Source organism: Paractinoplanes globisporus DSM 43857, from assembly GCF_000379645.1.
Taxonomy (GTDB): domain Bacteria; phylum Actinomycetota; class Actinomycetes; order Mycobacteriales; family Micromonosporaceae; genus Actinoplanes; species Actinoplanes globisporus.
The window spans coordinates 1-57071 of sequence record NZ_KB903298.1 but is presented as its reverse complement, the minus strand read 5'-3'; the positions used below and the strand labels follow the sequence as shown (position 1 = coordinate 57071).

Genomic DNA, 57071 nt, shown 5'->3' with positions numbered 1-57071 from the left:
TTCCGGCGGGACGCCGAGCAGCTCGCAGATGACGAAGACCGGCAGCGGGAAGCCGAAGCTCGCGGTCAGGTCGGCCGGCGGCACCATGTCGTCGACGAGGCCGTGCGCGAGCTCCTCGATGCGCGGACGCATCTCGTTGACCCGCTTGGCGGTGAACGAGCGGCTCATCATCCGGCGCCACCGGCGATGCCCCTCGCCCCGGGTCATGTCGCCGGCCGCGCCCGGGTCGTTGAAGACGCCGCCGGTCTCGGAGTCGGCGAGCTTGGCCGCGTCGGGCCGGGTGAGGTGGTGGGTGAAGCGCGGGTCGGCCAGCATCGCCCGCACGTCCTCGTACCGGGTGAGCAGCAACGCCTCGTCACCACTGGCCATCCGGACGCGCCACACCGGGCACTCGGCGCGCAGCCGCTCCCACTCGGCCGGCGGTTCCAGGGCGGTCGGCGGTGCGAACGGATAGTCCATCGTGGTCCCCTCGTCGCAGTGGCGAGCCTCGATGGAACCTAAGTCAACTGACTGATCCTTATCAATCCCTCGGAGCGGGATTGGCAGACTTCGGGCCGGGTTCGACGACGGTCACAGGGTCTTGTGGAAGACCAGGAAGTCGCACGGGGTGGCCAGGCGCGGGACCAGGGCCGGGTAGTCCTCGGCGAAGTCGCCGTGACGCACCACCTCGTAGCCGAGCCGGTTGTACCAGTCGTGCAGGAACTTCTTGACCGGGTGCGTCCAGGTACGCGGGTACAACAGTTCGAGCTGCATGGTCTTCAGACCTTCGGACCGGGCCCAGCTCTCGGCGTACGCGATCAAATCACGGCCGATGCCGGCGCCGCGCCGCTCGGGGTGGGCCACCAGCATGCCGAACTCGCCCTCGCCGGAGGGCAGGCTCTGGAGGCGCATGGCGCCGACGACCTCGTCGTCCTCCCGGGCGACGACCAGCTCGCCCGCGGAAATCATGGCGGCGATCTCGGCCGAGTTGGTGCGGACGGTTCCGTCGATCCAGATGCCCTCCTCGGCGGCCGCGTAGACCTCGTTCACCAGCGCGGCCACCGCCGCGACGAACCGGTCGTCGCTCGAGAGGCCGGGATCGGCCGTGGCGATCATCGTTTCCCCGCTTTCATGATCGAAGCCAGCTCGGAGACCGGGGGCGGAGGCGCGGGCAGGGCGGGACGGTCGACGGCGCGCAGACCGTCGAGCATCAGGGCCAGATAGCGGCGCCACAGGTCGGGAGCGACCGTGCGGCTCATCTCGAAGGCCGGCCCGAGGAAGGCGAAGATCGCGGCGATGTCCTGCGGCGCCGCGTCGGCCCGCACCACGCCGGCCCGCTGGGCCCGGGTGAACAGGGCCGTCACCGTCTCGATGATCGAGGGCCAGATGCGCGCCTGCGTCTCGTCGTCGCCGCGCCCGGTCAGCGCCTCGTAGAGCCCGCGGTCCCGAGCCTGCCGCTCCGCGTTCCGCTCGAAAAAGGTCACCAGCGCAAGCCACGGATCATCGATCGCCAGCGACTCCCGGGCGTCGATCGCGATCTGTTCGGTCGCCCCCGCCAGCACCTCGGCCGCGAGGGCCTGCTTGTTCGGGAAGTGCCGGTACGCCGTCCCGGTGCCGAGCCCGGCATGCCGCGCGATGTCGTCGAGGGTGGCTCCGAAGCCGCGCTCGGCGAAAACCTCCCGTGCCGCCTCGATCAGAAGGGCCCGATTCCGGGCCGAATCCCTGCGCACGCTCATGACGCGCCCATCGTATCGGGCACCACCCCCCACGCGATCAAGCTGCGGGCGCAGTCGACCACCGTGTCGTCGGCCGGCCGTGGCTGCCAGCCGAGGAGCCGCTTGGCCTTCTCCGTGCTGTGCCGGTTGCGGCGCCCGAGCGAGACGGTGATCGCGCGCAACGACGGGTCGAAGAGCGCCATCCCCCGTACGAGAAGATCGGGAAGCTGGCGCCGGGGGACCTTGCGCGCCCGCTCGCCGAGGCCGTCGCGAAGAGCCTGGGCCATCTCGGACATCCAGGTGAAGTCGCCGGTGCCGAGGAACCGCTCGCCGGCCGCCTCGGGCGCGAGCATCGCACGGATGTGCAGATCGGCCAGATCGCGTACGTCGACGATCTCGAGACCGATGCGCGGGGTGCCGGGCATCGCGCCGGTCAGCAGCCGCTCGACGATCCGGACCGAGCCGAGGTTTCCGGTGCTCAGAATCGGTCCGAAAACGGCACCGGGCAGGATCGTCGTGAGCGTGGTCGGCCCTCGGTGCGCGGCCATGAAGTCCCAGGCCGCCCGCTCCGCGATCGTTTTCGACCGCCGATAGGGAATCAGCGCCGGGTCGGCCGGATCGGTCCACAGCGTTTCGTCGGTGACACCCTCTTCCGCGTACGACGAGGGGCTCGCGGCGTTGGCGGCCGAGGTCATGACCACCCGCCGCACGCCCGCCGCCGTGGCCGCGCGCAGCACCCGCAGGGTCCTGTCGCGGGCCGGCCCGATCAGCGCCTGCGGGTCCTTCGTCCTCTCGTCGCCGAGCGGCGAGGCGACGTGCAGCACGTGGTCGACCCCCTCGACCGCCGCGTCCCACCCCTCGTCCCGGGTGAGGTCGGCGGCGGCGAACGTGAGCCTCTCCCCCGGATCGATTTCGGTCTCGACGGCGCCCCGCACCGCGCCCGCCCGATCGAGGCTCCGCACCGTCGTGCGCACGTCGTAGCCGCGTCGCAACAGCTCGACGATCACCCAGCCGGCAACGTAGCCGGTACCGCCGGTCACCAGAACCTTCATCGTTCACTCCCACTCAATCGGAGATGGCGTCTCCGCTTAACGCTAAACGGAGACGCTATCTCCGGTCGAGGAACGTGACACGGCTCACCGGGCGCGCTAGGTGTGATGTCCGGGGACGTTGGTCGCGGCGACGATGGTGAGGGTGGCTTCGTAGCGCACGGTGAGCTTGTTTGAGCTGGTTGATGCCGCACTGCACGGCGTGACGCAGGCGGTAGATCTCGGGGTCGAAGGCGGGTGGACGGCCACCCTTCGATCCTTTTGGCCTTGCGGGGGGCGTCCTGGCTCGGGATGCACGCCCGGATGCCGCGGGATCGCAGGTGGGCACGGTCGGCCTTCGACGCGTACGCCTCGGCCAGCACCGTCTCCGGCCGGGTTCGTGGCCGTCTCACGGCCCATCTGCGCAGCCAGTCTCCGGTGTGCAGTCCCAGCTTGGTCGCTCAACCAACTACCGGAGACCTCTTCAGTTATCGATCGCCGCCACGCCCCTAACAGCCGCCGCCGGTCAGGCTTCCGCGGGCCAGGGTCACGTCGTTGCCGGTCAGGTGGATGCGCAGCGCCGCCGGCAGCACGTCGACCCGGTCGTACGTCAGGTGGGCCGGCAACGACTGCAGCGGGAACGTGGTCTGCTGCGCGGCCACCTCGCGCAGCACGTCGGCCGCCGGGAAGCGTATGCCGAACATCTCGATCTGCCGCGGCGAGATGTCGAGGGTCGTGCCCCGGATGACCGGCCGCCCGTACAGGACGATCGGCGTGGCGTCGCCCGATCCGCCCTTCTGGGTGGCGGTGAGCAATCCGTTCTCGGCCCCGAAGACGGTGGGATTGTCGCCCGGCGGCTGCGTCAGCGCCGAGAACGGCCGGACCGTGACCCCGTCGATCACCACTCGAATGCCGCCGGCGTCGACCGAAACCGACTTGTAGCTGACTCCCGCGGGCAGTGCCGGCAGCGTACGGGAAAGGTCCTTCTGGTCTATCTGGGAAAGCACCAGCTTGGCCAGCGGATCGTTGAGACCGTGGTCGCCGCCGAGAATGTGCACCTTGGCCGGGGAGAGCGTGAGCGTCCCGCCGGAAAGGACCGGCGCGGTGAAGATGGTCAATGGCACGCCGATCGCCGACGTGTTGATGCCGAGCAGCCCGTCCGACGCCGCATAGGTCACGTCACGCCCGCCCACCTGCGCCGGCAGGGCCGACAACGGCGTCGTGGAAACGCCGCCGAGCGCGACGTGCACGCCGTCCTTCCGGGGCGCGATCGATTTGTAGGCGACCCCGTCCGGCAGATGCGGGAGCCGTTCCGTGCGCACTCCCCCGGTCAGATCGCTCACCCGCCCGGCCGCGATCGTCTGTCCGAAGATCTGCAGCTGCCGCGGCACCGAGCGAACCGTCTCGCCCTGAATCGTCATCTTCAGGAACAGCTTGGCCTTGACGTTCTTCGCGGCCTCGGGCGGCATCACCACTTCGACCGTGAGGCCGCCGTCGGACGCCCGCCCGAATTGCGGCATCGTCGCCCCCGGAGTCGCCGGTAGATTCCGGAAACCGACCGTGATGTTCGCGTCGATGGCGCCGACATGCGTGTTGTCGGCGTGCTGGCTGACGTCCTTCATGGTCGCCGTGAACGCGGCATGCGGCACCCCGCTGAGGGTCGCGTCCGGCACCGACAGCCGCAATTCCTCGAGATTTCCCCGCAGCACCTGCGGCAGCAGCGGCCCGCCGGCCACCGTGACCGCGGGCGCCTGGGCCAGTGCCCCGGGACAGGCGACCTGGCTGCTCACCCGCGAGACGACCTGCCGGCCGAGAAAGCCCTCCAGGAACGGCAGCGGCACGGCCAGCGCCAGCATGCCGGCCGCGACGATCAGCACGACGACGCTGGCCGCCACGGCCACCCATTTCTTCCCGATCCGCGGCCGGAACCGGCGGATCAGGTGCGATGCCCGATAGACCTCGGTCATACCGATGTTTACGGACAGGTAACGTGCCGGGGTTCAGCGGTTGACGAGCTCCACGATTTCGGTGGCATTCGCGAAGTCCGTCTGCAGGTTCTTGCAGTACGCGACGGCGGTGCCGGTGGCCGGATCCGCGTACCCGAAACTGCCGCCCATGCCGCCCCAGCCGAACGACGTGTCACCCTCGCCGCCGCCGAGGCGGCCGAGCGCGAAGCCGAGGCCGAACCGTGCCGGGTTGCCGAAGACCTGGTCGATGCCCTCGTACGTGTCGGCGCCGATGGCCTCGACCGTCCCCGGCGACAGCAGGCGCACACCGTCGACCGGGCCGATCAGGGCGGCGTAGAGCCTCGCCATGGCGCGGGCGGTCATCTTGCCGCCGGCCGGGATGTCGGCGCCGAGCACGTCGGGCCGGTTGCCGAGCGCCGCGGCCGGCCACAGCTCGGCCGAGGAGGCGCGGGCCATCGGCGAGTCCGGCGGCAGCTCGAAGGACATCCCCGGCGGCGGGGGCGAGTCGACCAGCGGCACGAGGCGGGACCGCGGCGCCTCGGGCATGCCGAACCACAGGTCCTCGGCCACCCCCAGCGGCGTCCCGATCTCGTCGCGCAGCAGGTCGCCCAGCGGCTTGCCGGCGGCGCGGCGGCAGAACTCGCCGAGGATGTAGCCGAAGGTGTACGCGTGATAGCCGACCTGGGTGCCCGGCTCCCACCACAGCGCCGACTCCGCTATCCGCTCACAAATCACGTCCCAATGGCAAATGTCCGAAATGGTGGTGGAGGTTCCGACCCCCGGCACCCCGGCCGTGTGCTGCAGGACGTGCCGCAGCGTGACGCCCGATTTGTCGGCCGCACCGAACGCCGGCCACACCGACGCGATCGTCGTGGAGTAGTCGAAGACCCCGCGCTCGACCAGGCGATGCACGATCGTGGCGGTCATCGCCTTCCCCATCGACCAGGTGTAGAAGAGCGACGACGAGTCGGCCGGCCCGGCGACGGCGTCCACGATCAGCTCCCCGTCCCGGTAGACGGCGACCTGCACCGCCTTCTCCCGGCCCGACGACACCTGCTCGTCGATCGCTTCCTGAACAAGTTTCTGCAGCATGACGATGACTCCTTAAGCGGCGATCAACTCAGGTTCGGAATTTTCCAAATGAGGCGCCCGGAGGAACACGGCCAGCCCGGCGGCGACCAGAACGGCCGCGACGAGGAACGGCAGCCGGAATCCCCCGGCCGTGAGCGAGGCGAGAACGGCGAGCCCGAGCGCCGACCCCACCTCCGCGGTCGTGCTGAACACGCCCGAGGCCAGCCCCGCGTCCTCCGGCGTGGCCGACGACATGGCCAGCGCCGCGAGCGACGGGAAGGCGAGCCCGCCCCCGACCCCGAGCAGCACCATCGACGGCAGCACATCGATCAGATACGACCCGTCCGACGGCACCCGGGCGAAGTACACCAGGCCGACCACGACCAGCCCGAGCCCGGTCAGCACCAGCCGCCGGGCGCCGAAGCGGCCGATCAGCTTCTCGGTGTACCGCAGCGACAGCCCGCCCATGACCACCGTGACCGGCAGGAAGGCCAGCCCGATCTGCATGGCGTCGTAGCCGAGCACGTGCTGGCAGTAGAGGACGCCCACGAAGAACATCCCGAACATCCCGGCCGCGCTGAGCAGCTGCCCGAGGTTGGCCTGGGCCAGCGGCAACGATCGGAAGATCCGCAGCGGCACCAGCGGCGCCGGCGCCGTGGCCTCGCGTACCACGAACGCCACCCCGAGCCCGAGCGCCAGCAGCGCGAGCGGCAGCGATCCGCCCGGCGTCACGACCGTGTAGACCGTGACCATCAGCGCCCCGGTGATCAGCACCGCTCCGAGAACGTCCGCACCCTGCCGCAGCCCCGGCCCCCGATCAGCAACGATCAACCTCCGCGCTGCGGCAATGGTGCAGACCCCGACCGGCACGTTCACGAAGAAGATCCAGTGCCAGTTCACGGCCGAGGTGAGCACGCCGCCGAGCAGCAGCCCGACCGCGCCCCCGGCCGAGGCCACGAAGCTGTAGACGCCGATGGCCCGCGCCTGCTCCCCGGCCTGCGGGAACATCGTCACGATCATCCCGAGGATGACCGCCGAGGTGGCCGCGCCGCCGACACCCTGCAGGAACCGGGCCGCGATCAGCATCTCGCGGCTCTCGGCCAGCCCGCAGAGGGCGGACGCGAGCGTGAAGATGAGCAGACCGCTCACGAACACGCCCCGGCGCGACACCAGGTCGCCGATCCGGCCGAAAAGGAGCAACAAGCTCCCGAACGGGATCAGGTAGGCGTTGACCACCCACGCCAGCCCCGGTTGCGAGAACCCCAGCTCACCCTGGATCGCGGGCAGAGCGACGTTCACGATCGTGATATCCAAAATGATCATCAACATGCCCGCGCAGAGCACCATCAGCGCGATCCACCTGCGATCCGTCGTCTTCGGCACGGCCGCCGACCTCCCTCACTCATTACGATCGCCAGGACAGACCGGGGCGCTCGGCGAAATTCATCGCCGGATCCGCGATGAGTTTCGCGGCGGACGCCGGTCGGTATCTACGAGGAGGTGGCGCGGTGGACACCGAGTTCGTGTTGCAGGCGGATCCCTACCGTCGGGAGTTGCTCGCACACTGCTACCGGATGCTCGGCTCGGTCTACGACGCCGAGGATCTGGTGCAGGAGACGTACGTGCGGGCGTGGCGCTCGTACGACCGCTTCGAGGGCCGCTCGTCGATGCGCACCTGGCTGCACCGCATCGCGACGAACGCCTGCCTGAACGCGCTCGAGTCGCGCAGCCGGCGACCGCTTCCGATCGGTCTGGGCACGCCGAGCTCGGACCCGGCCGACGCGCTCATCGAGCAGCGCGAGGTGCCCTGGCTCGAGCCGATGCCGGACTCGCTGGTCAGCGACGATCCGGCGGCCGTGGTGACCGGCCGGGAGAGCATCCGGCTCGCGGTGGTCGCGGCCATGCAGTACCTTCCGCCGCGGCAGCGGGCCGTGCTGATCCTGCGCGACGTCCTGCAGTGGCCGGCCGCCGAGGTCGGCGAGATGCTCGACATGACGACCGCCTCGGTGAACAGCGCCCTGCAGCGGGCCCGCGCGCAGTTGCAGCAGGCCACGGTCACGGCCGACGAGATGAGCGAGCCGACCGAGGCCGAGCAGCGGGAGCTTCTCGACCGTTTCGTGGCCGCGTTCGAGGCCAAGGACATCGCCGCGCTGGTCGACATCTTCACCAAGGACGCCGTCTGGGAGATGCCGCCGTTCACCGGCTGGTACGCGGGCCCCGAGGACATCGCCCGCCTGATCGACACGCGCTGCCCGGCCCAGGGCCCCGGCGACATGAAACTGGTCGCGACCAGGGCGAACGGCCAGTTCGCGTTCGGCCTCTACATGCGCGACGGCGACACGTACCGCCCGTTCAACCTGCCCGTGCTGACCCTGACGCCGCAGGGCGTCAGCCACGTCTCGTCCTTCTTCGACCTGCGCCTCTTCGCGACTTTCGGGTTGCCCGAGTCGATCCCCGTCTGATGGACGTCGTGCTGCGGGCCGGAGTGGCCGTCCTCGAGCGAGCAGTCGCCTACTGCCTGGGGAGTGTCACTCTGGTCACGCAGCCGATGCTGGCGTGGCCCACGCCGTGCGCCCGCTGGGACCTCCGTGACCTGCTGGAACACGTGATCGACTCGATGGCGGCGCTCGAGGAGGCCGCCGCGTCCGGGGAGGTCGCGCTGACGCCGCCGGCCGATGCCGGCGACGTCGTCCCGGGAGTCCGGCTGGGTGCCGCCCGCCTGCTGGGTGCATGGACCAATGCCTGCGGCGCTCCCTTCGTACGCGTGGAGCACGCCACCCTCAGCACGCCTCTCGTGGCCGGCGCGGGCGCGATCGAGCTCGCGGTGCACGGCTGGGACGTGGCCCGATCCTGCGGCGCCGACCGCCCGATCCCCGACGACCTCGCCGACGAGCTCCTCGACCTGGCCCTCGTGCTGATCCGCGCGGCCGACCGGCCCGGGCGGTTCGACCGGCCGGTGTCGATCGCCGGCCACGCGCCGCCGGGCGAGCGCCTGCTCGGCTTCCTGGGCCGAGACGCAGGCCCCCGCCCGGGCGGGTGACGCCGGCTAGCTGAGCGACAGGAATTCGTCCGGCAGGCCTTCGAGCTGCACGTCGACCCACCGCATGCGCCAGTTGTCCTTGAGCTCGTGGTAGCGGCGCAGCTCCACCAGGCCGCCGAGCGCACCGAACCATCCGGGGTACGGCGTCTGGGTCTCGTCGAACCCGCTGTGGACGTACGTCAGCCGGGTGTGCCCGTCCGAATCGGCCAGCTCCCAGGACTCGACCATGTCGCCCCAGTCGACCGACATCGCACGGCCCGGCTGGAGGTCGACGATGTGCGCGGGTGAGGGGTTCGCGTCGAAACCGCCCATCGCCCAGCGGCCGCCCACGTGCAGCTCGGCCTCGAGCTTCGCGCCGGACCACTTGGAGTACAGCTCGGGGTCGGTCAGCGACTCGTAGACCGCGAGCCGATCGGCGTCGATCAGCACCTCGGCGCGCAGCACCGAGCTGGTGAAGTCGCCGCGTACGAGAGGTTCCCGGCCCTCGGCGTGGTCGGCCAGGTTGGCCAGGGCCAGCGTCCAGTAGGTGTGCATCACGGCGCGGGCGCCGTTGTCCGTCAGCACCTCGGGCCAGCCCAGCACCTCGGTCTGGGTGAGCGTCAGCAGGGTCGATCCGGTGTCCGCCTCGGCGGTCAGTCCGATCTCGACGGTCGTGGTGACGCCGTCGAGCTCCCAGTCGAAGCGCAGCGAGCTGTCGTCGGCGTGCAGCAGGCGCTGGTGCGGCGCGTCGCCCTGTGGGGTGTAGCGACCCCAGAACTCGTACCGGCCGGGCAGCTCCACCTCGGCGTTCTCGGCGAGCCAGACCCGCAGCGCCGCCGGATCGGTGAGAGCACGGTGCACCTCGGACGGCGGAGCGGCGATGCGGATGCACTTCTTCAACGTGGTCATCGGTCTTCTCCTTGTTGACTTCGGTCGGGATAGCAGGCAACGGCGAGCTTGAACGCGTCGCCCTCGGCGCCGCCGTATTTGGTGAAGAGGTCCTGGAGGGCGGCCTTCAGGTCGGCCATGAACTCGGGCCGCCGCTCGGGTCGCAGCCGGATCTCGCCGGAGACGCCCAGTGACGGCAGGTCCGGCTCGCCGGCCCGGGGCTCGGCCGCTCGGGCCGCGCGCTGGGCCGCCTGGGTGTGCAGGGCGGCGACGTCGGACTGCACGTCCTCCATGAGGTCGAGCAGGTAGCCGAGGCTGGCCTCGTCGCGTTGCTGACGCTGGCCGATCCGGCCGACGAGGCGCGGGGAGAGCCAGTAGGCGCGCGCGGTGGCCTGGTAGACGCCCTCGTTGATGCCGCGCACCCGCCGCTCGGCGACCTGGGTGACGATGCCGTGCTCGACGAGCCGCTTGACGTGGTAGTAGACGCGCTGCTGGGTCTGGTCGAGCCGGGCGGCGACCTCGGTGCACGAACGCGGCTCGGCCAACTGCCGCAGTACCTCGATCCGTTGCGGTTTGAGCAGCGTCTCGGCCTGCTCGACGCGCTCCAGGTACAGCAGGTCCTTCATCACAAAAATCATCCTGTACGTACAAAATGTTTTTGTCAATGGAGGTGATCGCGGCCGGCGGGTGCGGTATCGGTGCCTCAGCCGGCCGGCCAGGCGATGTCGTCGATGGCCAGCCAGGGAGCGGTGGCGACGGCGGCCGAGGTCAGGCCGCTGAACTCCCTGACCTCGCGGTTCAGGTGCGACTGGTCGGCGCAGCCGGTCTCGGTGGCGACCTCGGCCGGGGCGTGGCCGGCCGCAAGCAGGTGGGCGGCGTGGTCGAAGCGGATCAGGCGGGCGGCGCGTTTGGGAGTCAGGCCGACCTGGGCGCCGAAGCGGGACCACAGGCGCTGACGGCTCCAGCCCACCTCGCCGGCCAGGTGCTCGACCCGCACGCGGCCGCGGGTGGCGCGCATCCGGCGCCAGGTGCGTGCGACCTCCGGGTCGACCGGGCGACTTGCGGCCAGGCGGCGCGCGATCATCCCGTACGCGATGGTGAAGGTCTTGTCCCACGAGCCGGCGGCGTGCAGGCGGTCGCCGACGCGCGAGGCGTCGCGGCCCCAGAGAGCGTCCAGCGTGACCATCGTGCCGCTCAGCTCGGGTGATCCGCCCAGCACCGCCGTCGCCGCGACCGGGTCCAGGCGGATCTGCAGGCATCGGCCGGGACCGGCACCGGATACGCGCAGGTCGCCGGGGTGCAGGCCGATGACGACGTTGCCGCGCTCGCGCCGGCCGCCGGAGTCATGGACGAGGGCGTCGCCGCCGAGGTCCAGCAGGAGCGTGACGGCCGGGTGCGCGACCATGGCGACGTCGATCGGCGCGGTGTCGCGGTAGGCGAAGCCGGCCATGCTGACGCCGGGCAGGCGGCAGGACGGGCGTGGCACCGCGATCTCCACCGACGCCCAGTCGACCGTCTCACCGGCCCGAGGCACGCCACCAAGCCTAGGCCGCGAATCCGAGCAGGAGCTTGGCGGTCGATTCCGGGTCCTCGAACATCGGCACGTGACCGATACCAGGCAACATCTCCACGCGTACGCCCGGCACGACCTCGTAACGGTGGGCGGACTCCGGATCCCAGCGGGGGTCGGCGGCCCCGAAGATGACCAGCAGCGGCACGCCGAGCGGGGCGAGCCGGTCGGGCAGGTTCCGCTCGGCCAGGTATTCGCCGTTGTGGTGCAACACGGTCCGCATGGTGCGGTAGGTCATGCCGCGGAACTCGGCGACCACGTCGTCCGGGAGATCGACCGGCCGGGCGAAGGTGGCGGTGATGCCCCGGCGCGTCATCGCGTCCGTGCGCAGCGGCCACAGCAGCGGGCCGATCGGCGGCGCGAGCAGCGCACGGAGGATGAGCGGCTGCGGCAGCAGCGCGTCGTGCGCCGGCCCGCTGCTGATGAGCGCCAACGACCGGATCAGATCGGGTCGCTGCTCGGCGAGCGCGGTGGTGACGTAACCGCCGCTGGAATGGCCGATCGCGATCACCGGGCCGACGCCCAGGTCGTCGAGGACGGCCGCCACCTGGCCGGCCTGCGCGGACACGGCGAACGACCGCGGCGACGGCGACTGGCCGCAACCGGGCAGGTCGACCCGGATGACGTGATGATCGGCGGCGAGGGCGGGGACGACCGGTTTCCAGGTGCCGCTGGACGCGCCCGAGCCGTGGACGAGCAGCAGGGGCGGCGCCTCGCGGGGACCGTCGTGGACCACGTACATGTCATGCGCGCTCATACCGCCGACGATGCCCCGGCCCCGGCCGGTCAGTCTTGGACGAATGTCAGCGCCTCGCGCAGCAGGCCCCGGGCCGGAACGCGGGCCAGCTCCGGCGGCGGCACCACGATCACCGGGCAGACCGCGCCGCGCGTCACCGCGCGGAGCACGCGCCCACCCCACCAGCGGCTCTGCGGCGCGCCGAGCACCAGCAGGTCGTCGGGCCCGGCGAGGTAGTCGCGCAGCACCACCCCGGCCGGGCCCTGCGGCGTGCGGACCACCACACCGAGCTGCCGGGGCGATTCGCCGACCGCGGTGCGGAACGCCTCCTCGACGAGACTGCGGTTGTCGGCCGCCACCGCCCGCTCGAACTCCCAGCTGGGCCGGGCCCGCGGCCCGAACTCGATGTGCCACGCCCGCACCGCCCACAACGGCATCCGGCGCCGGCGGGACTCGGCCAGCGCCACCCGCAACGCCGCGAGCCCCGACAACGACGGCGACACCCCGACAATCACCCTGGCGTCATTCACAACGTCCACGGTGGGCGCGCCTCCCCGCGTACGACAGGATGGTTGACGCTTTTCAGACAGCCTCGCCGCGGATTTTCACGACTCGTTGACGCCGGTGATTCCGACGTGATCCCTGAGGTATGCGGCGGCGATGGTGCGGTTGGCCTGGGCGGACAGGGACTCGAAGTCGACCGGGAAGTGGTCGACGACCGGGAGGCGGGCGACGGTGAGGTCGACTCCGGCCGCTCGGGCCGCGTCGGCGAAGGCGAAGACGGCCTCGGAGGGGATGAAACCGTCCTCGGAGGGCTCGATGATGAGCGTGGGCGGCGCGGCGGCCGACAGATACGTTGCCGACGTGATCGCCCGCAGCCGGTCGGGATGCTGCTCGGGCGACCCGCCCAGATAGTTGCGGATGAAGTCCTTCGGGGCGGCGCCCGGCATCGGGATGCCGTGGTCGTAGGCGTTCCGGGGGTCCACCACCGGCACCACCGCCACCACCGCCCGGGGGGCCGGCACGACGCCGGGGCAGGAGGAGGCCGTGGAGCCGTAGGCCAGGTTGATGGCCAGGTTGCCGCCGGCCGATGCGCCCGTGACGACGATGCGGTCCGGGTCGCCGCCGTACCGGGAGATGGTGGCGGCGGTCCAGCTGAGCGCGCAGGCCACGTCGGCCGGTGACTCGTCCCAGCTCGCGTGGGTGGCGGTCGACAGGCGGTACTCGACGCTCACGAACAGCCAGCCGCGCGCGGCCCACCAGGCCGCCTCGGGGCCGTACGACTCGGCCTGGCCGGGGCCGTCGATCCAGCCACCGCCGTGGATGCCGACCATGACCGGCGCCGGGGTCGTGCCGTGCGGCTTCCAGATCGCGACGCGCAGGTCGCGGCCGGCCACCCGGTTGTAGACCGCCCACGCGTCGGGGGCGGGCACGGCGGCCGAGGTCAGCGCCAGCGCGCGCACGGGATCGACCGAGCCGCCGGCCCGGGCGGCGGCGACCATGACCCGTCCGACCTGCGCGCCCGAGCACAGCACCGCCAGGCCCGCGACCGACGCCGTGATCACTCGCCGGCGGCGGCCCGGCGCGGCGAGACCGGCCACGGCCACCGCGAGCAGCGACGCCACGACCAGGCGCGGACCGTAGTTGGTCCACAGGTAGCCGGCCTTCTCCTGGGCCCGGGAATGACCGGGCAGCAGGCTGACGACGGTGGCCAGCAGGACGACCAGGGCGAAGGCGGCCACGACGCCCGCCACCACGGCGCGGGCCGGACGGCTCACTCGAGGCACACGTCGGGCAGCAGGAACCAGCGGAGCTTCTCGAAGGCGGCCGGCACGTCCAGGCGTACGCCGTCGGTGGGCTCGGGCCGGGACGTCATGAGCTCGCGGGCGGCCGACAGATAGCCGGCCAGGGCGTCCTCGCCGGCGGTCGCCGTGGGCACCGGCGGCATGCCGACCGTGCCGTCCGCGCCCAGCCGGAGGTCGGCGAGCCGCACGTGCGGCGCCTCGAACCCCACGTGGATCCACCGGCCGGTCCGCGGCGAGAAGCGGTAGTCGGGCAGCATGCGGGCGCCGTGCGAGGCGATGAGCGCGACCGCCGAGATCAGGTAGTCCGCGACCGTGTCGGTGATGAAGTAGTTGAAGTTGAGGCGGGACCAGCCCGGCTTGATGCCCTCCCAGCCGTCGACGATCTCGCCGCGGAACTCCCGCGAGTGCGCCTCGTCGATGCCCAGCAGCCGATGCCCGTACGGCCCGGCGCAGGAACAGCCGCTGCGCGCCTGGATGCCGAACAGGTCGTTCATCAGGGCGGCCACGAAGTTGTGGTGCAGGTAGCGCTCCCCCGCCCGCACCTGGAACGACACGATCGAGAGCCGTTCCGCGGCCGTGTCGCCCAGGATCTCGATCTGCGGCGAGGACGCCCAGCGCGACCGGGCCCGCTGCCACAGCGCGCGCTCCCGCTCCTCGATGACCGCGGGGCCGACGGCGTCCTTGACCGCGAAGACCAGGCCCGCCCGGATCGACTCGACGATCGCCGGCGTGCCGCCCTCCTCCCGGGCCACCGGATCCGACAGGTAGCGGTGGCCGGTCGGATCGACGTAGGCCACGGTGCCGCCGCCGGGGATGACCGGCACGCGGTTGGTCAGCAGGCGCCGGTCGACGACGAGCACGCCGGGGGTCTGCGGGCCGCCGGGGAACTTGTGCGGCGACAGGAAGACGGCGTCCTTGTCCGCCATCGAGATCGGCACGTACGGGCCGGCCGCCGCGTAGTCCCACACCGACAACGCTCCGTGCTCACGCAGCACCCGGGAAACCGCCGCCGTGTCGGTGAGAATTCCGGTCACGTTCGACGCCGCCGAGAAGCTGCCGATCCGGACCGGCCGATCGGCGTACGCCCGCAAGGCGCCGGCGAGAGCGGTGAGGTCGACATGTCCGGTGTGATCGGATTCGATCTCGACGACGTCGGCGATCGACTCGCGCCACGGGAGCTCGTTCGAATGATGTTCGTACGGCCCGACGAAGATGACCGGGCGGTCCTTCTCCGGAATGTGCGTGCTCAGCGCGTACGCGTCATCGAGGTTTTCGGGGATGCGGAGGCCGAGGATGCCGACCAGCTTGGCCACCGCGGCGGTCGCGCCGGACCCGCAGAAGATCACGACGTGCTCGGGGCCGGCGCCGACGGCCCGATGGATGATCGACCGGGACTCCTCGCGCAGCGCCATGGTCTGCGCGCCGGTGGCCGACGCCTCCGTGTGCGTGTTGGCGTAGCGGGCGAGCACCTGGTCGCGGATGAAGTCCTCGATGAAGTCGAGCGCCTGCCCGGACGCCGTGTAGTCGGCGTAGGTGATGCGGCGCGGCCCGAACGGCCCCTCCAGCACCTGTCCCTGACCGATCAGCCCGTCCCGGATCCGTTCCAGCATGCCCTCGTCGCTCACCCCACGATTGAACGTTGCTTCAGGCCCGCGGGACAAGCTGATCATCCGTAACATCGCGGGCGATTTTCCCTCAACGTGGCGCCCAGGGCGCTTCTGCGGTGGTGACCGGGCGGTCGGTGTCGGCCGACTCCTCGATGGCGAGCGCGATCAACTGGTCCTGCGCCGCCTCCGCGAGCGGGTACGGCGGCGGCGCCTCCCCGCGCACCCACGCCGCCATCGCGGTCAGGATCGTCGCGGTCGCGATCTCGTCGTCGTTCCAGCGCCGGCCCGGGAACGGGTTGCGATGGAGGATCTCGCCGCCCAGCGTGAGGGTCTGCGTCTCGTACCCGTCGAGATCGAGGTCGTGCCCGGTCTGCCGGCGGGTGATCGGGGTGCGCGCGATCGCCCGCGGCCCGGCCAGGTGCACGATCTCGTCGTCCCGCAGCTCGCCGTGCGTCCCGCGGACGAGGATCCGGCGGAATCGCAGCTGGTTGCGCGACTGGTTGGTGGTGAAGTCGTAGACGCCGCTGCGCCCGTCGCCGAAGTCGATCGTCGCGATCGTCGTCGTGGCCGGGCGAGGCTCCGGATCGCCCGTCCAGCCCTGCCGGGTCTGGGGCTCGACCAGGGGCGCAGTCGTGCGCGACGCCCGTACCGTGGCGGCGCCGAAGCGGGTCCCCAGCAGGCCGCGGATCAGCGAGACGGCGTGATATTGGTGCGTCGAGGAGACCTGCACCTGCGTCGGGGTCCCGATGATCCCGCTGCGGACCGCCGCCAGCCGTGCCGCGTGGGCCGGCATCATCAGATACTGCTCGGCGACCTGCACCAGCCCCGAACCGCCCACCGCGGCCCACTGCGACCGCAGCGTGTCGGCGTCCGGCGCCGGCGGTGTCTCGGCCAGCACGGGCACGCCCCGATCGACCGCCGCGCTCACCACGCCCGGGTTGGCCGCCCGCGGCACCGCCGTGACGAGGAAGTCGGGCCGGGCCCGCTCGAGGCACTCGTCGAGCGACCCGAACGCCGGCACCGGCAGCTCCCGCGGGGTGCGCACCACCGCGCCGACGCATTCCAGATCGGGCAGCTCCTGGGCGACCCGCCAGAACGCCGATCCCCGCCACCCGAACCCCACCACCGCGAACTTCACCCGGCCAACCTAGACGCCGCGGTCCGAACGATGTCCGGCGCCGGGGTCAGACCTCGATGTGCGAGCCCATGATCACCGTGCGGTCGCGCGGGAGGCCGAAGTGCTCGGCGGCGTCGGCGGTGATGTACGACGTGGCGATGAACAGGCGCTTGCGCCACGTGGCCATCGTCGGCTGCAGGCCCCGGCGCAGCTCGATCTTGGAGAGGAAGTAGGAGGCGTTCTCCAGGTCGAGGCGGCCCTCGGTGGTGGCCGGATCGAGCAGCCGCAGGACCGCCTGCAGGTCCTGCGTCTCCGCGTACCCGAAGCGCATGCTCACGAAGAAGATGCCGTCGTCCTCGTAGCCGAGCGGGTCGACCTCGATCCGCTCCTCGTCACGAAGGCGCGGGACGGGCAGCGTCTCGACCGAAATGATCAGGACATGCTCGTGGCGGACGTGGTTGTGCTCGACGTTCGCGCGCATGGCCAGCGGCGCCGTCTGGTTGCCCCGGTTGAGGAAGACGGCCGTGCCCGGGACCTTGGCGATCGACGCCGCCTTCGCCCGCAGCTGCTGGATGAACTCGTTCAGCGACCCCTCGGTGCGACGGCGCGCTTCGGTGACGATGGCGCGCCCCTTCTGCCACGTCGTCATCACCGTGAAGGCGGTGATCGCGATCAGCAGCGGCAGCCAGGCGCCGTGCAGGAGCTTGGTCAGGTTGGCCGCCACGAACAGCAGGTCGACCGACAGCAGCAGGGCGCCGCCGGGAATCAGGAGCCACAGAGGTGTCCGCCAGCGCTGGCGGGCGATGTAGAAGTACAGCAGCGTGGTGATGGTGATCGTGCCGGTCACGGCCATGCCGTAGGCGTAGGCGAGGGCGGCCGAGCTGCGGAACGCGAAGACGAGGGTGAGCACCGAGACCAGGAGCAGCCAGTTGATCCAGGGCACGTAGATCTGGCCGACCTCCTTCTCGCTGGTGTGCGTCACGCGCAGCCGGGGCAGGTAGCCGAGCTGGGCCGCCTGCGAGGTCACCGAGTACGCGCCCGTGATCACGGCCTGGGCGGCGATCACCGTGGCGGCGGTGGCCAGCAGCACCAGGGGTAACCGGGCCCAGCCGGGGGCGAGCAGGAAGAACGGGCCGCTGATGTTCGCCTCGTCGTCGAGGACCAGCGCGCCTTGGCCGAAATAGCTCAGCACCAGCGCGGGGAGAACCAGGAACAGCCAGCCTCGGCTGATGGCGCGACGGCCGAAATGGCCCATATCGGCGTAGAGCGCCTCGGCGCCGGTCACCGAGAGCACGACCGCGGCCAAGGCGAAGAACGCGATGCCGAAATGGCCGAAGAGGAAGCTCAGCGCGTATGTGGGAGAAAGGGCCTTGAGAATCGCCGGATGCCGGGTGATGCCGGCGACGCCGAGGACGCCGATCGTGAGGAACCAGGCGATCATGACCGGGCCGAAGACGCGCCCGACCGCCGCCGTGCCCCGGCGCTGGACCAGGAAGAGCGCCACGATGATCACGGCGGTGATCGGGACGACTGCCTCCGCGAGCGACGGTTCGACGATCTTGAGGCCCTCGACGGCGGAGAGCACCGAGATGGCCGGGGTGATCATGCTGTCGCCGAAGAACAGCGCGGCGCCGAAGATGCCGAGCGCGGCGAGCGCGGCCGCCACCTTGCGGTGGCGCTGCGCGCCCGAACGCCGCAGCAACGTGATCAGTGCCATCACGCCACCCTCGCCGTCGTTGTCGGCACGCATCGCGAGCACCACGTACGTCACCGTCACGATGATCATGACGGACCAGAAGATCAGCGAGACGACGCCGAAGACGTTGTCGACGCTGACCGGCACGGGGTGGGGGTCGTCGGGGTTGAAGACGGTCTGCAGGGTATAGATCGGGCTCGTGCCGATGTCGCCGAAGACGACGCCGAGCGCGCCGACGATCAGCGCCAGGCGCACCGTGTCCCGCGCGCTGTGACCCTGGGTGGCCTCCAAGGCGCCCCTCCCTCGCTTGGGTGACACCCGGGAGACTACGGCGCGGCGTCACCTCGGCCCGGCAGAACGCGCCGTAATGCCCCCGCGGCGACTTGCCGTCGCCGCGGGGGCGGAATTCAGCGGAGCCGCGTGGCCGGAGCGGCCGCGACGGCGGCCGCCGGGGCCGGAGCCGGGACCGGGTTGACCGTCCAGTCCGGGTGGCCGGGCATCGGCGGCGTGGTCGAGCCGTAGAGCCAGGCGTTCAGGAACGCGGTCAGGTTCTGGCCGGAGACCTTCGAGGCGAGCGCGATGAAGTCCTGAGTGGAGGCCGACTTGCCGCGGTACTTCGCGACCCAGGCCCGCTCGAGGCGCTCGAACTTAGGCACACCGATCTGCTGGCGCAGGGCGAACAGGACGAGCGCTCCCCCGTCGTACACGTTGGGGTTGAAGACGTCCCAGATCGAGTCGGACCGCAGCGGTGCCGCGACCGGGCCGTACCGGACCCGCCACTGGTCGCCGCGGGCGTACGCGCGCTTGTAGTAGTCCTCGAGGGTGGAGACGCCTGCGTAGTCCGGCAGCGTGCCCGTCTCGTACGCGTAAAGCACCTCGTACCACGTGGCGTGACCCTCGTTCTGCCACACATCGCTCCACACCCACGGCGCGACGCTGTCGCCGAACCACTGGTGTGCCAGCTCGTGCGTGAGGATCGGGTTGATGATCACGAGCGGCAGGCTGAAGAGCCCGGTGTCGTAGAGCGACAGGCCCTGCGTCTCCAGCGCGAAGCCCAGATCACCATCGATCACCAGTGATCCGTAACGATCGAACGGATACCGTCCGACCTTGCTCTCCATCCAGGCGATCTCGTTGCGCTCGTCGGCGGCGATGGGCAGCAGTTGGTCGGCCAGCCGCCGCGGCACGACATCGCGGACGACGACGCCGTTGACCGGGGCGCGGTACTTCGTGACGAAGTCGCCGACCGCCACCTGGATGAGCTCGCTGGCCATCGGGGCCGCCTCGCGGTAGGTCGACGAGACGTAGCCGCCGTGGTGCCTGGTCCGCACCGGCGTGCCGTTCGCGGTGGCCGTCCAGCCGTCCGGCGCCGTCATGGTGATCGTGTACGTCGCCTTGTCGCGCGGATGGTCGTTGCTCGGGAACAGCTGGTGCGACTGGTTGGGCTGGCCCGCCACGATCGTGCCGTCGGGCGTCTTCACGAAGCCGGCCGGGGAGTCCGCGTTGGGCGCGATCGGCGTGGCGGTGAAGCCGGAGACGGTGACGGTGAACTTGCGGTGGTTGTCCAGCGGCCGCTTCGGCGTGACGATCAGCTCTTCGCCGTCGCGGCTGAATGCGGCCGGCCACCCGTTCACGGTGACCTTGCCGACGCCGTCGCCGCCGAAGTCCAGGTCGAAGCGGGACAGCGACTGCGTGGCGACCGCCGTGATCGTCACGTCGCCGCGTACCTGCTGCGCCGGGTCCTTCTGGGCGTAGTAGAGACTCAGGTCGTAGTTCTGGACGTCGTACCCGCCGTTGCCGAGCAGCGGATACAACCGGTCGCCCAGGCCGGCCGAACCCGGCGTGGGGTGATGGGTGGAGGCGGAGGCCGGGCCGGCCGCGGTGGCGGCTCCCGCGAGCCCGAGCAGGACGGCCGATCCGGCCGCTACCAGGCGCAGCGATCTGTTACCCATGTCAGCTCTCATGGTGGCCGAGCGTAACAACTGATCGACATTTTTAAGTACATCTTTTTGGCGTACGAGGGTGGGTAGATCAGGCGGCGACGGTGGCGCGGCGGGACCGTTTGATCGTGAACATCGCATGATCGGCCAGCGACAGCAGCTCGTCCCCGTCGGCGCAGTCGGCGGCGTCCGCGAGCCCGACACTGGCGCCGACCCGCACGATCGGCCCGTCCGCCACGATCGGCTCGGCGAGCGCGTACCCGAGCCGTTCACCCAGGTCACGAGCCCCCGCGGCGTCCAGGTCCCGGCACAGCACGGCGAACTCGTCGCCGCCCAGCCGCGCGCACAGGTCCCCGGCGCGTACCTGCCCGCGGATCCGCCGGGCCACCTCGATCAGCACCGCGTCGCCCGCGGCGTGCCCGTGCTCGTCGTTGACCGCCTTGAACCCGTCGAGATCGATGTAGAGCAGGAACAGGCCGTCGATGTCGCCGCTCAGCCGCGCGCTGAGCGCCCGCCGGTTGGCCAGCCCGGTGAGGCTGTCGTGCCCGGCCAGGTGGATCAGGCTCTGCTGGGCGCGGGCCTGCTCGCGCACCGCCCCGGTGAACCGGGCCAGGCACAGCGCCACCGTGATCACCGTGGCCGCGAGCAGCCCGAAACGCTCCCCCGCCGGCGCCGCGCCCTGGACCACCGCGGTGATCGGCGCGGTGAGCATGGCGACGCCCAGGAAGATCAGCCGGGCCGGGTGCAGGCTCGCCACCTCGGCCCGGGCCGGCCGGGTCAGCAGGTCACGGTCGCGCCGCAGCAGCGGCGCCACGACCAGGCCGTTGGCGATCAGCAGCGCGCCGTTGAGCCGGTCCACGTCGCCGGCCGCCCAGTCGCTGGTGACCAGGGTGATCCCGGTGTCCATGAACAGCATCAGCCCGGTGCCGGCGATCAGCAGCGCGCCGGGCACGCCGGTGCGCCCGGGCGAGAGCAGCAGGTAGAGCACGGCGGCCAGCAGCACGACGTCGCCGACCGGGTAGAGCGAGCCGACCAGCACCGCCAGGGGGTCGCCGTCGCCGTCGAGGCCGGGCGCGATGAAGAACTGCCAGGCCGCGACGGCCGCCGCGGTCGAGAGGGTGAGGCCGTCCTGCAGCGCCGCGCGCCCGCGCCCGGATCCGCGCCGCCGCACGATGCTGAGCATCGCCGCGCCGAGCAGCGGATAGCCGCCCAGCCAGAAGAGGTCCTGCAGGCCGACGTCGGTCTCGGCGTGGGTCAGCTGAAGGATCCCCCACGTGACGTCGCCGGCCAGCCAGGACGTCACCGCCGCGGAGATCAATACCCATGGTGTACGCCGGCCGGCCGCGGCCCGGAAGGCGGCGGCCCAGGCGGCGACGGTCATCCCCGCGAAGCTGATCAGGTAGGCGGCCTGCCCGAGCACCGAGTCGGGCGTCAACGCCGTGATCAGTGCCCCGCACAGGAGCGCCACGGCGCCGACGACCTTCCACACGTTCCCCGCAATCGGCAGGGCGGCTAGGCGCCTGAGCGAACGGCGGCCAGAGCGTCGTCACTCACGCGGCCGGGCCTCGCCGCCTGCGACGATCACCTCGGTGTCCGCGCCGGGCGAGTCGACATCCTGGCCCTCGGCCGCGACCGGTTCGGCGCCGGTCTCGCCGGTGATCACCTTGTAGGCCACGCCCGCGATCGCCCCGCCGAGCAGCGGCGCCAGCCAGAACAGCCACAGCTGGCTCAGCGCCCAGCCGCCGACCATCAGGGCCGGGCCGGTGGAGCGGGCCGGGTTCACCGAGGTGTTCGTCACCGGAATGCTGATCAGGTGGATCAGGGTCAGCGCCAGACCGATCGCGAGCGGTCCCAGTCCCGCCGGAGCGCGCCGATCGGTCACGCCCAGGATGATCAGCACGAACATCAGCGTCAGGAGCGCCTCGACCAGGAAGGCCGCGCCCGCGGTGTATTTGTCCGGCGAGTGCGCGCCGTAGCCGTTCGCCGCGAGCCCGTCGATCTTGATCCGGTAACCCGGCCGGCCCGAGGCCACCGCGCGGAGCACCGCCGCCGCCGCGATCGCCGCGACAACCTGAGTGATCACGTACGGGAGGACGTCGCGCGCCGGGCTGCGCCGCCCGAGCCACAGCCCGAGGGTGACGGCCGGGTTGAAGTGGCCCCCGGAGATGTGGCCGACGGCGTACGCCATGGTCAGCACGGTGAGGCCGAAGGCGAACGCGACGCCGAGGATGCCGATGCCGTTGGGTGCGCGGGCCGCCAGCACCGCGGCCCCGCAGCCGCCGAAGACCAGCCAGAATGTGCCGAGGAACTCGGCCGCCAGCCGTCGCCCGAGTGTCACCTGTACCGCCGCCACCGCCTCATGATCGCCCACCCCTCCACCTTTCGCCTGGTGAAGGCCGTGGTCATCACCCGTTCCGGATGAAAGATCACCTGAGGACCGGGCCGCCTCCGCCTGGCGGGGTCGTCTCCCCTGCCCCGGCCGCCCCCCAGCCGGGTATTTTGTCGGGGTTTCGAGCCACGCCGGGTGGAGACGGCCTCGGATGAGGGACGCTGAGCCTCCCCCTCGGGCTCAGCGCGGCACCGCCCGTCGTCCACCTTCGTGGTCCGGGAGTGACGAAACCAGGAACTTCACCGGCACTTTGCTGTCGGGCGGCTGCTACTTGCGAGGTGCACCGGCCTGTCACCATCGCAGTAGATCGATCCGATGCGGGGTGACTCTTTGTTCGGTGACCTGGTGCGCGCCCACCGCCGCCGGCTCGGCATGACCCAGGAGGAGCTGGCCGACCGGGCCGGAGTCAGCGTGCGCAGCATCGGCAAGTGGGAGGCGGGCCAGGTGGCCGCCCCGCGAATCGGCACCCTGCGCGCCCTGGCCGACGCCTTCACCCTCACCGGCGACGCCCGCGACGAGTTCCTGACCTCCTCCGCCCTCGACGACATCACCCCCGCCCAGCTCCCCCTGGACCCGCCCGTCTTCACCGGCCGCGAGCGTGAGCTGGCCCAGCTGTCGGCCTCCGGCGACGGAACGATCATCCGGGTGGTGTCGGGCACGGCCGGCGTCGGCAAGACCACCCTGGCCGTACGGTGGGCGCACCGCGTACGGCATCGCTTTCCCGACGGTCAGCTCTATGTCAACCTGCGCGGATTCGGCCCGACCGGCCCGCCGCTGCCGCCCGGCGACGCCCTGCGCGGACTGCTCGACGGCCTGGGCGTCCCGCCGCAGCGCGTGCCCGCCGACGTCGAGGCCCGGGCCGCGCTCTACCGCAGCGCGCTGGCCGGCCGGCGCCTGCTGATCCTGCTCGACAACGCGGCCGACGCCGAACAGGTGCGCCCGCTGCTCCCCGGCGCTCCCGGCTGCGTGGTCGTGGTGACCAGCCGCGACCGCCTCGCGGGCCTGGCCGTCACCGACGGTGCTCAGCTCCTGCTGCTCGACGTGCTCGGCACCGATGCCGCCCGATCGCTCCTGGCCCGGCGGATCGGCGCCGACCGGGTGCGCGCCGAGCCCCGTGCCGCCGACGAGATCGCCACCGCCTGCGCCGGCCTCCCGCTGGCGCTGGCCATCGTCGCGGCCCGGGCCGCCGCCCACCCGGCGTTCACCCTCGCGGCCGTCGCGGCCGAGCTGCGCACCTCCCGCCTGGACGTGCTGGCCGGCCCCGATCCCGCCGCCGACGCCCGCGCCGTCTTCTCGTGGTCGTACCGCAAGCTCCGCCCGGCGGCGGCCCGGCTGTTCCGCCTGCTCGGCCTGCACCCGGGCGTGGCAAGCATCGACGCCCTGGCCAGCATCGCCGCGCTCCCGCCGGACCGCGTCCGTGCCCTGCTGGCCGAGCTGGTCCAGGCCAACCTGGTCGACGAGCCCCAGCCCGGCCGCTTCGCCTGCCACGACCTGCTCCGGGCCTACGCCCGCGACCTGTCGGACCGGCTGGACTCCCCGTCGTCCCGACGCGAGGCCGTGGTGCGCCTCCTGGACCACTACCTGCACACCGCGCTGGCCGCCGATCGCCTGCTCAAGCCGCACCGCGGCCTGGGCCCTCGCCGCCCCGCCACCCACGCCCCCGGCGTGACACCCACCCCGCTCGCCGACAGCGACGACGCCATGACCTGGTTCGGCGCCGAGCACCCGATCCTCCCGGCCGTGGCCGACCTCGCCGAGGAGTCCGGCTTGCACACGTACGTGTGGTGGCTCGCCTGGGCGGTCCTCACCTACCACGAGCGCCGCTGGGACCGGCGCGACTGGATCCGCTGGCAGATGCGGGCCGTGGCGGCGGCCGAGCGCGCCCGCGACCCGCACTTCCAGGCCGTCAGCCACTACAACGTCGGCTATGCCCTGTGCGAGCTGGGCGATCTGGCCCCCGCCCACGGCCACCTGAACACCGCGCTGGCCTTCTACGAGAAGCTCGGCAACCTGGCCGGCATGGCCAAGGTCCACCTCAACCTCGGCATCATCGCCCGCCGCCGCACCGACTACACCCGGGCGATCGACGAGGCCGAGACGGCGCTGGCCCTCTACCGCAAGGACAGCGACCCGGTGGGCGAGGCCCGGGCCACCAACAACATCGGCTGGTGCTACCTGACGATGGGCGACTACACCCGGGCGCTCGACCACTGCCGCCGGGCCGTGGCCGTCCACGAGGCCGCCGGCAACCACATGGGCGCCGGCCACTCGTGGGACAGCGTCGGAACGGCCCATCTCCGCCTCGGCAACCCCACCGAGGCCGCCGCCTGCTACCGCCGCTCGCTGGCCGCCTTCCGATCCGAACGAGACCGGCAGTACGAGGCGATCGCCCTGGCCCACCTCGGCGACGCCGAAGAAGCGGCCGGCCGTCCCCGGGCCGCCCACGAGGCCTGGCATCGCTCCCTCGCCATCTTCACCGAGATCGACCACCCCGACGCCGGCGAGGTCCGAGCCAAGCTGGCCTCCCGCGAGGTCCCGCCCTTCTCACTCCGGCAGCAGATCGACCGCCGCCCATGATGTCCACGGCTTCTGCGGCCAGGCGTGCATTTCGTAAGCGCTGTCCGAGTCCAGGCTGGGAGTTGCGCAGACCGGGCAGTCGATGCTGAGGGGCCGGTCCTGGTAGTGCACGTGAATGCGACCGACGACCAACTCCTTCCGGCACCGCCGGCACGACACCGTTCGTTGAATGCCGAACCGGTCATGCGGGGGTACACCGGCGATGCTGGAGGCATGGCTCGGCCCGATCCGAAGTTCGAGGACGCTCATACCGTCGGAGTACACGGTAACCGGACCGTCGTGACTGACCACGAAGACGAGACAGGTGGGGTCGTCAAAGGAATACCGCTTGGCCGAGGTATGCCGGAGGCCTCTTTCGGCGGACACACAATCGACGGCCTCGTCCGTCGCGGCCAGCCTCATCTCGATCCGCTCGATCTCACCGGACGGCCCGACCAGGCACGCTCCGTCGATCCCGGCGAGAAGCGTCGCGACAGCCTCGACCTGATGTTCGTAGCCCACATGGAGTCTTGCCGGCGTCGCCTTGCCCGCCTCGGACCGGGAGTCGCCGGGGCGCGGGTGCGCCGGGTCCGGCGCCCATACGAACGTGGCCCCGATGTGCCGGGAACTGAGCACATGGAGACACAAAGAGAGCAGGTCGTTCAGCACCTGCACGGTGCCAGCCGAGCCCTCAGGGAAGAAGAGCTGCTCCAGACCCCGGACGGCATCGGACGAGTAGACCTTCGCTCGCCAGGTGTCGTGCTCAAAGACATAGACCCGGTCGGGCGTGAACACCTTGACCGCGCCGACCGGGGTCCGCTGGATCACTCTGCTCCGGGTCGAGGTCAGCTGAGCCAGCTGTTGCTCACCTGCCTGCGCGCTCAGTTCCAGCAGGCACTCCAGGCCGCGCGGCGAACGGACCAGGAAGGTCGTCCGGCCATTGCAGACCTTCCGGACGTAAACCGGGTCACGCTCCGGCGGTTCCGCGCCCGAAAGCTCAATGATCTTGTTCTCCAACGCCCACCCGGTGAGGTTGGTCACTTCGTCGAGCCGATCGCTCGAGTCGATCACGATCGCTCCGTAGGAGCCGACTCGCCCCTCGTGCACCTGCGGCTGCCTGGCGTAGCGGATCTCGTCGACAAGAGCGGCGTAGGCCGGGTCGGTCTCGTCCCATTTGAGGTCGACGCCCTCGTCGGCGAGTTCCGCCTTCAACCGGGCAATTCGCCTCGCGGCTCGCGCGATCGATTCGCTGTCTGTGGTCACGGGAACTCCTTCTTGCTGGAACTCAGCAATCCATGGGTCCCCGGTTCAGCGCCGTCGCTGGAGCGGAACACTGATTCGGCACTGTGCGTGCCTACCAAGTTAGCTGTCGGGTTCGGAAAGGCCTTCTCCCCTATCGTCCGGCCGTCGCCGGACGAACTCACCCCACGTTCAGTTTCAGTGGTCGTCGGCCTCCCCGTCGTCGAGCCCGCGGATCGGCCCTTTGGGCAGCTCCAGGATGGGCAAACCATCGACGCTCTCCCGGTCGACCACGAAAAGGTCGGGCAGCATTCCTAAGATAACCGTGGAGAAGACGTCCGATCCACCGGTCAGACGTTCCCATCGGTCGTGGGACCGCGTACGCAGAAGCACCCCGTCGGCAACCGTGGTGAAGATGTACGCGACGTCGAACCACTCCGTGCCCGGCCTGAGCTTCAACCCGTACAGGGGGAAAACGAAGGCGTACAGGCTGGCCCAGCGCTTGATCGGGTTTCCATCGAGCCGTTCGAGATACTGCCGGACGTCGCGACGGTTGGGGAAGGTCGCCTGAACGGCGGTCTGCAGCGCCGCCAGCGGATCCGCCAGCAGAGACTTGATCTCCAGCGCCACGCCCTCGCGGACGAATGCGCCGAGCGGTGGTTCGGTGCGCATGATCTCGAACAGGCGCTTCTGGACATCGCGGATGCGCCGTTCGTAAGGCTCCGGCCGGAAGAGATAGGCGAAGCAGTCGCTGAGGAAGTCGTCCGCTGAGGACCAGGTCTCGTTCCAGCGCTGTTCGGTCAGTGCGGCCGTCTGCTCCCGATCGGCGATCACCCGCTTGGCGTGCCGTTCCAGATCGCGGCCCCAGTTGTCCGAGCACGGCTCACTCGCCTGAATGATCGGCCGGTCGCCCCGGTACCCAATCGTCTTCCGGTACAGAAGATGCAGGGCCAGACCGGCGAAGGCGCGAGTCCGCCAATCCTGCGTCCACTCTGCCCGATCGGCGGCGTCCGGCCGGACGTGCGCAAAGACCTGGGAAAAGTCTTCGGAGCGGCCGCTCTCCAGGCGGGCCGCCCAGTCGGCCCACTCGATCTGATCCCTTTCCTTGTCGTCCATCTTCCACGTGACCCTTCGCCACCTAGCGCGACAGACCGAAGCTTGTAGCCGCTGGATGACCACTGGGAGCGTCGGACTCGCGTCCGGAGGCGAGCGCTCGAGGAAAGCTCAGGCGCGCAGCCTTAACAGGTCGAAGAGGATCATCGTGCGTCACAGGCAGTGCATGAGGTCGGAACGGCCCCAATGACAACAGTTCCACCAAGAAGCCGATTTCGCAACCGTGCCTTGTGCAAGCTTGCGTTCTGGGTAATGTGCACACATACCTTTTTGTGTCCGCACTAGGTTGCGTCGAGAAGATCGGGAGAATCGCGGTGCCCAACAGGCGCGGGCCGACCCTGCGATCACGATCGCTCGGCAAGCAGCTGCGCGAGCTCCGCGAGAGTGCCAACCTCACGCTGCAGGAAGTGGCCTCGTACATGCAGCGGGACCCTTCGTCCATCAGCCGGATGGAGACGGGCGTCCATCCGGCTCGGATACCGGACGTCCTTGCCTACGTCACCCTGTGCGGCGAGTCGCGCCCGGACCGCCGGGAGCAGCTTGTCCAGCTCGCCCAGGACGCCTGGCAGACCGGCCTGTGGGATCGGTACGGAGAGGACGATCTCAAGGCCTTGATGGATCTGACCTGGCTCGAGGCTCGGGCCAGCGAGATCAGAGCATTCGAGGCCATCGTGCTCCCGGGTCTGCTTCAGTCACCCGCGTACGCAGCCGCTGTGATCCGAGCCAGCGATGCAACGCGGCAACAAGCGGACATCGACCGGTGGGTCAATGTCCGGCTCCGTCGCCAGGAGATCCTCGACGAACCCCGCCAACCCCGGTTGCACGCCGTCCTGGACGAATCCGTGCTGCACCGGGTGGTCGGCGGCAAGCATGTCATGCGCGAACAGCTCCTCCATCTGGTCGAGACGGCTCGCCGACCAAATGTCACGATTTCGGTGCTTCCCTGGGGTACGGGAGCACATGCTAGCCCCGAGGGCTGCTTCAACGTGCTGTTCATGGACGAGCCGTACACCGACGTCGGTTACATGGAGACGCCAACCGGTCCGGTTTTCGTGGAACGCGACGAGGTCGAAAAGTTGATCGACCGCCATGATCGACTCTCGCGAGCAGCTCTCGGCGACGAGGAATCGATTGCCCTCACATTGCAAATCGCCGAGGAGATGGACACATGACAGAAAGCGTAGACGTACCGACATTAATGTCAGGCGTCGGTTGGCACATCAGCACCTACAGCGCCAGCGGTGGCGGTGGCTGCGTTGAGGCCGGACCGTTGAGTGACGGCACCGAACGCATAGCCGTCCGGCACAGCAAGGTCAGAGACGGGGCGACGATCCTTTATACGCGTCCCGAGTGGGAAGCTTTTGTCGCCGGAGTCCGCGACGGAGAATTCGACTTCCCGCGGCAATGATCTGGTAGCACACCCCGCCTACCGGTTGTCCGTACTGCGACAGCCGGTAGGCGGTTCGCCCAGTTGGCACGCGGCGCGCTGCCCAGGTCAGCGGCGGGCGGCCGCCATCCTGACCCTCCACAGCACGGTCAATGCGCACCCGGATAGGTCCACGACCACTGGCTTCGGTGTCCGCGTTCCGTGGCAGCGCTTACGGCTCACGGATTCCAGACGCCGGTCGTGGCGGAGGCGCGTACGAAGTCGGCGAAGTCGCGGGCCTCGTGGCCGGTCACCCGCTTCACGTCGTCGGTCGCGTGGGCGTTGCGGCCGTCGAGGATCCGCGTGAACAGGGCGGCCAGGCCCTCGGCCTCCTCGGCCGGCACACCCTCGGCGATCATGCGAGCGGCGCACTCCTGGGTCGTGACCCGCTCGAACCGGACCGGCCGGCCGGACGCCGCGGAGATCAGCTCGGCCGCCTCGGCGAAGGTCACCGGCCGCGGACCGGTCAGCTCGTACGTCCGGCCGTGGTGTCCGTCCTCGGTCAGCGCCGCGACGACGACGTCGGCCACATCTTCAAGGTCAACAAAGGGTTCCGGTACGTCGGTCGGCAGCGCGATCACCCCGCCGAGCACCGGTGGGAGCAGGAAATGCTCGGTGAAGTCCTGCGCGAACCACGTCGAGCGCACGACGGTCCACTGCGCGCCGGATCGGCGTACACCTTGCTCGCTTTGTTCGGCTTCCTCCTCGCCGCGGCCGGACAGAAGCACCAGGCGGCCGACCCCGGCCTCCGTGGCCAGCCGGGCGAACGCCTCGATCGACTCCGCGGCGCCCGGGAACGCCAGGTCGGGGTAGTAGGTGATGTACGCGCCGGTGACGCCCCGCAGGAGCGGCACCCAGGTCGCAGGGTCGGCGTTCCAGTCGAAGGGCGGCTGCCCGGAGCGGGAGCCGACGCGGACCCGCAGGCCACGGGCGTTCAGACGATCGATGACCCGGCGGCCGGTCTTGCCGGTGCCGCCGATCACCAGGTAGGTCGTGTCCTCAGTCATGCCTCAATTACCTCGTGGCCCGATGAGACGGTCCATGGCCGAGAGGCTCCGCCGCATACGCGATCGTCTAACCTGACACGGGTGGACGCTCTCGGTGGTCTCCTCGACGGTCCCCGCGCGCGGGAGGCCTTCCTGCTGCGCGTCGTGCTCGACCCGCCGTGGTCGATGCGGATCCAGGACCGCGCGCCATTGGCGATCATGTCGCAGGTGCGCGGGACGGCCTGGGTGCTGCCCGACCACGGGGATCCGCTGCGCATCGGGCCCGGCGACGTGCTCATCGTGCGCGGCCCCGACCCGTACACCGTCGCCGACGACCCCGCCACGCCGCCGCAGGTGATCATCCACCCCGACGAGCGATGCACCACGCTGTACGGGGAGGACCTGGCCGTCGCGATGGACCGCGGGGTGCGGACCTGGGGCAACACCGACACCGGCGAGTCGGTGATGCTGGTCGGCGCCTACCTGGGAGCGGGCGAGATCACCGACCGCCTGCTGCGGGCCCTGCCGCCGATGCTCGTGCTCCGCGCGGACGAGTGGGAGAGCCCGATCATCCCGCTGCTGGCCGCCGAGATCACCAAGGACGAGCCGGGTCAGTCCGCCGTCCTCGATCGGCTTCTCGACCTCCTGCTGATCGCCGTGCTGCGAACCTGGTTCGACCGTTCGCAGGCCACGCCGGGCTGGTTCCGCGCCCAGTCCGACCCGGTGGTCGGCCGGGCCCTGCGCATGCTGCACAACCACCCGTCCCACCCGTGGACGGTCGCCGCCCTGGCCGGCGAGCTCGGCGTCTCCCGGGCGGCGCTGGCCCGGCGCTTCACCGAGCTGGTCGGCGAGCCCCCGATGTCCTACCTGACCAACTGGCGCCTGGCCCTGGCCGCCGACCTGCTCCGCGAGCCGGACGCCACGGTGGCCGCGGTGGCCCACCAGGTCGGCTACAGCAGCGGCTTCGCGCTGAGCACCGCATTCAAGCGCGTACGGGGGCTGAGTCCCCAGGCCCACCGGACCAGCGTCTGAAAGCTTCAGGTACGAGGCGCCCGCGGCAGCACGGCGACGAAGCAGGCGCCGGTCGCGGAGTCGGCAACGAACACGCGGCCGCCGTAGCGTGCGGCGATGTCGCGGGCGATCGCCAGACCGAGCCCGGCCCCGCCGTCGCCGCGATCACGGGCCTCGTCGACGCGGGCGAACCGTTCGAAGATCCGCTCCCGGTCGGCGGCCGGAACGCCGGGACCGTCGTCGCGAACCTCGACCCGCACGAGACCCGGCTCGGATTTCGCGACGCTCACATCGACGCGGTTCCGGGCGTACCGGGAAGCGTTGTCCAAAAGGTTTCTCAGCAACCGGGCCAATTCCTCCTCGCGACCGATCACCAGCGCGGGCTCCGTCGCCTCGACCATGAACCGCTCGTCGGGTGGCACCCGGTAGCCTCGCTCGCCGACCAACTCCTCCGCGATCGTGGCGACGTCGACCGGCCTCCCGGTCGGGGGCGCCGTCTGTTCCAGGCGCGCGAGCAGCAACAGGTCGTCGGTGAGCCGCTGCAAACGCTCGACGGCGGTGTGCAGGGCCGCCGGGTCCGCGGCGTCACCATGGGCGGCGGCGACCTCGACGGTGTTACGCAGACCGGCCAGTGGGCTGCGCAGCTCGTGCGCCGCGTCGGCGACGAACCGGCGCTGCCGCTCGGCCGCGTCGGCGAGCCGGTCGAGGGTCGCGTTCATCGTTTCCGCCAGCCGCGCGATCTCGTCGCCGGTGCGCGGCTGCGGCACCCGGCTGGTCATGTCCATGGCGGTGATGCGGGCCAGCTCGGCCCTCATCCGGTCCACCGGGCGCAGCGCCCGCCCCGTAGCCCACCAGGCAACCGCGGCGACGAACAGGACGGCCACGGGCAGACCGCGGCGGAGCCAATGGTCGACCGGCGCCACGGCCGCCTCGGCATCGAGCGGCGAGACCAGCACATAAACGGTCGCCTTGGCATCGTTTGCATCGGGCCCCGACGCGCCGACGTTGTAGGCCACCAGGGTGACCTCCCGCCCGTCGAGCTGCCCGTGCTGACCGCTGCTTGCCGGTCGCAGCAGGACACGGATGCGCGACTGCGGCGGGGAGGCGGGGAACGTCAGGCCGCTTTCCCGGACGTAATAGGCCAGTTGATCCTGAGCCTGCAGCACATTGCCGCGATTGTCGACGACAGCGTAGTTGACCGCGTTTGTACCGAAATACGGGAACTGCTGGGTCTTGAACTTCTCGTAGGCTGCGGCAAGCCGGCCCGGATTGGACTCGGGATCGTCGAAGTCCGAGGTCCGGATGGCCTGGGCACCCACGTCCGCGTTGACCTTTGCCGCCGGCGTGTCGTACGTCGAGCCGATGGCCAGGGCCCGCGACTGCGCGGTCACGATCGACGCCGCCACGCTGTCGGTGTAGATCACGTGACGAAGCCAGAAGGCACCGCCCCCGAGGCACAGCGCGGCCGCCAGCGCCGCCGCGACCGCGGCCCGCACGCGTACCGAAGCGAGTTTCGGCAGCCGGGGCCTACGCATGCCCGCCCACCAGGCGGTAGCCCTCGCCACGGACCGTCTCGATGCTCCGCACGCCGAACGGCACGTCGATGCTGCGCCGCAACGCCCGAATGTAGACCTCGACGATGTTCGGGTCGCCGTCGTAGGCCGCGTCCCACACCTCGTCCAGAATGTCCAGCTTGCTCACCACCGCGTTCGCCCGGCGCGCCAGGCAGGCCAGAACCGAGAACTGCTTGGCGGTCAGCGCGACCGGGGTCGTCCCGCGCGAACAGCGGCGTTGCGTCTGGTCCACGACCAGCTCACCGACTTTCAGCAGCGCCGGCCGGGGCTCGCCACCGCGGCGCAGGAGGGCTCTTACCCGGGCCAGCAGGACGACGTACGAGAACGGCTTGGTCAGGTAGTCATCGGCCCCCGTGTCCAGGGCCTCGGCCTCGTCGTACTCCCCGTCCTTGGCGGTGAGCACCAGCACCGGCGTGCCGACTCCCGACTCCCTCAGCCGGGCGCACACCTGAAAGCCGTTCATGCGCGGCAGCATCAGATCCAGAATCACGGCCTGATAGTCGTCACCCATGGCGTACTCGAGCCCGGCGCTCCCGTCATGGGCGACGTCAACGCTGTAACCCTCAGCGATCAGCCCACGACGCAGGGACTCGGCCAGCTCCCGCTCATCCTCCACCACCAGCAGCCGCACCGGGCCATTCTGTCAGCAGCCGACCCGCAATCCTGAAACCCGTTTCAGCTTGTGGCAGTGGTGGGATCCGTTCCGTTCCTAGCGATTCTCGGGGGCGAGGGCTTCGTAGGCGGGGTGGAGTTGGTTCCAGCGGGCTCTGGCGTCGCATCGGCCGTGGCCGGCGAGGTGGGCGGCAAGGTCCTCGATGTGGATCTGGATGCCGGCTCCGTACGCGGCCAGCAGGTTCAGTGGCATGCCTCGTTCTTCGAGGATGAGGGTGGTGCCGTCGCCGTCGGGAATCAGGGTGGCCTCGATGGTGTGCTGTTTGGCCGGGCCGGCCTGCATGGTGGTTATGGCCAGGTGATGTGGCGGGTCGCAGGCGTCCACCCGGCCGTTGCCTTGCCATTCGCTGGCGTAGAAGCGTGCGGTGAACTCGCCGCCCTGGCGCAGGTCGCCGTCGAACTCGCCGAGCCAGCGGGCCAGGCGGGCGGGGTCGGTGAGCGCCGACCAGAGATCGTCGATCTCGGTGTCGAAACGGTCCTGCATGTGGACGACCCCGTGGCCGTCCTCGGTCCGCAGGGTGCCGATGATGCGGTCGGCTGCGGTGGCGTCGCTGTTCATGACGTACCCCTTCGTTGGCGTTTGCCTCGGGCGACCTCGGTATGCAGAGCGTCCAGCCGGTGCTCCCACAGGGCCCGGTAGCGGCTGAGCCATTGGTCGATCTCGGCGAGCGGCTCAGGGCGAAGGCTGTAAATGCGCCGCTGCGCCTCCTGGCGGACGTCGACCAGCCCCGCCTCGCGCAGCACCCGCAGGTGTCGCGACACGCCGGGCCGGGCGATCGGCAGCAGCGCGGCCAGTTCGCCCGCGGTCGCCGGCCCGTTGGTCAACACGTCCAGCACCGTGCGCCGACTTCGGTCGCTCAGGGCCTGGAGAACTGCTTCCATGGCTCATGTGTACCAAGTCAGTTACGTAACCGTCAAGGTACACAAGGATCGCTACGCCGGGGCGGGGACGCCTTCGAGGATGATCACTGGGAACGCGCGGCCGGTGTTCTGCTCGTAGTGGGAGCTGCCGTCGGAGACCAGGCGGTAGAGGCCGTCGCGCTCGGCACCGGCCGTGACGACGGCCCGGGCCTGGTAGGAGCGGTCACCGAGCTCGACCGTCACCCCGGGATTGGCTCGCAGGTTGTGGAACCAGGCCGGATGCTTGGGGGCGCCCGCCTTGGACCCGACCACGAAGACGCGGCCCCGGTCGTCGACCGCGAAGCCGAGTGGCACGGTCGTCCGCCTCCCCGTGCGCGCCCCCGTCGTCGTCAGCAGCAGGATCGGGAACGGCGGTTGGCTGACCTTGCCGTGATTGGCCCGGAACTCGCTGATGACGCCCTCGTTGTAGGTCCGGAACTCCTCGTCGGACGGCACGGTCGACATGTCTCTCCTCGGTTTCTTGGCTGCGCTCCTCGGTGCAGACCGCCCGCGCCCGCGAAAGGAATCGGCCAAGCCGCGCGGAGGACAGCATGGATCGTCGCGCTCTGCGACCATGATCCGATGCGGCTGACGGCAATTCGTCCGGTGGACGGCGTGTATCCAGCGACCGACGACTACGCCCACGCGATGGAGGTCCGCGGCGCCGAGCGGCTCCTTTTCGTCGCCGGAACGATGGGTCTGCGCCGAGACGGCACGGCCGGCACGACACTTGCCGAACAGCTCGACCTGGTCTGGTCGAACATCCGGGCAATTCTCGCGTCGGCCGAGATGAGCGTCGACAACATCGTCCGTGTCACCAGCTACCTGACCGACGTCTCCTACGCCGAAGCCAACGCCGCCGCCCGCGTCGCCGCTCTCGGCGGCCGGGTCGTGCCCACCACGGCGATCGTCGTCCAGACGCTCGTGGACGACTGGCTGGTCGAGATCGAGGTGGTGGCCGCGGCGTGAGAGGGGCGTGTGGCGGCGGTCAGGCGGTCTGGGCCGGGACGGGGTGGCCGAGCATTGCGCAGAGCGCCCCGGTCTGGAGTGTGTGGGTGGCCCCGTAGAGGCTCGGCGAGGTGCCGAACTCCGCCCACAGCTCGGTGGTGACCGGCATGGTCGCCGTGCGGTGGCCGGTGCGGTCGGTGGCGTTGAAGCCGGCGCCGCTCCACAGGCCACGGCCAGGGCGAGCCGCGGCATGGCCGGCGCGAGCAGACCCACCCCGAGAACTCCGAGCGCGGCCGCGGCGAACAGCCGCTGGGTGCGCAGCACGCCGACCGCCACCATGAGCGGCGCCAGCGGGCACGACAGCAGCAGACCGGACACCACCGCGGTGCTACCTCGGGGCGGAGATGATCGTCAGCCGGTCGAGCAACGCCTCCGCGACCACCGCGTGCCCGCGCGCGTTGATGTGCAGCCCATCCGCCCCGAGCACATCGGAGCGCCGGGCGGCCTGATCGGCGAAGCTCACGTGGACGCCGCCGTGGCCGAGCACCAGCCGCTCGGTCAGGTCCCCGAGCTCCCGCAGCCGCCCCGCGACCTCGGCGCCGAGCGTCGCCGTGAGGTCGAAGCAGCCCATGGTCACCACCAGCGCCCCGGCCCGGCTCAGCGACCCGATCATGAGCTCCAGCTCCGCCGACACCCGATCGGGCCGGAACGAGCGCTGGGCCGCGTCGTTGGCGCCCGCGGTGACGAACGCCAGGTCGGCCCGGAAGGTCAGGGCCGGATCGAGCTGGCCGGCCCGGATCTCCGCCGCCAGGGCGCCGGAAACCCCGAGATTCAGGTACGCGCCGGGCGCGAGCGCCAGCACGACCCGCTCGGCCCAGGTCCGCGAGGGGTACCCGTCGACCGGGTCCCCCCGATGCACGGCGATGCTGTCGCCCAGCACCGCGATTCGTCGAAAGGTCATGCGGCGGACCGTAGGCGGCCGGTCTTGAAGATTTCTGACACGAGGACTACGGGACAGCACGTCGTAGAGTCCACCTGTGACCGACGTCCGGTTGCGGTTGCTGGGGCCGGTGGAGCTGCACGTCGACGGGGTTGACGTGCCGCTGGGCCCGGCACGGCAGCGCACGGTTCTGGCCGCGCTCGCGGTCGACGCGGGCCACCCGGTCCAGATCGACACGATCGTCGACCGGGTCTGGGGCGACAGCCCGCCCGGCCAGGTGCGCACCGTCGTCTACAGCTACGTGGCCCGCCTGCGCCGTGCCCTGCGCGGCGCGGCCGTGGCCCGCCGCCACGGTGGCTACGCGCTCGACATCGACCCCGCCTGCGTCGATCTGATCCTCTTCGACCACCTGGCCCGGCGCGGCGAGTTCGAGGCGGCGCTGGCCCTGTGGCACGGCCCGGCCCTGGCCGACCTGACCGGCGAGTGGGTGACCCGCACCCGCGACCAGGCCGCCCAGCGCCGCCTCGACGCCACGGTCGGGTGGGCGCGAGCGCGGCTGACGGCCGGCGACGCCGCCGCCGTGATCGACCGGCTGCGGCCGATGGTCGAAGAGCACCCGCTGGTCGAGCCGCTCGCCGCCGTCCACATCGAGGCGTTGCACCGGGACGGCCGCGCCGCCGAGGCCCTGGACCGCTGGGCGGCCGTGCGGCGCCGCCTGGTCGAGGAGCTCGGCACCGAGCCCGGCCCGGCCCTGCGCGAATTGCACGGGCTCATGCTGCGCGACGAGCCGGCCGCCCCCAGCACGCTCCCGGCCGACACCAGCGCGTTCGTCGGCCGCCGGGCCGAGATCGCCCGCCTCACCACGGCCGGCCCGGGCGTTCAGGCGATCGCCGGCATGCCCGGGGTGGGCAAGACCGCGCTCGCCGTGCACGTCGCCCACCGGCTGCGCGGCGCGTTCCCCGACGGCCAGCTCTTCGTCAACCTGCACGGGCACACGGCCGGCCGCCCGCCCGCCGACCCCGGGGACGTGCTCGCGACCCTGCTGACCGCCGACGGCCTCGATCCCCGGCGGCTGCCGTCCGGTGTGGACGCCCGGTCGGCGCTGTGGCGCTCCCGGCTCGCCGCCCGGCGCATGCTGGTCGTGCTGGACAACGCGGCCGGCAGCGCCCAGGTCGCCCCGCTGCTGCCGGGCGCGCCCGGCTGCCTGGTGCTGGTCACCAGCCGCCGCTTCCTCGGCGACCTGCCCGCCGACGCGGTGCCGGTCACGCTGGACGTGCTGGCCGCGGACGACGCCGCCGAGATGTTCCGCCGCCTGGCACCGGCGGAGAAGCAACCCGAGGAGCCGGCAAAAAACGCCGAGCTGGTCGCCGCCAGCGGCCGCCTGCCGCTCGCGGTCGCCCTGCTCGCCCGGGTCCTGCGCCGGCACCGCGGCTGGACGGTCAGCGACCTCCTCCGCGAGACCCGCGACCGCCTGCTCGACGTGACCGCCGAGCACGCCAGCATCGCCGCCGCCTTCGACCTGTCCTACCAGGGCCTGCCGCCGGGCCGGCAGCGTTTCTTCCGGCTGCTCGCCCTCCACCCCGGCACCGAGTACGAGCCGGAGGCCGCCGCGGCCCTCGCCGGTGCGACCAGAGCGGACGCCCTCACCGAGCTGGACGCCCTGCACGGCGACGGCCTGCTCATCGAGATCGCCCGGCACCGCTACTCGATGCACGATCTGATCCGGGCGTACGCAAGCTCTCTGACGACCCCGGACCCGGACGCGATCGCCCGGCTGATGGATTTCTATGCCGGCGCCGCCGATGGAATCGGCCGCCTGCACCGCCCGGGTCGGACGACGCCGGCGGCGACCAGGACACTGGCCTGGCTGCGCACCGAGCGCGCCAACCTCCTGGCCTGCCTGGACGCGGCCGAGGATCCACCACGGATCGTCCGGCTCACCGCCGGCCTCGCCGAGCTGCTGCGCCGCGACGGGCCGTGGAGCGAGGCCCTGACCAGGCACGATCTCGCCGTCGAGCACGCGAGCGGCGTCGAGCGGGCGAACGCGCTGGTCGACCGGGCCACCGTGCGGCGGCTGACCGGCGACTACCGGGGCGCCGAGCGCGACGCCCGCGCGGCGCTGGACATCTACCGCGACGGCGGCGAGCGGCTGGGCGAGGCGAACGCGCTGACCGTGCTGGCGAAGGCACTCTCCCGCTCGGGCGGCTACCCCGAGTCGATCCCCGTGCTGGACCGGGCGATCGCGACCTATCGCGAGCTGGCCGACGGCCCGGGCGAGGCGGGCGCGCTGGTCGAGCTGGGCATCGCCCGCGGCATGACCTCGGATCTCGAGGCCGCGAAGGAGCTGGTCGGGCGGGCGCTCGACCGCTATCGCGAACTGGGCGACCGTCCCGGCGAGGCCTACGCGCTGCGGATCCTGGGCATCACGCACGGCCGGCTCGGCGATTTCGCCGGGGCGCACGACCTGCTCACCGGCGCGCTGCGCCTCTATCAGCGGCTGGGTGAGCGCCGCGGCGCGGCGCTCACCCACAACGACCTCGGCCGGGTCGAGGCCGGCATGGGAGATCTTCCCGAGGCCGTACGCTCGCTGCGCGCGGCCCTGCGCGAGCACCGGCGCCTGGATCACCCCGTCGGCCAGTCGACGGCCCTGCTCTACCTCGGCTCGGCGCTGCGCCGCACGGGCGACCTGTCCGGAGCGGCCACCGCCCTGCACGAGGCCCTGCACCTCAACCGCGAGATCCACAACCGCAGCGGCGAGGCCTGGGTCCTCAACGAGCTGGGCGCCGTGCACCGCCTGTCGGGCGACCTGGACCGTGCGCTGACCGCCCACCGGGAGGCCCTGGCCGTCGCCGACCAGGTCCCCAGCCCGTACGATCGGGCATTGTCCCTGGCCGGTCTGGGCCGCTGCGCCCTCTCCCGAGGTCACCGCCACGAGGGAGCGGCGCAGCTGCGCACGGCCCTCGGCATCTTCCGCCGGATCGGCGCCGCCGAGGCCACCGAGCTCGCGGCGGAGGTTGCCGGGCTGCCCGCCTAGGGGCAGCCGAGTGCCTGCCGATAACCCGCGGGCGGATCGCCGGCCGCGGTCTTGTCGGCCATCTCCCAGAAGACCTCGGGATAGTCGCCCGCGGCGTTCATCTGCTGGAGGACCTTCCACTGGTGGCTGCCGAGCAGCGCGTCCGCGGCCTTCTGCCGGGCCGCCTTGTCGCCGGCCTTGTCCGCCCGGATCCACTCCTCGATCCAGCCGCAACCGACCCGGGCAGCCACGGCCGCGCCGAACTGATACGGATCGTTGGTGCCGACCGCGTTGAGAGCCGCCTTGTCGAACTTCGGCGGCAGCGGCACGCCGTCGAGCGCCTTGGTGGCGGCGGCGTCGGCCCGGCCGGGGGTGACGATCTCGGGCGGCATCGCGGCCAGCCAGGTCGCGACGTCGACGCGGGCGACGTGCGTCAGCACCTTGTCGAAGTCGTTCCGGGTCCAGTGGCCGCCGGTGCGCAGCTCGGCGTAGACGCCGTCGCGCGGCCGCAGGAGCAGAGCGAAGTCCTCGTCGCTGTAGGTGAAGACGTTGCCGGGCCAGCCGTCGACCTCGCCGGGCTTCGGCGGGCTGACCTCGAGCCGGTCGGCATAGCGACTCTGGTAGTCCGAGGCGGGATACCAGGTCATCTCCAGGTCGCGGCCGTCCTTGCTGAACCCGGTCGTGCCGGTCTGCTCGGTGAAGCCGTAGACGGTGGTGATCTTCCAGCCCGGCTCCTGGATGAGCAGCCGCGGGTTCTGCTCGGCCGCCTTGAGCACCATCGCCGACCAGTCGCCGGTCGCGGTGGGGGCGGGTTTCGCCTCCGGGCGGTCGGCGGACTGATGGCGGACGACGGCCGAGACGGCGAGCACGCCGATGAGGGCGGCGGCCGCGGCTACGGGTGCGATCAGGCGGCGCCGCCAGGACGCCGGGGCACGGTCGACAGACATGATCTCCTCGAGAAGGGTCTGGTCGGCCCCGTCGAGGCGCCCGATGGTCTCGCGACGGTAGGGATCGGCATCGCGGAGCTGGTCGTCGATCATCGGCCCTCCTCGGGGACGGGTGCGGTCAGGACGTCGAGCACATGTCCGGGCAGCGCCGGATCGTCACCGACGAGTTGGCGGAGCCGGGCGCGGGCGCGGGACAGGCGCGTACGCACCGCGGCCGCCGAGACGTCGAGGACGGCGGCGGCCTCCCGGGGCTCGAGCCCCTCCCAGACCGTGAGCATCAGGACCTCCCGATCGAGCTCGCCGAGCCGGGCCAGCGCGGCCCGGACGGCGAGGCGTTCCGGCACCTCGGTCGCGGGATCGGGCGACGACTCGGACAATCGCTGCCGCAGCCGCTGGCCTAGCCGTTCCCGGCGTACTCCCCCGCGGTGGTGGTTGGCGAGGACCCGCCGGGCCACCCCGTAGAGCCAGAGACGGGCCTCGCCCTCGGCCGGGATCTCCCGGCGCCGCCGCCACGCGACCAGGAACGTCTCGGCGACGACGTCGGCCGCGTCCGCGGGCTGCTCGACCCGGCGCAGGGCGTAGGCGAGCAGCGGCTCGAAGGTGGCGGCGTAGACCCGCCGGAAGTGTTCGTCGTGGTCGGTCCCGGATCTCACGTTCACCCCATGTCCGGCAGTGCCCTCATCGTGACAGGGGTGACCCGCTCGTGACGGGCCAGGGCCAGAGCGGGAAGCATAGTGACCGCGGTGAGCAGGAACGCTCCGGAGAAGCCGGCGACCGGGACGATGACCCCGAATCCGATCGCGCCGGCCGCCATGCCGAGGTCGTAGGCGGCGTTCCAGACCGCGCTCACCCCGCTGTACGCCGACTGCGGCACCCGGGCGTACATCATGCTCAGGGTGACGTTCTGCAGGATGCCGAACCCGGCGCCGAAGGCGGCCGCGCCGAGCAGGACCGCCGCCGCCGAACCGGTCAGCGCGAGCGCGGCGGTGCCGGCGACGGCGAGGACGACGCCGGGGATGAGCAGGCCGGACTGCCCGCGGCGGTCGCCGATGCGACCGGCGATCCAGCGGGCCGCGGTGCTGACGGCGGGCTGGACGAACAGGACGATCGGGGCCAGCGAGGCGGGGATCGCCAGCGGCAGGAAGGTGACGATGACACCGGCCGCGGAGGTGCACGCCGCGAAGACGACCGGAAGGCGCCATCCCGGGCTCGCGGTCCGCTCGGCCTCGGCCGGCGGCACGTCGACCTTGAGGAAGGGCAGGGCGGCGAGGGCGAGCAGCGGCGCGACGGTGGTGACCAGGAAGACCGGCCCGTAGCCGTAGCGGTGGGCGGCCCACAGGCCGAGCGGGAGGGCGACGAGCGAGCTGACGCCGCTGACCAGACCCACGAGGGCGACACCCTCACCCCGGCGCCGCGCCGGGACCAGCAAGGCCGTCAGCGCGCTTCCGGCCACGACCGCGATCGCAAAACCCATTCCGCGTACGGCGTTCGCCGCGACCAGCGCCGCCGGAGAGGTGAATCGGAGGAAGGCCAGGGTCGGCACGCCGAGCAGGACGAGCCCGGCGGCCAGCGCCGCGCGGTAGCCCAGCCGAGCCACGATGCGCGGGGTGAGCAGCTCGAACAGGACGGTCGCGACGAGGAACGCGCCGGTGCTCAGCCCGGCCGCGGCGGCCGACGGCGCGACCAGCGGGATCACGGCGAGCGGCAGGTAGAAGCCGAGGGCGGAGCCGGCGATCGGGGCAAGTGCGGCGGTCTTCATGCCTTCGACGCTAGGAGCGAACCGGACCACTGATAAGGTCCAATCCCATGGCGATCGAGTGGGCCGGTTGGGGACCGCAACTGCTGATCGCGATCGATCGCGACTCGAAGACGCCGCTGCGGTCGCAGCTGGAGCAGCAACTGCGGGCGGCGATCCGGGACGGGCGGCTGGCGGCCGGGGAGCGGCTGCCGTCCTCGCGGGCGCTCGCGGCGTACCTCGGCCTGTCGCGCGGGCTGGTCCAGGAGTGTTACGCGCAGTTGCAGGCCGAGGGCTACCTGACGGCGCACACCGGCTCGGCCACCCGCGTCGCGCCGACCACCGCCGCGACAAGTCCGGCCATCTCGCTCAGAAGGACGCCGAAAGCGCCAGAACTGATCGCGGACTTCCCGGTCGGCGTGCCCGATCTGCGGCTGGCCCCGAGGCAGGACTGGGCGTGGGCGATCGCACAGGTCTGCCGGACCGCGCCGAACGCGGCCTTCGACTACGGTCCGCCGGGCGGCGATCCGCACCTGCGCGAGGTGCTGGCGGCCTACCTACGCCGGGTGCGCGCCGCCGAGGCGTACGCGAACCAGGTCTTGATCTGCACGGGCGTGGCGCAAGGGCTCGGCCTGATCCTCCGGGTGCTGGCCGAGCACGGGCACGATCGGGTGGCCTTCGAGGATCCGGGCGCGGTGCGGACCGTGCGGGACGCCGCCCGCAGCGCCGGCATCGACGCCGTGCCGGTGCCGGTCGACGAGCACGGGATCGACGTCGACGCGCTGGCCCGGGGCGATGCGCGCGTCGTCGTGGTCACGCCGGCCCATCAGTGGCCGACCGGCGTGGTCATGGCGCCGTCGCGGCGGCACGCGCTGCTGGCGTGGGCCCGCACCCACGACGGCATCGTGATCGAGGACGACTACGACGCCGAGTTCCGGTACGACCGCGACCCGGTCGGCGCCTTGCAGGGCCTCGCGCCCGATCGCGTCGTGTCGCTGGGCACGGTGAGCAAGTCGCTTGCGCCGGCGCTGCGGCTGGGCTGGGCGGTCGTTCCGGGCGCGCTGGCCGACGACGTGATCGCGGCGAAGGCGATCGCCGATCGCGGCACCTCCGGGATCGACCAGCTCGCCCTGGCCACGCTGATCGAGTCCGGCCGCTACGACCGGCACCTACGGCGGATGCGGGCCGTCTACGCCCGGCGGCGCGAGATCGTCTCCTCGATCGTCCCCGGCGTCACCGGGCTGGCGGCCGGCTTTCACGCGGTCGCCCACCTGCCGGCCGGATCGAACGAGACCGAGACGATCGCGGCCGCTCGCGAACGCGGCGTCGGCATCTACGGGATGAGCGAGAACCGTGCCGACGGCTCCCCCGACCCGGCGTGCCTCGTGCTCGGCTTCGGCAACACGTCGGAACAGGCCATCGAGGCCGGCCTGCACGCGATCGCCGACCTGCTCGCCTGACGCTTTCCAGAAATTCGCAAGGCCGCCGCCGCACGCTGCGACGATGACCGAACTTTCGTACGCCCACGGGACGTCGCACGAACCGCTGCTCGGCACGACGATCGGGGCTCTTCTGAGAATGACGGCCGAGCACGTCGGCAACCGGGACGCGCTGGTGGACGTCCCCAGTGGCACCCGGTGGAGCTATCGCGAGCTGGACGACCGGGTCGACGTGGTGGCGCGAGGACTGCTCGGCCTGGGCGTGGCCAAGGGCGACCGGGTCGGGATCTGGGCGCGCAACCGGCCCGAGTGGGTGCTGGTGCACCTCGCGACCGCCCGGATCGGCGCGATCCTCGTGACGATAAACCCCGCCTACCGTACGGATGAGCTCCGTTACGTGCTGAAACAGGCGGGGGTCGGGCTGCTCGTCGCGGCCGAGGAGTACCGGGCGATGGTGCGCGAGGCGGGCCACGACCCGACCGTGTTCCTCGGCACCGACTGGGCCGGCCTGATCGACAAGGCCGTGCCGGCGGCGCTGCTCGCGGACCGGGAGCGGGAGCTGTCCTTCGACGACCCGATCAACATTCAGTACACGTCGGGAACCACCGGCTTTCCCAAGGGAGCGACGCTGTCGCACCACAACGTGCTCAACAACGCCCGCTTCGTGGCCCGTCGGCAGGGCTGGACGGCGGCCGACCGGGTGTGCGTGCCGGTGCCGTTCTACCACTGTTTCGGCAGCGTGGTCGGCACGCTCGCGGCGATCACCCACGGCGCGTGCGTGGTGATCCCGGCGCCGTCCTTCGACGCGCGGGCCACGCTCGCCGCGGTCGAGCTCGAGCGTTGCACCGCGCTCTACGGCGTGCCGACCATGTTCATCGCCGAGCTGGCCGAGCCCACGTTCGGCGACTTCGACCTGTCCAGCCTGCGCACCGGGGTGATGGCCGGCTCGCCGTGCCCGGTCGAGGTGATGAAGCGGGTGGTCGCCGAGATGGGGATGACCGAGGTGACGATCTGCTACGGCATGACCGAGACGTCGCCGGTGGCCACCCAGAGCCGGCGGGAGGACGACCTCGAACGCCGGGTGTCCACGGTGGGCACACCCCTGCCGCACGTCGAGGTGAAGATCGTCGACCCGGCGACCGGGCTGACCGTGCCGCGCGGCGAGCCGGGCGAGTTCCTCACGCGCGGGTACTCGGTGATGCTCGGCTACTGGGACATGCCCGAGCGCACGGCCGAGGCGATCGACGCGGGCCGCTGGATGCACACCGGCGACCTGGCCGTGATGGATGCGGCCGGCTACGTCTCGATCGTGGGCCGGATCAAGGACGTGGTGATCCGCGGCGGCGAGAACATCTATCCCGCCGAGGTCGAGGAGTTCCTGTACACCCACCCGGACATCCAGGACGTCCAGGTGATCGGCGTCCCGGACGAGCATTACGGCGAGCAGGTGATGGCCTGGGTGATCCCCCGGGCCGGCGCGGTGGCCCCGACAGCGGCCGCGTTGCGCGACTTCTGCCAGGGCCGGATCGCGTCGTACAAGATCCCGAGGTTGGTGAAGGTGGTCGACGCCTTCCCGCTCACGGTGACCGGCAAGATCCGCAAGGTCGAGATGCGCGAGCAGTCGGTCCGCGAGCTGGGTCTCGGCTAGCCCGCCGACCGCACCGCCTGCTCGATGAGGTCCGCCGTCTCGCCCGGGTGCGAGATCATCGCGAGGTGACCGGCGGTCACCTTGTGTCCGGTGGCCTGCAGCCGCTCGATGACGCCGCTCCAGCACGAGCCGTCGGCCCATGCGCCGTGTACGAGAACGATGTTCATGCGAGTCACTCTGCGCCTGTGGATCTCGGCCGGGCATCCGTATCCTGACTGCACTTGGGGGGATGCGATGGCGGGTGGGTTGGTCGGCCGCGACAGCGAGCTGTCGCAGTTGTGTGGTCTCGTCGACCCGCCGCCGATGCAAAGCCAGGTGCGGGTGCTGCTGGGCGCGCCGGGCCTCGGCAAGACGGCCCTGCTCGCGGCGGTGACCGGCCGGGCCCGGTCGACCGGCCTGCGGGTGCTGACGGTCGCCGGGCGGGAGTCCGAGCACGACCTCGCGTACGCCGGGCTGCACCAGCTGCTGCGGCCGGTGCTGGCCCGGGTTCCGCGGCTGCCCGGGCGGCAGGCGCAGGCGCTGCTCGGCGCGTTCGGCATCGCCGCCGAGCCGGTGCCGCCGGACGCGCTGCTGACCGGGATCGCCGTGCTCACCTTGCTCTCCGCGCTCACCGAGGACGGGCCGGTGCTGGTGGTCGTGGACGACCGCCAGTGGCTCGACCGGGCCTCGCTGGACGCGCTCACCTTCGCGGCCCGCCGGCTGGAACTCGAGCCGCTGGTGCTGTTGCTGGCCGGCCGCCAGCCGATGGCGGACGATCTCCCCTCGCTGACGGTCCGGCCGCTGGTCCCCGCGGCCGCGGCCCGATTGCTCGACGCGCAGCCCCTGCCGCCGCGTGGCGCCGCCCGGGAGGTGGTGCTCGGGCAGGCGGCCGGCAACCCGCTCGCGTTGATCGAACTGTCCACAGTGCTCGCCGCCGATCCGGCCGCCGCCCGGCGGTGGGTCTCCGAGCCGCTGCCGCCGACCGAGCGGCTCGCGGCCGAGCTGTCGGCCCGGGTCGCGTCGCTGCCGGCGCCGGCGCGCGAGGCGCTGCTGCTCGCCGCGGTCGCCGACGACCCCGCGGTGGCCGGCCTCGCGCTCACCGCCGCCGAAGAGGCGGGGCTCATCCGGGTGGACAATTCCGGGGTCCGCTTCCCGCATCCCCTGGTGCGGGCCGCCGTCTATCACGGCGCGCCGTTCGCCGACCGGGCCGCCGCGCACCGGCGGATCGCCGCGACGCAGCACGCGCGGCCCGATCGGCGGGCCTGGCATCTCGCGGCGGCGGCGCTCGAACCCGACGAACGGGTGGCGGCGCTGCTCGAGGAGACCGCCGAGCAGGCCCGGCGGCGAGGTGGCGCGGCCGCGGCGGCCCGCGCGCTGGACCGGGCCGCGACGCTGAGCCCGGCCGAGGCCGACCAGGTCCGGCGCTTGCTCGCGGCGGCCGCACTCGCGCAGACGGCGGGGCAGGCCGATTGGGTACGCGAGCTCGCCGACCGGGTGCTCGCGCTCACCGACGACCCCGCGGCGGTCCGGGCCGCGCGGGAGCGGATCGGATGGGCGCAGGTCTGGGCGGGGCAGCACGCGGCGGCGCTGGATTCGCTGCTGACGGCCGGATCGCCGGCCGCGCTCGCGTCCGCGGCCACGGTCGCGTACCAGTCGGGTGCGCCCGAGGACCGGGCGGCGGTGCTGCTGGCCGTGGACCGGATGGCGGCGCCGCCGGCGGCGCTGCGGCAATGGGTGCGGGCCTGCGCGGAGTCGTTCGCGGGCCGCCTGCCGTTCGCGAGGACCGACGGCGACCCCGTGATCGCCGGTTGCTCGGCGTGGCTGCTGGAGGAGACCGATCTGGCTGTACGCCTGCTGCGCGAGGCGCTCGAGCGATTGCGGGCGCCGGGCACCCGGGGCGGCAGCGGCGGGGCGCTGTCGGCCCTGCAATGGGCCTGCTTCGACGCGGGGCGCTGGGACGAGGCGCTGGCGGTCGCCCGGGAGGCACGGGACCTGGCGGCGGCCTACCGCCTCGGACCGGTCGCGGCGTCGGCCGACCTGCTCGTGGCGACGGTGTCGGCGATGCGCGGCGAGTACGCGGAGGTGCACGGCCTGCTGGCCGGGGCGATGACCGACGAGTACCGCTCGGCGGCGGCGCGGGCCCGGCACACCGCGGGCATGGTCTCGCTGGCCCAGGGCAACTTCGCGGCGGCGTATGCCCAGATGAGGCACCTGTTCGATCCGGCGCCGCTGCATCACCGGGTCTCCTACCTGGGCCTGGCCGACCTGACCGCGGCGGCCGAGCGGACCGGGAACCGCCGGCCGGTCGAGCGGGCCCTGGACTCGGTGCCGGCGGACTGCGGTCCCCGGCTGCGGCAGATCGTGGGCCGGGCGCGCGGGTTGCTCGGCGACCCGGCGGCGTACGAGGCGGCGCTGGCCGACCCGGCCGGGGAGCGCTGGCCGCTCGAGCGGGCGCAGCTGCGGCTCGATCACGGCGAACGGCTGCGCCGGCAGCGGCGGATCAACGACGCCAAGCCGGTGCTGGCGGCTGCTCTCGAGACGTTCCGGCGGCTACGCGCGCAGCCGTGGACCGCGCGCGCCGAGGCCGAGCTGCGCGCCTGCGGGGTCCCCACGCCGGCCCGGCCGGACGCGGACGCGCTGGCCGAGCTGACCGCGCAGCAGCGGGAGATCGTCATCCTGGCCGGGCACGGCCTCACCAACGGGGAGATCGCCGACCGGCTGTTCCTGTCGCCACGAACGGTCGCGTCGCATCTCTATCGGTCCTATCCGAAGCTGGGCGTCGCCGGGCGGCACCAGCTGCGCGACCTGATCTAACTCCGCTTCCTCGCCCGGTACGCGGCGACCGCCACCCGGTTCGCGCAGGTCGTGCTGCAGAAGCGGCGGGAACGGTTACGGGTCAGGTCGAGCACGATGCCGTCGCAGGTGTCGTCGGCGCAGACCGCGAGGCGGGACATCTCGTCGCCGCGGACCACGTCGGCCATCGCCATCGCGGTCTCCACCAGCACGCGGCGCACCAGCGGCTCGTCGGCCGACACCGCGTGGATGTGCCAGTCGATGTCGTCGTGCCGCACGAGCCGGGGCATCGCCCGGGCCTCGGCGAGCATCTGGTTGACCATCTCGGCGGCGGTGTCGCGATCGGCACGCAGCAAATTGCGCAGAACCGGACGAATCGCCCGCAGCTCGGCCAGCTCGGCGTCGTCGCGATCGCGTCGCCCGGTGTAGCGGTGCCTCGCGTACCAGGCGTCGACCTCCTCGGTGGACAACAGGGTGTCGGGATCCTCCCCGCTGTTCACCAGCTCGACCGCGGCCAGCAGCGCGGCTTCTGTGTCATGGGCTAAAAGCACCTTGACATATTACCCACGAAGTCCATAGCGTCATGAGCTATGACGCAGATAGCCAATGACAGGCCCACGGTGCAGGCCGCACCGGCCGTCGGCGGCGGCGTGCTCCTCGCCGTCGTCTCCGCGACGACGTTCGGCCTCTCCGGCCCCCTCGCCACCGGACTGTTCTCGACCGGGTGGAGTGCGGGTGCGATCGTTCTCGCCCGCATCGGGCTCGCCGCGATCGCCCTGGCGCCGTTCACGGTCGCCGCGCTGCGCGGCCGGTGGGGCCTGCTGCGGCGGCAGGCGGGCCAGATCCTGGTGTACGGGGTTCTGGCCGTCGCCGGAGCGCAGTTCTGCTACTTCTCCGCCGTCGCCACCATGGACGTCGCCCCGGCCCTGCTGATCGAGTACACGGCGCCCGCCGCCGTGGTCGCCTGGCTGTGGCTGCGCCGAGGGCAGCGCCCGAGCCCGCTCACCCTGGCCGGCGCCGCCATCGCCGCCGTCGGCCTGGTGCTGGTGCTCGACCTGGTCTCCGGCGCCCACCTGGCCTGGGCCGGCGTGGCGTGGGCGCTGGCCGCGATGGTCGGCGCCACGGCGTACTTCCTGATCTCCGCCGACACCGGCACCGGGCTGCCCCCGCTCGCCCTGGCCGGGGTGGGCCTCACGGTCGGCGCGCTCACGCTCGGGGTGCTGGCGGCGACCGGCCTGCTGCCGATGCACGCGTCCACGGCCTCGGTGGCGTACGCGCCGGCCACCGTCTCCTGGTGGGTGCCGCTGCTGCTGCTCGGCCTGGTCACGGCCGCCCTGGCCTACGCGACCGGGATCGCAGCGAGCCGCCGGCTGGGCTCCCGGGTCGCGTCGTTCGTGGCCCTGCTCGAGGTCGTCGCCGCCGTCGTGTTCGCCTGGCTGCTGGTCGACCAGCTGCCCGGCCTGGTCCAGCTGGCCGGCGGCCTGCTCGTGATCGGCGGCGTCGTCGCGGTCAAGCTGGGCGATCGCGCTCTAGCATGATCTCATGACCGTCGACCTGTTCGCCGGGATCGCCGTCGCCGACTACGCGGCGGCGCTCACCTGGTACGAGAAGCTCCTCGGCACACCGCCGGCGTTCTTCCCGAACGACGTCGAGGCGGTGTGGGAACTGGCCGAGCATCGATTCGTCTACATCGAACACCGCCCGGACCGCGCCGGCCACGCCATGCACACCCTGTTCCTGGACGACTTCGACGACCGCATCGCGGGGATCGCCGCGCGCGGCCTCACGCCGGCCAAGGAGGAGACGTACGAGAACGGCGTCCGGAAGACCACCTACATCGACCCGGACGGCAACGAGATCGGTTTCGGCGGCGGGCCGCTCTAGCTCGCTCTCAGCTGGAAGTGCCAGAGGAAGGCATTGGGGGTCTCGCTCCAGGCGCCGCCGTACGCCGCCGGGGCGATCTCCAGCAACGACCACGGCCACAAATCCCAGACGTCCGTACGGATCTCTGCGGCCATCGGCTCGTCGGTGCGGCCGATCGCCCGGCGCGGCTCGACGCAGCGGCGAACCTCGAGTCCGTGCGGCAGGGCCGCGCCGAGGTAGTCGGCGGCCCGGTGCCGGTAGGACGGGATCAGCCGCGGCTCGCCGGCCGGGGTGCGCACGTGCGGCACCGAGCCGAACAGCACCGACTCGTGGTGGACGTCGGTGACCACGAGGTGCCCGCCGGGGCGCAGCACCCGGGCGAGTTCGGCGAACGCGGGCCGCAGGTCGGGCTGGTGGGTGAGGGCGAGCGCGCACACGGCCAGGTCGACGTGGTCGTCGGGCAGCGGCAGCCGGTCGAGCGGCGCCTCGTGGAACTCCGCGCCCGGCACCTTCGCGCGGGCGTGCGCGAGCATGTCGGCCGAGCTGTCGACGCCGATGACCCGGTGGCCGCGGGCGGCGAGATATTCGGCGTGCCGGCCGGTACCGCAGGCCGCGTCCAGGGCGACGCCGGCCGGGAGCGCGTCGACGATCTCGTGGACGAACGGCTCCTCGATCGGGTAGAGCCCGTTGCCGGGCCGGTCGTAGGTGTCCGACCAGGCGCGATAGCCGGTGACCGTGTCGACCGGTTCGGCGGTGACGCCGTCGACGGCCAGCGCCGGGTCGTCGAGCAGCCGCCGTATCTCGGCGATCCGCGCCGCGCCGAACTCGGGGCCGTGCTCACCCCCGTACGCGCGAAGGAGAGCGAGCCCCTCCATGCCGAGCAGGTAATGCAACGGATGCTGATAGGCCACGCCCAGCAAGGTAGGCCCGCCACCCCATCCCTCGCGACGAGTTTTCCGCGCGCCAGTACGGCAACGGCACCTGGTTTGGTCTTCGTCGCGAACCGTCGCAAGGGCCGTCTGACCTCGTATGCGGCTTGACCGAACCGAACCGCGTGACTCGATCGGTCACGGGTTCGAGTCCCGTCCGCCCCACCAGGTGAGGCATTGCGCGAACCGTCTCCGGTTCGGCGGCTTCCGCGGTGGCCCCGACGGTGTCGTCGGGGCCGGGATTCTGAAGACCGGGATGACCTGGTCGTCTTCGGTGAGCCTGATCTCGGCGATCAGTTGTTCGACGGTGGCTTTGCGTTCGGCTGAGGTGCCTTCGGCGATGACGTACGCGAGGTGGTCGCGGACCGGTTTCAGGGTGGTCGGCGATGGCGGGATCGGTTCGTCTTCGACGGCGTCGGTGATTCATCTCGCCGGATGGTCAGGGCGTCGATTTCGGCGCGGAGTTCACGAAGCCTGGATCCGGCGTCGGCTTCGTCCATGGCGCCGTTCTCGAATGCGGTGCGGCAGCGGTCGCGTGCTGTGGTCTTGCTGCTGATGGTGGCTTCGATGGCGTCGAGTTCGGCGCGCCGATCGGCGCGGCTGGCACGGTGGTGGTCTCGGGCGCGGCTGATGGCGTCGGCGATGAGGCGGTTGGCGAGGCCGTAGAAGTCGTGGAGCGCCTTGAGGGTGGCGGCGTCCAGGGCTGGTGCGTCGAGGCCGGGCGCGTCGCAGCCGTGGGCGCCGTATCGGACGCGGGAGTAGCAGGTGTGGTACTGGTAGACCGGGGCCGGTGAGCCGGGCCAGGTCGCGGTAGCCGTCGATCTTGTCCACCAGGCGGCCCAGGGACTCGGTCCCGGCGTCGTACCAGGAAGAACGCGGTAGTGCCGTCCTGGGCCAGTGAAGATGCCATGCCCGTCCGGGCGAACCCTCGGCCGGTACGGCAGCGCCTGCCCATCCACGCGGCCACCGGAGTGGACGTGGTCGGCGAATGCTCCGGCCTGCTGGCAGCGAGCGGCCGACCACCAGCGCCGCAGGTCCGCGTCCAAGTGGGTGCGGGCAAATGCGGCCAGTTGGGTGAAGAACGCGTTGACGCCCAACAGGTGCGGCAGGTTGGCCCGGCTGGTCAACTGCCACCGCCGCTGCCGAGCCTCATTCCGGCGCGGCACCGGCTCACCGCGCTGCGACGCGATCACGTCGGTCCCCACTGTGCGAGAAGCCAGTGGTACGGATACGAGCCGCCGTCCGGTCGTTGCGGCCGGAACCGGCCGACCAGCCGCATCCTCAGCAGCGCCGCAAGCGACGCTGGGCGAAGTCGACCGACGGGAACAGCGCGGCGGCGATCTGCTCCGCGGTCAGCACGCCATGATCAGCGAGCCAGCCCAACAGGACCAGGTGCCGCCCGGTCAACGCGACCTGCACCCGTAGGATCGGCTCACTTCATCGGGGATCACCCCGGTCGCCAGCCACGCCGGCATACGCGCATCCACGCCCCCCGGGGGATCCCCAAGAAGGGGTCAGTCGCAGCGACGCGGTTCGGGCTGTTGGGCCCGCTGAGCTGCGCTGTCAGACCCGACAGCAGGTCCGGTCGGGGGTCCTGGTCAAGCAGGACCCCGCAGATACTCCCGCCCGGACGTCCAACAGGACGGTGGAACCAGCCAAGCTTCGGCGCCCAAGCAGGCGCCAGGGAAGGACATGATCCGAGATCATCAACAACTCCGCAGGCATCGACGGGACGCCAACGACCGACACCGCGCCACCGGCACACGCCTGTGCTCGATCCGGTGACTCGATATGGCGGTCAACCTGCTACGTGAACGAAGCCTGGTCTACACCGTCCCGCAGCGAGGGACCTTCGTAAACCCGAGGTAGCCTGGCTTCTGCTGGTGTCGCCAGCGCAAGCACGAGATCCCCGCGATGAACGCTGTTGCGTTTGCGGCATATGTGGCATCTACGCGAAACTGACGACGATGTGAACAGAGGCCTTGGTTGTGCGCCGTCATGCAATGTGGAACACATTTCGATGAGGAGTGGATAGTTGGATGACGAATTAGAGGGCGTCCATGCCAATAGGCAGGCCATATTGGATAGCCTCTATGATAAAGCTGAAGGCCAGCGCGAGCCGATAGGAATTGCGGATATTCCGGCGCGCGGAGCCTCCGATGCAGAGGTTGCGGCGGCGGTTTCATTTCTGCGCGATGCAAAACTCATCGAGAAGAGCGGGCTTGGGTCAGACATCCAGCTGACCCATGCAGGCATCGTGGATGTCGAGAAACGTCGATCTGAGCTCATCTTCGGAATGAACTCGGCCTCTTGGATTCGGATAGATTCGCACTTTCTTGAACCATATAAGGACAACAGATCGACGGAGGATGCAATTGCTTACATCGATGGTCGGCGGCCGGACTGGGGGGATTGCCTGCCGAGCGTCACACCCCGCCGAGGGGTTGCTCTTGGCATTTTGAAGGATCTCACCAGTCTGGCGGGCGGCCAGGCGTATCGCCCGCGACTTTGGGCAATTCTGGGCGCTACCGGCGAAGGCAAGTCGACCTCCCTTATGCAGGTCATAGTCGATATCGCATTGCTGGAAGGTCCCTTCGTTGTGCTGTGGAGGAAGGTTAAGGGGCGCCTTTCCGCGGACGAGATCGCAAAGCTACCTAAGGACAGAATCTATCTGATCGGTTCCGATGATGGCGAAGAGGTTGCCGGCGAAATTCTCGAAGCGATGCAGAAAACCGGCCGTACCGATGTGCACTACTGCATAGCGGCCACGACAACGGAATGGCAGCGGGTGGGCGCTCGCGCCATGCCCTGGAAGAGCTACTCACAATTCGATGAAAAGCAGCTCAGAGGACTCGATCAAGCAGACGCTGAGCTTATTGTGCGCGTGTGGGAGCAGCACGGTAAACAAGGGTTGAGGGAGCTGGCGAAGGAACCTGACACGACGGCTCGCGCGACAGCGTTGGTTGACGCCACTAAAAAGGAGGCCTCGCACACGGAGGGTGCATTCTTCGGTGGAATGTTGCGAGTGCGCTATGGCGAGTACCTGAAGGATCATATCCGGGAGCTGCTTGGCAAGCTGGTAGGGCGGAAGTTACAGGACGGCGTTCCCTATCCACAGATCTACATGCTTATCGCCGCCGCGCATTCGACTCAGCTTCTGCTAACGCCCGAGATCCTTGCAACCGCCGTAGGTCTCGAGGCCACCACTGTCCGTAGCGTCGCCATTGATCCGCTTTCGGACGAGGCAGTAGTCAGCATGGCTGGTGGTTACGTCTACATGCGTCACCGATTAATCGCGGTGGCGTCTCTGGAGCTGGCCGAGAGTCGTGGAATGAGTATCCCCGAACTTTACACCAGTCTAGTCAGGTCCGCGATAATTGTGGGCCGCCGAAAGTTTGTAGACGGGTTTAGTGATTACGTTCGGTTGCCTCGCCATTTCGAGAAAACTCGCCTCGATGTCGCTATTGCTCTGGCCGAGATGATCAACGTCGAAATGCCAGACAAATTGACTAATATTCACTCTCTAGGGCGTGTGTTACTGCTTGCCGGGAGACTTGAGGCGGCCAGCGCGACTTACCAACGGGCCAGCTCACGGCTAGACAGCATGACAGATGGAGATCACAGGCTTGGACAAGTGCGTCGAATTTACTATTTTGAATGGGGTCATGTTGAGTACAAGCTCGAAAACTATGCAATCAGTTGTTGGCTCAAGGCAATTTCCATCGCGGATCTCGACAGCGAGAAACGACCGGTAGTCTATAGGCTTTCCGAAACGCCTCAAGATCATCTCGAGAGGACTCTTACTTCGATCAGCGCGAATCTTTTGCAACTGCATCAGAGGACCGCCAACGGCGAGTTTCTGGAGACCGCAAACGGGGTCATCGTATTGACACGACGACTCACTCTTTCGGCAGTCGGGGACCGCGTTCAGAAAGCAGTGGAAGACCGGGTCGCCGGCCTGTCGTTGGCTCCAGTGTCTGATATCGCGGCTAAGCTTCTCTTTCGTGAAGGAGTTCGCCTGGCGTTTGAAAACCGAGAGCGCGAGCTGCCAGCTTTGCCGGACGGTCGTGAGCTTGAATTCAGTCAACTCTTCGCTCGGCTTGGGCTATGACGATCCAGTTCCGAGGCGTTTAATCAATTCTGATTCAAGGTTTCCAATCTGGATCATTGCTGATAGCAATGTATTGTCCGTCCGCATCGATCCCGTCGACCTGCAGATCAAATGTGACAATGCTCTTCCACGCTCGCCGACTGAAGCCTCGTTGTTGCAGCAGCCTTCCCTCAATATAGGCGCGATACGTGCCGTTGCCCGGTACGACAACTGGATCCTTCAGCCCGAACTCCAGAATCAAAGACTCCGTTTTTCTGCCAGGGACTGCAAATACGGCAGGCAGCCGGGGAGTGGTAAGTGAATCAGGCAAGACTTCGTGTGTTCCCCGGAGTCTTAGCGACAGCAGCGACGCCTTCTGCCAGCGACTGCCCATCCTCCTCGCAGCCCAATCGGGCCAAAATCCATTCATGGGTTGTGTGAGTCTGACGCGAAGATCGGCTACTACAACAGGCGTCGCGCCATCATTTAGCAGCACCAGAGGCAAGATCAGCACCAGACGCCTTGGGCTGAAGCTAGCAGCGAAAGAGCTCGGCGCAAAGCTTCGGATCTTACCCCGGCGGGCATTGAGCCACCAGAACGACGTGAGAGTGAAGGTCAGAGCGAGACACGCCATCGTCGTGCTGAGAAGAGGCCCGAATAGGGACGGGGTGAGCCAGGTTGGCGCGCCGGGCAGGACCGGCGTCGGACTCGGCGTGGGAGGCATCAACTAATCATCGCAGGACGACCTCTCGCCCGGAGCGTCCGATCAGTTTCGAAGCGGCCGACTGACGACCGCACGGCATGGCTCCGCAGAGTGGCGCCGTAGGCCGGGTCCAGCAGATCAGCCAGCACGCGATTCTGGCCGCAGTGCCGCCGGGCAGTACGGTTCGTCTGGAGACCAGGGGCGGCGCGTATCTATCCGTGATGAGCCGCTCGCACGGATCTGGCCGGGCCCCGGAGCCGCGAACGCTCGCGAAGCGGCCCGACTCATCGCGGAGGCTGTGATCATCGGGGCGACCCGGACGATGCAACAGGACATCGACTTCGCTCTTCGGCAGCTCAACGACACGGTCAGCGCGCACTGTCGCCGGCGGTCAACGACCCGACCACGGCGATCGAGTCGATTTTGCGGGTCTCATCCATCATGCGGCCGCTGGTGCAGGCCGAACTGCCGGCCCAGGCCCACCGCGACGATCGGGGCCGGACCCTGCTCACGCCGTGGGATCTGGACCACGCTGAGTACGTCCGGAGCGCGTACGGTCAGATTCGCCTCTATTCCGGAAGCCACCACCAGGTAGCGCTCACCCTGGTCCGGGTGCTGCGCATGCTGCGCGACGCTCTCGACGACCGCGCCGACCGTGTGGCCACACTCGAAGAGATCGACCGGCAACGGGACGCGGTCATCGACGACGCACGGCGAGCCGTCCTGCCCGATTCGGAACTGACGCCGTTGCGCGAAGCTGCTCGGTAGGCCCAGGAGTGACCGCGCCGGGTTCACGGCATGCGCTTGCTCGAGCCTCGCGAACGGCGGAGCCGTCCGGGCAGCAGTTCCCCGAATACGGTGACGGAGTGGTGCGCATGGTGCAACGTCCGGCCCACGAGTAGGCAGTACCCGAACGGCCTGTCAGCCCTGACAGGCAGTTCTTAGCCGTTGTTCGGCGTTGAAGACATGACGTCTGAGCTGCGCTGTTAGGTGCTGACAGGTTGTGACAGGGCCCGGATCGTTCTTCGGGGTGGGCGGCAGTGCTCTGCGGGGTGCGGGGACAAAGTTCTCTCGCGGAGCGAGCGGGGGATCGTAGGGAGCCGATTGAACTCGATGACGCTACGAGCGCTGGAGTACGCCGAGCACGACGTTTGACGACAAGTCCGCGACGAAGCCCGACGGATTGTCGGAACGCCCAACAACACCTCGCCGGCGGAGTGTCGCAGACGGCTCCCTGACGCGAAGCAGTCCGACTTTGTCGGCCTTCGATCCGCGCGGTCGTCAGCCATGTGCTGGAGACCAAGCGATGCCAGGCTGCCGCCGGCACCGCGCTTCGTCTGCGGCGTGCGCGGATGGGGCGCCGTCAGGTTTGCGCAGCTCGATGACGTGCGCTCGGCGCCACAGCCGGCGCGCCACAGACGGTGACGCCGGAACGGGACGGTGGTCTTCGCTCAACCTTGCCTTGATCGACGAAACAGAAGACGTCGTCTCGGGCTGACCAGATACCACCCAACCGGGCNGTGGTGCATCGATGTTCGNCTATGTAACGCTTCGCGAGGGCCTTGCCGCAGGAGCCGGGCCGGGATCGACGAGGGAGCGGTCATGGCGGTATCCAGGCGGGCGACTCTGGCAGCAGGTGGGATCGCCGCGGGAGCGAGCCTGCTGACGGCCCTGGTGATGGCACCGCTGGTGGTCGGCACCGCGGCGGCGGCCGTCGGCGGATGTAGCGCGATCGCGGCCATCCAGTCCCAGTGGGGCAGCGGGACGGCCGGGGGCGAAATCGTCACCGTCACTGTCGCCAACACGTCCACGCAGGCCGCCACCAGGTGGACCGTGACCTGGNCCGCGACCGGTCAGGTCGTCTCGGCGTGGAACGCCACGGTCAGCGTCTCGGGCGGCACCGCCACCGCGGTCGACGCCGTGTACAACGGCTCGCTGGCCCCGGGTGCCTCGACGACCTTCGGCATGCAGCTAGCCGGTACCGGCGCGGCGCCGGCCATGAGCTGTGCCAACGACGCGGTACCGCCGACGTCCGGCTCG

54 protein-coding genes and 2 pseudogenes (1 of these 56 running past the window's edge) are annotated in these 57071 nt (G+C 70.7%); 17 read left to right on the top strand and 39 right to left on the bottom strand.

What is annotated here, in order from left to right; all coding sequences use genetic code 11:
* The 8 genes and pseudogenes from A3CQ_RS0112240 to A3CQ_RS52520 form a co-directional block, all read right to left on the bottom strand.
* A protein-coding gene (locus tag A3CQ_RS0112240; RefSeq protein WP_020511225.1) for a cytochrome P450 crosses the window boundary here: on the bottom strand, window positions 1-459 show its 5' end (the start). Its footprint begins 726 nt before the window's first position; 459 of the gene's 1185 nt are visible here — the first part of the coding sequence; it begins with the start codon at window positions 457-459; its stop codon lies beyond the left edge, outside the window.
* A 111-nt stretch (window positions 460-570) separates the two neighbouring features.
* Window positions 571-1095, bottom strand: coding sequence for a GNAT family N-acetyltransferase (locus A3CQ_RS0112235; protein ID WP_020511224.1), 525 nt, complete (start codon window positions 1093-1095; stop codon window positions 571-573).
* On the bottom strand, window positions 1092-1715 hold the full coding sequence (locus tag A3CQ_RS52525; RefSeq protein ID WP_020511223.1) for a TetR/AcrR family transcriptional regulator: 624 nt from the start codon (window positions 1713-1715) through the stop codon (window positions 1092-1094). Before A3CQ_RS52525 ends, A3CQ_RS0112235 begins: the two co-directional genes overlap by 4 nt.
* Window positions 1712-2746: an NAD-dependent epimerase/dehydratase family protein gene (locus A3CQ_RS0112225; protein WP_020511222.1), complete on the bottom strand. Its 1035-nt coding sequence runs from the start codon at window positions 2744-2746 to the stop codon at window positions 1712-1714. The genes A3CQ_RS52525 and A3CQ_RS0112225 overlap by 4 nt, the downstream gene beginning before the upstream one ends.
* Window positions 2747-2897: 151 nt before the next feature.
* Window positions 2898-3144 (bottom strand): annotated as a pseudogene (locus A3CQ_RS62695) (IS5 family transposase); the annotation flags it as partial.
* Between the two features lie 87 nt (window positions 3145-3231).
* Window positions 3232-4689, bottom strand: a complete 1458-nt coding sequence (locus tag A3CQ_RS0112220) for an LmeA family phospholipid-binding protein (RefSeq protein WP_020511221.1) — start codon at window positions 4687-4689, stop codon at window positions 3232-3234.
* A 33-nt stretch (window positions 4690-4722) separates the two neighbouring features.
* Window positions 4723-5781, bottom strand: coding sequence for a serine hydrolase domain-containing protein (locus tag A3CQ_RS0112215; RefSeq protein ID WP_020511220.1), 1059 nt, complete (start codon window positions 5779-5781; stop codon window positions 4723-4725).
* A 12-nt stretch (window positions 5782-5793) separates the two neighbouring features.
* Entirely contained in the window at window positions 5794-7143 is a 1350-nt protein-coding gene (locus A3CQ_RS52520; RefSeq protein ID WP_020511219.1) for an MFS transporter, read from the bottom strand.
* A gap of 77 nt (window positions 7144-7220) precedes the next feature.
* On the opposite strand from A3CQ_RS52520, the gene A3CQ_RS0112205 reads away from it, so the two are divergent.
* Together A3CQ_RS0112205 and A3CQ_RS0112200 are read left to right on the top strand one after the other, a co-directional pair.
* Entirely contained in the window at window positions 7221-8222 is a 1002-nt protein-coding gene (locus tag A3CQ_RS0112205; protein WP_051115231.1) for a sigma-70 family RNA polymerase sigma factor, read from the top strand.
* Window positions 8222-8800 (top strand): TIGR03086 family metal-binding protein, encoded by a 579-nt coding sequence (locus tag A3CQ_RS0112200; protein WP_020511217.1) that lies wholly within the window; start codon window positions 8222-8224, stop codon window positions 8798-8800. The genes A3CQ_RS0112205 and A3CQ_RS0112200 overlap by 1 nt, the downstream gene beginning before the upstream one ends.
* A gap of 6 nt (window positions 8801-8806) precedes the next feature.
* On the opposite strand, the gene A3CQ_RS0112195 is transcribed toward A3CQ_RS0112200, so the two are convergent.
* From A3CQ_RS0112195 to aqpZ, 12 genes are all read right to left on the bottom strand, one after another.
* On the bottom strand, window positions 8807-9688 hold the full coding sequence (locus A3CQ_RS0112195) for an SRPBCC family protein (RefSeq protein WP_020511216.1): 882 nt from the start codon (window positions 9686-9688) through the stop codon (window positions 8807-8809).
* A complete protein-coding gene (locus A3CQ_RS0112190; RefSeq protein WP_020511215.1) occupies window positions 9685-10293 on the bottom strand; it encodes an ArsR/SmtB family transcription factor in 609 nt (202 codons plus the stop codon). The genes A3CQ_RS0112195 and A3CQ_RS0112190 overlap by 4 nt, the downstream gene beginning before the upstream one ends.
* A 77-nt stretch (window positions 10294-10370) precedes the next feature.
* Window positions 10371-11201, bottom strand: coding sequence for a helix-turn-helix domain-containing protein (locus A3CQ_RS0112185; RefSeq protein WP_020511214.1), 831 nt, complete (start codon window positions 11199-11201; stop codon window positions 10371-10373).
* A 10-nt stretch (window positions 11202-11211) separates the two neighbouring features.
* Complete coding sequence (locus A3CQ_RS0112180) at window positions 11212-11994, bottom strand: alpha/beta fold hydrolase (protein WP_211216565.1); 783 nt, start codon at window positions 11992-11994, stop codon at window positions 11212-11214.
* 29 nt (window positions 11995-12023) lie between these two features.
* Entirely contained in the window at window positions 12024-12503 is a 480-nt protein-coding gene (locus tag A3CQ_RS52515) for a universal stress protein (RefSeq protein ID WP_157295743.1), read from the bottom strand.
* 75 nt (window positions 12504-12578) lie between these two features.
* Window positions 12579-13751: an alpha/beta hydrolase gene (locus A3CQ_RS52510; protein WP_020511211.1), complete on the bottom strand. Its 1173-nt coding sequence runs from the start codon at window positions 13749-13751 to the stop codon at window positions 12579-12581.
* Window positions 13748-15403 (bottom strand): aminotransferase class V-fold PLP-dependent enzyme, encoded by a 1656-nt coding sequence (locus A3CQ_RS0112165; RefSeq protein WP_020511210.1) that lies wholly within the window; start codon window positions 15401-15403, stop codon window positions 13748-13750. Before A3CQ_RS0112165 ends, A3CQ_RS52510 begins: the two co-directional genes overlap by 4 nt.
* A 70-nt stretch (window positions 15404-15473) precedes the next feature.
* Complete coding sequence (locus A3CQ_RS0112160; protein ID WP_020511209.1) at window positions 15474-16523, bottom strand: Gfo/Idh/MocA family protein; 1050 nt, start codon at window positions 16521-16523, stop codon at window positions 15474-15476.
* A gap of 46 nt (window positions 16524-16569) precedes the next feature.
* Window positions 16570-18489 carry a potassium transporter Kup gene (locus A3CQ_RS0112155; RefSeq protein ID WP_020511208.1) on the bottom strand — a complete coding sequence of 640 codons (1920 nt, stop codon included), beginning with the start codon at window positions 18487-18489 and terminating at the stop codon, window positions 16570-16572.
* 116 nt (window positions 18490-18605) lie between these two features.
* Window positions 18606-20162 (bottom strand): M1 family metallopeptidase, encoded by a 1557-nt coding sequence (locus tag A3CQ_RS0112150; RefSeq protein WP_169516273.1) that lies wholly within the window; start codon window positions 20160-20162, stop codon window positions 18606-18608.
* Window positions 20163-20229: 67 nt separating this feature from the next.
* Window positions 20230-21627, bottom strand: coding sequence for a GGDEF domain-containing protein (locus tag A3CQ_RS0112145; RefSeq protein WP_020511206.1), 1398 nt, complete (start codon window positions 21625-21627; stop codon window positions 20230-20232).
* Between the two features lie 57 nt (window positions 21628-21684).
* Window positions 21685-22509, bottom strand: coding sequence for an aquaporin Z (gene aqpZ, locus A3CQ_RS52505; RefSeq protein ID WP_020511205.1), 825 nt, complete (start codon window positions 22507-22509; stop codon window positions 21685-21687).
* Between the two features lie 333 nt (window positions 22510-22842).
* Between aqpZ and A3CQ_RS52500 the strand changes: the two genes are divergently transcribed.
* On the top strand, window positions 22843-25104 hold the full coding sequence (locus tag A3CQ_RS52500) for an ATP-binding protein (RefSeq protein WP_084699027.1): 2262 nt from the start codon (window positions 22843-22845) through the stop codon (window positions 25102-25104).
* On the opposite strand, the gene A3CQ_RS0112125 is transcribed toward A3CQ_RS52500, so the two are convergent.
* Complete coding sequence (locus tag A3CQ_RS0112125) at window positions 25072-26346, bottom strand: diadenylate cyclase (RefSeq protein ID WP_020511204.1); 1275 nt, start codon at window positions 26344-26346, stop codon at window positions 25072-25074. The two genes, A3CQ_RS52500 and A3CQ_RS0112125, sit on opposite strands and share 33 nt — an antisense overlap.
* A gap of 174 nt (window positions 26347-26520) precedes the next feature.
* Window positions 26521-27438: a hypothetical protein gene (locus tag A3CQ_RS64330; protein WP_020511203.1), complete on the bottom strand. Its 918-nt coding sequence runs from the start codon at window positions 27436-27438 to the stop codon at window positions 26521-26523.
* Between the two features lie 311 nt (window positions 27439-27749).
* On the opposite strand from A3CQ_RS64330, the gene A3CQ_RS0112115 reads away from it, so the two are divergent.
* Together A3CQ_RS0112115 and A3CQ_RS58920 are read left to right on the top strand one after the other, a co-directional pair.
* A complete protein-coding gene (locus A3CQ_RS0112115) occupies window positions 27750-28607 on the top strand; it encodes a helix-turn-helix domain-containing protein (protein WP_020511202.1) in 858 nt (285 codons plus the stop codon).
* Window positions 28604-28843, top strand: a complete 240-nt coding sequence (locus A3CQ_RS58920; RefSeq protein ID WP_084699025.1) for a DUF397 domain-containing protein — start codon at window positions 28604-28606, stop codon at window positions 28841-28843. Before A3CQ_RS0112115 ends, A3CQ_RS58920 begins: the two co-directional genes overlap by 4 nt.
* Before the next feature lie 197 nt (window positions 28844-29040).
* Here the strand turns inward: A3CQ_RS58920 and A3CQ_RS0112110 are convergent, their stop codons facing one another.
* A complete protein-coding gene (locus A3CQ_RS0112110) occupies window positions 29041-29868 on the bottom strand; it encodes a Rossmann-fold NAD(P)-binding domain-containing protein (protein WP_020511201.1) in 828 nt (275 codons plus the stop codon).
* An 81-nt stretch (window positions 29869-29949) separates the two neighbouring features.
* Here A3CQ_RS0112110 and A3CQ_RS0112105 point away from each other — a divergent pair, with 81 nt between their 5' ends.
* Window positions 29950-30879, top strand: a complete 930-nt coding sequence (locus A3CQ_RS0112105; protein ID WP_020511200.1) for an AraC family transcriptional regulator — start codon at window positions 29950-29952, stop codon at window positions 30877-30879.
* Window positions 30880-30884: 5 nt separating this feature from the next.
* On the opposite strand, the gene A3CQ_RS0112100 is transcribed toward A3CQ_RS0112105, so the two are convergent.
* From A3CQ_RS0112100 to A3CQ_RS52495, 5 genes are all read right to left on the bottom strand, one after another.
* Entirely contained in the window at window positions 30885-32393 is a 1509-nt protein-coding gene (locus tag A3CQ_RS0112100; RefSeq protein ID WP_051115228.1) for a sensor histidine kinase, read from the bottom strand.
* Window positions 32386-33063 carry a response regulator transcription factor gene (locus tag A3CQ_RS0112095; protein WP_020511198.1) on the bottom strand — a complete coding sequence of 226 codons (678 nt, stop codon included), beginning with the start codon at window positions 33061-33063 and terminating at the stop codon, window positions 32386-32388. Before A3CQ_RS0112095 ends, A3CQ_RS0112100 begins: the two co-directional genes overlap by 8 nt.
* Before the next feature lie 78 nt (window positions 33064-33141).
* Window positions 33142-33663 carry an SRPBCC family protein gene (locus A3CQ_RS0112090; protein WP_020511197.1) on the bottom strand — a complete coding sequence of 174 codons (522 nt, stop codon included), beginning with the start codon at window positions 33661-33663 and terminating at the stop codon, window positions 33142-33144.
* Window positions 33660-33986: an ArsR/SmtB family transcription factor gene (locus tag A3CQ_RS0112085; RefSeq protein ID WP_026205616.1), complete on the bottom strand. Its 327-nt coding sequence runs from the start codon at window positions 33984-33986 to the stop codon at window positions 33660-33662. Before A3CQ_RS0112085 ends, A3CQ_RS0112090 begins: the two co-directional genes overlap by 4 nt.
* A 51-nt stretch (window positions 33987-34037) precedes the next feature.
* Complete coding sequence (locus tag A3CQ_RS52495) at window positions 34038-34469, bottom strand: nitroreductase/quinone reductase family protein (protein WP_020511195.1); 432 nt, start codon at window positions 34467-34469, stop codon at window positions 34038-34040.
* Window positions 34470-34619: 150 nt separating this feature from the next.
* On the opposite strand from A3CQ_RS52495, the gene A3CQ_RS0112075 reads away from it, so the two are divergent.
* Window positions 34620-34973, top strand: coding sequence for a RidA family protein (locus A3CQ_RS0112075; RefSeq protein ID WP_245577198.1), 354 nt, complete (start codon window positions 34620-34622; stop codon window positions 34971-34973).
* Window positions 34974-34992: 19 nt separating this feature from the next.
* On the opposite strand, the gene A3CQ_RS63615 is transcribed toward A3CQ_RS0112075, so the two are convergent.
* Together A3CQ_RS63615 and A3CQ_RS52490 are read right to left on the bottom strand one after the other, a co-directional pair.
* Window positions 34993-35121: a hypothetical protein gene (locus tag A3CQ_RS63615; protein WP_020511193.1), complete on the bottom strand. Its 129-nt coding sequence runs from the start codon at window positions 35119-35121 to the stop codon at window positions 34993-34995.
* A gap of 219 nt (window positions 35122-35340) precedes the next feature.
* Entirely contained in the window at window positions 35341-35913 is a 573-nt protein-coding gene (locus A3CQ_RS52490) for an SGNH/GDSL hydrolase family protein (protein WP_020511192.1), read from the bottom strand.
* Between the two features lie 76 nt (window positions 35914-35989).
* Here A3CQ_RS52490 and A3CQ_RS57285 point away from each other — a divergent pair, with 76 nt between their 5' ends.
* The gene (locus A3CQ_RS57285; protein WP_020511191.1) at window positions 35990-38926 is read left to right on the top strand and encodes an AfsR/SARP family transcriptional regulator; all 2937 of its coding nucleotides are present in this window, start codon (window positions 35990-35992) and stop codon (window positions 38924-38926) included.
* Here the strand turns inward: A3CQ_RS57285 and A3CQ_RS0112055 are convergent.
* Genes A3CQ_RS0112055 through A3CQ_RS0112045 form a run of 3 tightly spaced genes read right to left on the bottom strand, consistent with a single transcriptional unit; the run spans window position 38923 to window position 41611 of the window.
* Complete coding sequence (locus A3CQ_RS0112055; RefSeq protein ID WP_020511190.1) at window positions 38923-39945, bottom strand: hypothetical protein; 1023 nt, start codon at window positions 39943-39945, stop codon at window positions 38923-38925. The genes A3CQ_RS57285 and A3CQ_RS0112055 overlap by 4 nt on opposite strands.
* Window positions 39942-40505, bottom strand: coding sequence for an RNA polymerase sigma factor (locus A3CQ_RS0112050; protein ID WP_040432268.1), 564 nt, complete (start codon window positions 40503-40505; stop codon window positions 39942-39944). The genes A3CQ_RS0112055 and A3CQ_RS0112050 overlap by 4 nt, the downstream gene beginning before the upstream one ends.
* Window positions 40506-40507: 2 nt before the next feature.
* A complete protein-coding gene (locus A3CQ_RS0112045; protein WP_020511188.1) occupies window positions 40508-41611 on the bottom strand; it encodes an MFS transporter in 1104 nt (367 codons plus the stop codon).
* A 47-nt stretch (window positions 41612-41658) separates the two neighbouring features.
* Between A3CQ_RS0112045 and pdxR the strand changes: the two genes are divergently transcribed.
* Window positions 41659-43047, top strand: coding sequence for a MocR-like pyridoxine biosynthesis transcription factor PdxR (gene pdxR, locus A3CQ_RS0112040; protein ID WP_020511187.1), 1389 nt, complete (start codon window positions 41659-41661; stop codon window positions 43045-43047).
* A gap of 43 nt (window positions 43048-43090) precedes the next feature.
* Window positions 43091-44674: an AMP-binding protein gene (locus A3CQ_RS0112035; protein WP_020511186.1), complete on the top strand. Its 1584-nt coding sequence runs from the start codon at window positions 43091-43093 to the stop codon at window positions 44672-44674.
* On the opposite strand, the gene A3CQ_RS62050 is transcribed toward A3CQ_RS0112035, so the two are convergent.
* Window positions 44671-44841, bottom strand: a complete 171-nt coding sequence (locus A3CQ_RS62050) for a lipase family protein (RefSeq protein ID WP_020511185.1) — start codon at window positions 44839-44841, stop codon at window positions 44671-44673. The two genes, A3CQ_RS0112035 and A3CQ_RS62050, sit on opposite strands and share 4 nt — an antisense overlap.
* 67 nt (window positions 44842-44908) lie before the next feature.
* Between A3CQ_RS62050 and A3CQ_RS0112025 the strand changes: the two genes are divergently transcribed.
* Complete coding sequence (locus A3CQ_RS0112025) at window positions 44909-47467, top strand: AAA family ATPase (protein WP_051115227.1); 2559 nt, start codon at window positions 44909-44911, stop codon at window positions 47465-47467.
* Here the strand turns inward: A3CQ_RS0112025 and A3CQ_RS0112020 are convergent.
* A complete protein-coding gene (locus tag A3CQ_RS0112020; RefSeq protein WP_020511183.1) occupies window positions 47464-47997 on the bottom strand; it encodes a CGNR zinc finger domain-containing protein in 534 nt (177 codons plus the stop codon). The two genes, A3CQ_RS0112025 and A3CQ_RS0112020, sit on opposite strands and share 4 nt — an antisense overlap.
* Before the next feature lie 39 nt (window positions 47998-48036).
* Here A3CQ_RS0112020 and A3CQ_RS0112015 point away from each other — a divergent pair, with 39 nt between their 5' ends.
* Window positions 48037-48984: an EamA family transporter gene (locus tag A3CQ_RS0112015; RefSeq protein WP_040432245.1), complete on the top strand. Its 948-nt coding sequence runs from the start codon at window positions 48037-48039 to the stop codon at window positions 48982-48984.
* Between the two features lie 4 nt (window positions 48985-48988).
* Window positions 48989-49330, top strand: a complete 342-nt coding sequence (locus A3CQ_RS0112010) for a VOC family protein (protein ID WP_020511181.1) — start codon at window positions 48989-48991, stop codon at window positions 49328-49330.
* On the opposite strand, the gene A3CQ_RS0112005 is transcribed toward A3CQ_RS0112010, so the two are convergent.
* From A3CQ_RS0112005 to A3CQ_RS63610, 3 genes are all read right to left on the bottom strand, one after another.
* On the bottom strand, window positions 49327-50220 hold the full coding sequence (locus tag A3CQ_RS0112005; RefSeq protein WP_020511180.1) for a class I SAM-dependent methyltransferase: 894 nt from the start codon (window positions 50218-50220) through the stop codon (window positions 49327-49329). The genes A3CQ_RS0112010 and A3CQ_RS0112005 overlap by 4 nt on opposite strands.
* 389 nt (window positions 50221-50609) lie before the next feature.
* Window positions 50610-51443 carry a replication-relaxation family protein gene (locus tag A3CQ_RS62685; protein ID WP_026205614.1) on the bottom strand — a complete coding sequence of 278 codons (834 nt, stop codon included), beginning with the start codon at window positions 51441-51443 and terminating at the stop codon, window positions 50610-50612.
* Window positions 51444-51519: 76 nt separating this feature from the next.
* Window positions 51520-51657: a replication-relaxation family protein gene (locus A3CQ_RS63610; RefSeq protein ID WP_020511179.1), complete on the bottom strand. Its 138-nt coding sequence runs from the start codon at window positions 51655-51657 to the stop codon at window positions 51520-51522.
* A 616-nt stretch (window positions 51658-52273) separates the two neighbouring features.
* On the opposite strand from A3CQ_RS63610, the gene A3CQ_RS60700 reads away from it, so the two are divergent.
* Window positions 52274-54349: a P-loop NTPase gene (locus tag A3CQ_RS60700; RefSeq protein WP_157295738.1), complete on the top strand. Its 2076-nt coding sequence runs from the start codon at window positions 52274-52276 to the stop codon at window positions 54347-54349.
* A gap of 34 nt (window positions 54350-54383) precedes the next feature.
* Here the strand turns inward: A3CQ_RS60700 and A3CQ_RS60695 are convergent, their stop codons facing one another.
* Window positions 54384-54842 carry a hypothetical protein gene (locus A3CQ_RS60695; protein ID WP_157295734.1) on the bottom strand — a complete coding sequence of 153 codons (459 nt, stop codon included), beginning with the start codon at window positions 54840-54842 and terminating at the stop codon, window positions 54384-54386.
* A gap of 271 nt (window positions 54843-55113) precedes the next feature.
* Between A3CQ_RS60695 and A3CQ_RS63905 the strand changes: the two are divergent.
* The 3 genes and pseudogenes from A3CQ_RS63905 to A3CQ_RS52470 form a co-directional block, all read left to right on the top strand.
* Window positions 55114-55335, top strand: a pseudogene (locus tag A3CQ_RS63905) (hypothetical protein); the annotation flags it as partial.
* A 119-nt stretch (window positions 55336-55454) separates the two neighbouring features.
* Entirely contained in the window at window positions 55455-55799 is a 345-nt protein-coding gene (locus tag A3CQ_RS52475; protein WP_281171462.1) for a DUF2254 family protein, read from the top strand.
* 834 nt (window positions 55800-56633) lie between these two features.
* A partial coding sequence (locus tag A3CQ_RS52470; protein ID WP_211216564.1) for a cellulose binding domain-containing protein occupies window positions 56634-57071 on the top strand: 438 nt, incomplete at its 3' end.

Bases quoted from the DNA above. Each gene is read 5' to 3' on its own strand.
- A3CQ_RS0112235 (WP_020511224.1), bottom strand. From the start codon at position 1,095: ATGATCGCCACGGCCGATCCCGGCCTCTCGAGCGACGACCGGTTCGTC.
- A3CQ_RS52525 (WP_020511223.1), bottom strand. From the start codon at position 1,715: ATGAGCGTGCGCAGGGATTCGGCCCGGAATCGGGCCCTTCTGATCGAG.
- A3CQ_RS0112225 (WP_020511222.1), bottom strand. From the start codon at position 2,746: ATGAAGGTTCTGGTGACCGGCGGTACCGGCTACGTTGCCGGCTGGGTG.
- A3CQ_RS0112220 (WP_020511221.1), bottom strand. From the start codon at position 4,689: ATGACCGAGGTCTATCGGGCATCGCACCTGATCCGCCGGTTCCGGCCG.
- A3CQ_RS0112215 (WP_020511220.1), bottom strand. From the start codon at position 5,781: ATGCTGCAGAAACTTGTTCAGGAAGCGATCGACGAGCAGGTGTCGTCG.
- A3CQ_RS0112205 (WP_051115231.1), top strand. From the start codon at position 7,221: ATGAGTTTCGCGGCGGACGCCGGTCGGTATCTACGAGGAGGTGGCGCG.
- A3CQ_RS0112200 (WP_020511217.1), top strand. From the start codon at position 8,222: ATGGACGTCGTGCTGCGGGCCGGAGTGGCCGTCCTCGAGCGAGCAGTC.
- A3CQ_RS0112195 (WP_020511216.1), bottom strand. From the start codon at position 9,688: ATGACCACGTTGAAGAAGTGCATCCGCATCGCCGCTCCGCCGTCCGAG.
- A3CQ_RS0112190 (WP_020511215.1), bottom strand. From the start codon at position 10,293: ATGAAGGACCTGCTGTACCTGGAGCGCGTCGAGCAGGCCGAGACGCTG.
- A3CQ_RS0112180 (WP_211216565.1), bottom strand. From the start codon at position 11,994: ATGAGCGCGCATGACATGTACGTGGTCCACGACGGTCCCCGCGAGGCG.
- A3CQ_RS0112150 (WP_169516273.1), bottom strand. From the start codon at position 20,162: ATGAGAGCTGACATGGGTAACAGATCGCTGCGCCTGGTAGCGGCCGGA.
- A3CQ_RS52500 (WP_084699027.1), top strand. From the start codon at position 22,843: ATGCGGGGTGACTCTTTGTTCGGTGACCTGGTGCGCGCCCACCGCCGC.
- A3CQ_RS64330 (WP_020511203.1), bottom strand. From the start codon at position 27,438: ATGGACGACAAGGAAAGGGATCAGATCGAGTGGGCCGACTGGGCGGCC.
- A3CQ_RS58920 (WP_084699025.1), top strand. From the start codon at position 28,604: ATGACAGAAAGCGTAGACGTACCGACATTAATGTCAGGCGTCGGTTGG.
- A3CQ_RS0112110 (WP_020511201.1), bottom strand. From the start codon at position 29,868: ATGACTGAGGACACGACCTACCTGGTGATCGGCGGCACCGGCAAGACC.
- A3CQ_RS0112100 (WP_051115228.1), bottom strand. From the start codon at position 32,393: ATGCGTAGGCCCCGGCTGCCGAAACTCGCTTCGGTACGCGTGCGGGCC.
- A3CQ_RS0112090 (WP_020511197.1), bottom strand. From the start codon at position 33,663: ATGAACAGCGACGCCACCGCAGCCGACCGCATCATCGGCACCCTGCGG.
- A3CQ_RS0112085 (WP_026205616.1), bottom strand. From the start codon at position 33,986: ATGGAAGCAGTTCTCCAGGCCCTGAGCGACCGAAGTCGGCGCACGGTG.
- A3CQ_RS52495 (WP_020511195.1), bottom strand. From the start codon at position 34,469: ATGTCGACCGTGCCGTCCGACGAGGAGTTCCGGACCTACAACGAGGGC.
- A3CQ_RS63615 (WP_020511193.1), bottom strand. From the start codon at position 35,121: ATGCCGGTCACCACCGAGCTGTGGGCGGAGTTCGGCACCTCGCCGAGC.
- A3CQ_RS52490 (WP_020511192.1), bottom strand. From the start codon at position 35,913: ATGACCTTTCGACGAATCGCGGTGCTGGGCGACAGCATCGCCGTGCAT.
- A3CQ_RS0112055 (WP_020511190.1), bottom strand. From the start codon at position 39,945: ATGATCGACGACCAGCTCCGCGATGCCGATCCCTACCGTCGCGAGACC.
- A3CQ_RS0112045 (WP_020511188.1), bottom strand. From the start codon at position 41,611: ATGAAGACCGCCGCACTTGCCCCGATCGCCGGCTCCGCCCTCGGCTTC.
- pdxR (WP_020511187.1), top strand. From the start codon at position 41,659: ATGGCGATCGAGTGGGCCGGTTGGGGACCGCAACTGCTGATCGCGATC.
- A3CQ_RS0112035 (WP_020511186.1), top strand. From the start codon at position 43,091: ATGACCGAACTTTCGTACGCCCACGGGACGTCGCACGAACCGCTGCTC.
- A3CQ_RS62050 (WP_020511185.1), bottom strand. From the start codon at position 44,841: ATGAACATCGTTCTCGTACACGGCGCATGGGCCGACGGCTCGTGCTGG.
- A3CQ_RS0112025 (WP_051115227.1), top strand. From the start codon at position 44,909: ATGGCGGGTGGGTTGGTCGGCCGCGACAGCGAGCTGTCGCAGTTGTGT.
- A3CQ_RS0112015 (WP_040432245.1), top strand. From the start codon at position 48,037: ATGACGCAGATAGCCAATGACAGGCCCACGGTGCAGGCCGCACCGGCC.
- A3CQ_RS0112010 (WP_020511181.1), top strand. From the start codon at position 48,989: ATGACCGTCGACCTGTTCGCCGGGATCGCCGTCGCCGACTACGCGGCG.